The sequence below is a fragment of the Stenotrophomonas sp. CFBP 13725 genome, from assembly GCF_014841935.1.
Classification (GTDB): Bacteria; Pseudomonadota; Gammaproteobacteria; order Xanthomonadales; family Xanthomonadaceae; genus Stenotrophomonas.
In genome coordinates this window covers 55,760-106,035 of sequence record NZ_JACYUV010000010.1, presented here as the reverse complement: position 1 = coordinate 106,035, position 50,276 = coordinate 55,760, and the positions used below count along the sequence as shown (strand labels likewise).

The 50,276-nt window shown below is 66.3% G+C and carries 54 protein-coding genes, 1 tRNA gene and 1 riboswitch; of the genes, 38 read left to right on the top strand and 17 right to left on the bottom strand.

Annotated elements, in window-relative coordinates:
• Positions 1 to 134: 134 nt before the first annotated feature.
• A complete protein-coding gene (locus IFT65_RS15355) occupies positions 135 to 1,055 on the bottom strand; it encodes a LysR family transcriptional regulator (RefSeq protein WP_192082146.1) in 921 nt (306 codons plus the stop codon).
• A 121-nt stretch (positions 1,056 to 1,176) separates the two neighbouring features.
• Here IFT65_RS15355 and IFT65_RS15350 point away from each other — a divergent pair, with 121 nt between their 5' ends.
• The 5 genes from IFT65_RS15350 (at position 1,177) to IFT65_RS15330 (ending at position 4,928) form a co-directional block, all read left to right on the top strand.
• The gene (locus IFT65_RS15350) at positions 1,177 to 1,443 is read left to right on the top strand and encodes a DUF2798 domain-containing protein (protein ID WP_188325739.1); all 267 of its coding nucleotides are present in this window, start codon (positions 1,177 to 1,179) and stop codon (positions 1,441 to 1,443) included.
• Positions 1,444 to 1,514: 71 nt separating this feature from the next.
• Positions 1,515 to 2,411 carry a hypothetical protein gene (locus IFT65_RS15345; RefSeq protein ID WP_192082145.1) on the top strand — a complete coding sequence of 299 codons (897 nt, stop codon included), beginning with the start codon at positions 1,515 to 1,517 and terminating at the stop codon, positions 2,409 to 2,411.
• 58 nt (positions 2,412 to 2,469) lie between these two features.
• Positions 2,470 to 3,321, top strand: a complete 852-nt coding sequence (gene purU, locus IFT65_RS15340; RefSeq protein ID WP_192082144.1) for a formyltetrahydrofolate deformylase — start codon at positions 2,470 to 2,472, stop codon at positions 3,319 to 3,321.
• Positions 3,322 to 3,464: 143 nt separating this feature from the next.
• Complete coding sequence (locus IFT65_RS15335; RefSeq protein WP_192082143.1) at positions 3,465 to 3,968, top strand: hypothetical protein; 504 nt, start codon at positions 3,465 to 3,467, stop codon at positions 3,966 to 3,968.
• A gap of 66 nt (positions 3,969 to 4,034) precedes the next feature.
• Complete coding sequence (locus IFT65_RS15330; RefSeq protein WP_192082142.1) at positions 4,035 to 4,928, top strand: hypothetical protein; 894 nt, start codon at positions 4,035 to 4,037, stop codon at positions 4,926 to 4,928.
• A gap of 158 nt (positions 4,929 to 5,086) precedes the next feature.
• Here the strand turns inward: IFT65_RS15330 and pncA are convergent, their stop codons facing one another.
• Entirely contained in the window at positions 5,087 to 5,713 is a 627-nt protein-coding gene (gene pncA / locus IFT65_RS15325) for a bifunctional nicotinamidase/pyrazinamidase (protein WP_192082141.1), read from the bottom strand.
• 158 nt (positions 5,714 to 5,871) lie between these two features.
• Entirely contained in the window at positions 5,872 to 8,175 is a 2,304-nt protein-coding gene (metE, locus tag IFT65_RS15320; protein ID WP_192082140.1) for a 5-methyltetrahydropteroyltriglutamate--homocysteine S-methyltransferase, read from the bottom strand.
• Between the two features lie 218 nt (positions 8,176 to 8,393).
• A riboswitch (cobalamin riboswitch) is annotated at positions 8,394 to 8,625 on the bottom strand.
• 99 nt (positions 8,626 to 8,724) lie between these two features.
• On the opposite strand from metE, the gene IFT65_RS15315 reads away from it, so the two are divergent.
• The 12 genes from IFT65_RS15315 (at position 8,725) to IFT65_RS15260 (ending at position 20,334) form a co-directional block, all read left to right on the top strand.
• A complete protein-coding gene (locus IFT65_RS15315) occupies positions 8,725 to 9,498 on the top strand; it encodes a hypothetical protein (protein WP_192082150.1) in 774 nt (257 codons plus the stop codon).
• A gap of 67 nt (positions 9,499 to 9,565) precedes the next feature.
• Positions 9,566 to 10,135, top strand: a complete 570-nt coding sequence (locus tag IFT65_RS15310; protein WP_188325744.1) for a sigma-70 family RNA polymerase sigma factor — start codon at positions 9,566 to 9,568, stop codon at positions 10,133 to 10,135.
• Positions 10,132 to 10,905, top strand: a complete 774-nt coding sequence (locus tag IFT65_RS15305; RefSeq protein WP_192082139.1) for an anti-sigma factor — start codon at positions 10,132 to 10,134, stop codon at positions 10,903 to 10,905. The genes IFT65_RS15310 and IFT65_RS15305 overlap by 4 nt, the downstream gene beginning before the upstream one ends.
• Before the next feature lie 85 nt (positions 10,906 to 10,990).
• Positions 10,991 to 11,953: an acyl-CoA desaturase gene (locus IFT65_RS15300; protein ID WP_192082138.1), complete on the top strand. Its 963-nt coding sequence runs from the start codon at positions 10,991 to 10,993 to the stop codon at positions 11,951 to 11,953.
• A gap of 1 nt (position 11,954) precedes the next feature.
• On the top strand, positions 11,955 to 13,235 hold the full coding sequence (locus IFT65_RS15295) for an FAD-dependent oxidoreductase (RefSeq protein ID WP_192082137.1): 1,281 nt from the start codon (positions 11,955 to 11,957) through the stop codon (positions 13,233 to 13,235).
• On the top strand, positions 13,232 to 13,999 hold the full coding sequence (locus tag IFT65_RS15290) for a DUF1365 domain-containing protein (protein WP_192082136.1): 768 nt from the start codon (positions 13,232 to 13,234) through the stop codon (positions 13,997 to 13,999). The genes IFT65_RS15295 and IFT65_RS15290 overlap by 4 nt, the downstream gene beginning before the upstream one ends.
• A complete protein-coding gene (locus IFT65_RS15285; RefSeq protein ID WP_192082135.1) occupies positions 13,996 to 15,249 on the top strand; it encodes a cyclopropane-fatty-acyl-phospholipid synthase family protein in 1,254 nt (417 codons plus the stop codon). Before IFT65_RS15290 ends, IFT65_RS15285 begins: the two co-directional genes overlap by 4 nt.
• Position 15,250: 1 nt before the next feature.
• Positions 15,251 to 15,805, top strand: coding sequence for a DUF2878 domain-containing protein (locus IFT65_RS15280; protein ID WP_192082134.1), 555 nt, complete (start codon positions 15,251 to 15,253; stop codon positions 15,803 to 15,805).
• Complete coding sequence (locus tag IFT65_RS15275; RefSeq protein ID WP_192082133.1) at positions 15,802 to 16,596, top strand: DUF1295 domain-containing protein; 795 nt, start codon at positions 15,802 to 15,804, stop codon at positions 16,594 to 16,596. The genes IFT65_RS15280 and IFT65_RS15275 overlap by 4 nt, the downstream gene beginning before the upstream one ends.
• Positions 16,593 to 17,666 (top strand): class I SAM-dependent methyltransferase, encoded by a 1,074-nt coding sequence (locus IFT65_RS15270; protein ID WP_192082132.1) that lies wholly within the window; start codon positions 16,593 to 16,595, stop codon positions 17,664 to 17,666. The genes IFT65_RS15275 and IFT65_RS15270 overlap by 4 nt, the downstream gene beginning before the upstream one ends.
• Before the next feature lie 11 nt (positions 17,667 to 17,677).
• The gene (locus tag IFT65_RS15265) at positions 17,678 to 18,211 is read left to right on the top strand and encodes a lipocalin family protein (RefSeq protein WP_188325753.1); all 534 of its coding nucleotides are present in this window, start codon (positions 17,678 to 17,680) and stop codon (positions 18,209 to 18,211) included.
• Positions 18,212 to 18,441: 230 nt separating this feature from the next.
• Positions 18,442 to 20,334 carry a patatin-like phospholipase family protein gene (locus IFT65_RS15260; RefSeq protein ID WP_192082131.1) on the top strand — a complete coding sequence of 631 codons (1,893 nt, stop codon included), beginning with the start codon at positions 18,442 to 18,444 and terminating at the stop codon, positions 20,332 to 20,334.
• 306 nt (positions 20,335 to 20,640) lie between these two features.
• Here IFT65_RS15260 and IFT65_RS15255 read toward each other — a convergent pair whose 3' ends face one another.
• Complete coding sequence (locus IFT65_RS15255) at positions 20,641 to 22,008, bottom strand: short-chain fatty acyl-CoA regulator family protein (RefSeq protein ID WP_192082130.1); 1,368 nt, start codon at positions 22,006 to 22,008, stop codon at positions 20,641 to 20,643.
• A gap of 113 nt (positions 22,009 to 22,121) precedes the next feature.
• On the opposite strand from IFT65_RS15255, the gene IFT65_RS15250 reads away from it, so the two are divergent.
• The 5 genes from IFT65_RS15250 to mmsB are packed head-to-tail and all read left to right on the top strand — an operon-like array spanning position 22,122 to position 27,669.
• Positions 22,122 to 23,627 carry a CoA-acylating methylmalonate-semialdehyde dehydrogenase gene (locus IFT65_RS15250; RefSeq protein ID WP_188325756.1) on the top strand — a complete coding sequence of 502 codons (1,506 nt, stop codon included), beginning with the start codon at positions 22,122 to 22,124 and terminating at the stop codon, positions 23,625 to 23,627.
• Between the two features lie 16 nt (positions 23,628 to 23,643).
• Entirely contained in the window at positions 23,644 to 24,810 is a 1,167-nt protein-coding gene (locus tag IFT65_RS15245) for an acyl-CoA dehydrogenase family protein (protein ID WP_192082129.1), read from the top strand.
• Positions 24,807 to 25,604 carry an enoyl-CoA hydratase gene (locus IFT65_RS15240; protein ID WP_192082128.1) on the top strand — a complete coding sequence of 266 codons (798 nt, stop codon included), beginning with the start codon at positions 24,807 to 24,809 and terminating at the stop codon, positions 25,602 to 25,604. Before IFT65_RS15245 ends, IFT65_RS15240 begins: the two co-directional genes overlap by 4 nt.
• Positions 25,601 to 26,782, top strand: coding sequence for an enoyl-CoA hydratase/isomerase family protein (locus IFT65_RS15235; protein WP_192082127.1), 1,182 nt, complete (start codon positions 25,601 to 25,603; stop codon positions 26,780 to 26,782). Before IFT65_RS15240 ends, IFT65_RS15235 begins: the two co-directional genes overlap by 4 nt.
• Positions 26,779 to 27,669, top strand: coding sequence for a 3-hydroxyisobutyrate dehydrogenase (mmsB, locus tag IFT65_RS15230; protein WP_192082126.1), 891 nt, complete (start codon positions 26,779 to 26,781; stop codon positions 27,667 to 27,669). Before IFT65_RS15235 ends, mmsB begins: the two co-directional genes overlap by 4 nt.
• A gap of 430 nt (positions 27,670 to 28,099) precedes the next feature.
• Here mmsB and IFT65_RS15225 read toward each other — a convergent pair whose 3' ends face one another.
• The gene (locus tag IFT65_RS15225; RefSeq protein ID WP_192082125.1) at positions 28,100 to 28,534 is read right to left on the bottom strand and encodes a lysozyme inhibitor LprI family protein; all 435 of its coding nucleotides are present in this window, start codon (positions 28,532 to 28,534) and stop codon (positions 28,100 to 28,102) included.
• A 120-nt stretch (positions 28,535 to 28,654) separates the two neighbouring features.
• Positions 28,655 to 29,080 (bottom strand): organic hydroperoxide resistance protein, encoded by a 426-nt coding sequence (locus IFT65_RS15220; RefSeq protein ID WP_192082124.1) that lies wholly within the window; start codon positions 29,078 to 29,080, stop codon positions 28,655 to 28,657.
• A gap of 109 nt (positions 29,081 to 29,189) precedes the next feature.
• Between IFT65_RS15220 and IFT65_RS15215 the strand changes: the two genes are divergently transcribed.
• Entirely contained in the window at positions 29,190 to 30,014 is an 825-nt protein-coding gene (locus IFT65_RS15215) for an AraC family transcriptional regulator (protein ID WP_192082123.1), read from the top strand.
• A gap of 97 nt (positions 30,015 to 30,111) precedes the next feature.
• Here the strand turns inward: IFT65_RS15215 and IFT65_RS15210 are convergent, their stop codons facing one another.
• Positions 30,112 to 31,068, bottom strand: a complete 957-nt coding sequence (locus IFT65_RS15210) for a cation transporter (RefSeq protein WP_223202956.1) — start codon at positions 31,066 to 31,068, stop codon at positions 30,112 to 30,114.
• Between the two features lie 335 nt (positions 31,069 to 31,403).
• On the opposite strand from IFT65_RS15210, the gene IFT65_RS15205 reads away from it, so the two are divergent.
• Positions 31,404 to 32,867 carry a SulP family inorganic anion transporter gene (locus IFT65_RS15205; protein WP_188325765.1) on the top strand — a complete coding sequence of 488 codons (1,464 nt, stop codon included), beginning with the start codon at positions 31,404 to 31,406 and terminating at the stop codon, positions 32,865 to 32,867.
• 68 nt (positions 32,868 to 32,935) lie between these two features.
• Here IFT65_RS15205 and IFT65_RS15200 read toward each other — a convergent pair whose 3' ends face one another.
• Complete coding sequence (locus IFT65_RS15200) at positions 32,936 to 33,187, bottom strand: hypothetical protein (RefSeq protein WP_192082122.1); 252 nt, start codon at positions 33,185 to 33,187, stop codon at positions 32,936 to 32,938.
• Between the two features lie 643 nt (positions 33,188 to 33,830).
• On the opposite strand from IFT65_RS15200, the gene dusA reads away from it, so the two are divergent.
• The 4 genes from dusA (at position 33,831) to IFT65_RS15180 (ending at position 37,638) form a co-directional block, all read left to right on the top strand.
• Positions 33,831 to 34,826, top strand: a complete 996-nt coding sequence (gene dusA / locus IFT65_RS15195) for a tRNA dihydrouridine(20/20a) synthase DusA (protein ID WP_192082121.1) — start codon at positions 33,831 to 33,833, stop codon at positions 34,824 to 34,826.
• Positions 34,827 to 35,163: 337 nt separating this feature from the next.
• Positions 35,164 to 35,433 (top strand): hypothetical protein, encoded by a 270-nt coding sequence (locus IFT65_RS15190; protein WP_249405182.1) that lies wholly within the window; start codon positions 35,164 to 35,166, stop codon positions 35,431 to 35,433.
• A 74-nt stretch (positions 35,434 to 35,507) separates the two neighbouring features.
• Entirely contained in the window at positions 35,508 to 36,191 is a 684-nt protein-coding gene (locus IFT65_RS15185; protein WP_004136763.1) for a response regulator transcription factor, read from the top strand.
• Between the two features lie 22 nt (positions 36,192 to 36,213).
• Complete coding sequence (locus IFT65_RS15180) at positions 36,214 to 37,638, top strand: sensor histidine kinase (RefSeq protein WP_188325770.1); 1,425 nt, start codon at positions 36,214 to 36,216, stop codon at positions 37,636 to 37,638.
• A gap of 518 nt (positions 37,639 to 38,156) precedes the next feature.
• Here IFT65_RS15180 and IFT65_RS15175 read toward each other — a convergent pair.
• Positions 38,157 to 38,963 (bottom strand): zinc-dependent peptidase, encoded by an 807-nt coding sequence (locus IFT65_RS15175; protein ID WP_192082119.1) that lies wholly within the window; start codon positions 38,961 to 38,963, stop codon positions 38,157 to 38,159.
• Complete coding sequence (locus tag IFT65_RS15170; RefSeq protein WP_188325771.1) at positions 38,930 to 39,205, bottom strand: hypothetical protein; 276 nt, start codon at positions 39,203 to 39,205, stop codon at positions 38,930 to 38,932. Before IFT65_RS15170 ends, IFT65_RS15175 begins: the two co-directional genes overlap by 34 nt.
• A 131-nt stretch (positions 39,206 to 39,336) precedes the next feature.
• Here IFT65_RS15170 and birA point away from each other — a divergent pair, with 131 nt between their 5' ends.
• The 4 genes from birA (at position 39,337) to IFT65_RS15150 (ending at position 41,988) form a co-directional block, all read left to right on the top strand.
• Positions 39,337 to 40,302, top strand: a complete 966-nt coding sequence (gene birA, locus IFT65_RS15165) for a bifunctional biotin--[acetyl-CoA-carboxylase] ligase/biotin operon repressor BirA (RefSeq protein ID WP_192082118.1) — start codon at positions 39,337 to 39,339, stop codon at positions 40,300 to 40,302.
• Positions 40,299 to 41,039: a type III pantothenate kinase gene (locus IFT65_RS15160; protein WP_192082117.1), complete on the top strand. Its 741-nt coding sequence runs from the start codon at positions 40,299 to 40,301 to the stop codon at positions 41,037 to 41,039. The genes birA and IFT65_RS15160 overlap by 4 nt, the downstream gene beginning before the upstream one ends.
• A 9-nt stretch (positions 41,040 to 41,048) precedes the next feature.
• Positions 41,049 to 41,867 (top strand): SPOR domain-containing protein, encoded by an 819-nt coding sequence (locus IFT65_RS15155; RefSeq protein ID WP_192082116.1) that lies wholly within the window; start codon positions 41,049 to 41,051, stop codon positions 41,865 to 41,867.
• Between the two features lie 45 nt (positions 41,868 to 41,912).
• Positions 41,913 to 41,988, top strand: a tRNA-Thr gene (locus tag IFT65_RS15150).
• Positions 41,989 to 42,240: 252 nt separating this feature from the next.
• Here the strand turns inward: IFT65_RS15150 and nadS are convergent.
• The 6 genes from nadS to IFT65_RS15120 all read right to left on the bottom strand — a co-directional run bounded on the left by nadS (position 42,241) and on the right by IFT65_RS15120 (position 45,475).
• Positions 42,241 to 42,537, bottom strand: a complete 297-nt coding sequence (gene nadS, locus IFT65_RS15145) for a NadS family protein (protein WP_192082115.1) — start codon at positions 42,535 to 42,537, stop codon at positions 42,241 to 42,243.
• Positions 42,538 to 42,540: 3 nt separating this feature from the next.
• On the bottom strand, positions 42,541 to 42,855 hold the full coding sequence (locus IFT65_RS15140) for a type II toxin-antitoxin system RelE/ParE family toxin (protein ID WP_192082114.1): 315 nt from the start codon (positions 42,853 to 42,855) through the stop codon (positions 42,541 to 42,543).
• A 157-nt stretch (positions 42,856 to 43,012) separates the two neighbouring features.
• Complete coding sequence (locus IFT65_RS15135; RefSeq protein ID WP_188325775.1) at positions 43,013 to 43,552, bottom strand: GTPase; 540 nt, start codon at positions 43,550 to 43,552, stop codon at positions 43,013 to 43,015.
• The gene (locus tag IFT65_RS15130; protein WP_192082113.1) at positions 43,549 to 44,508 is read right to left on the bottom strand and encodes a hypothetical protein; all 960 of its coding nucleotides are present in this window, start codon (positions 44,506 to 44,508) and stop codon (positions 43,549 to 43,551) included. The genes IFT65_RS15135 and IFT65_RS15130 overlap by 4 nt, the downstream gene beginning before the upstream one ends.
• 73 nt (positions 44,509 to 44,581) lie before the next feature.
• Positions 44,582 to 44,941 (bottom strand): roadblock/LC7 domain-containing protein, encoded by a 360-nt coding sequence (locus IFT65_RS15125; RefSeq protein ID WP_192082149.1) that lies wholly within the window; start codon positions 44,939 to 44,941, stop codon positions 44,582 to 44,584.
• 81 nt (positions 44,942 to 45,022) lie between these two features.
• Positions 45,023 to 45,475 (bottom strand): roadblock/LC7 domain-containing protein, encoded by a 453-nt coding sequence (locus tag IFT65_RS15120; RefSeq protein ID WP_192082112.1) that lies wholly within the window; start codon positions 45,473 to 45,475, stop codon positions 45,023 to 45,025.
• A gap of 272 nt (positions 45,476 to 45,747) precedes the next feature.
• On the opposite strand from IFT65_RS15120, the gene rocF reads away from it, so the two are divergent.
• From rocF to IFT65_RS15100, 4 genes are all read left to right on the top strand, one after another.
• Positions 45,748 to 46,665, top strand: coding sequence for an arginase (gene rocF / locus IFT65_RS15115; protein ID WP_188325778.1), 918 nt, complete (start codon positions 45,748 to 45,750; stop codon positions 46,663 to 46,665).
• 143 nt (positions 46,666 to 46,808) lie between these two features.
• A complete protein-coding gene (locus tag IFT65_RS15110) occupies positions 46,809 to 46,961 on the top strand; it encodes an entericidin A/B family lipoprotein (RefSeq protein ID WP_188325779.1) in 153 nt (50 codons plus the stop codon).
• Positions 46,962 to 47,027: 66 nt separating this feature from the next.
• Entirely contained in the window at positions 47,028 to 47,165 is a 138-nt protein-coding gene (locus IFT65_RS15105) for an entericidin A/B family lipoprotein (RefSeq protein WP_188325780.1), read from the top strand.
• A gap of 196 nt (positions 47,166 to 47,361) precedes the next feature.
• Positions 47,362 to 47,583, top strand: coding sequence for a CsbD family protein (locus IFT65_RS15100; RefSeq protein ID WP_188325781.1), 222 nt, complete (start codon positions 47,362 to 47,364; stop codon positions 47,581 to 47,583).
• A 64-nt stretch (positions 47,584 to 47,647) separates the two neighbouring features.
• Here the strand turns inward: IFT65_RS15100 and IFT65_RS15095 are convergent, their stop codons facing one another.
• Positions 47,648 to 48,460, bottom strand: coding sequence for a hypothetical protein (locus IFT65_RS15095; RefSeq protein ID WP_192082111.1), 813 nt, complete (start codon positions 48,458 to 48,460; stop codon positions 47,648 to 47,650).
• A gap of 112 nt (positions 48,461 to 48,572) precedes the next feature.
• On the opposite strand from IFT65_RS15095, the gene IFT65_RS15090 reads away from it, so the two are divergent.
• Positions 48,573 to 49,862, top strand: a complete 1,290-nt coding sequence (locus IFT65_RS15090) for a tryptophan--tRNA ligase (protein WP_192082110.1) — start codon at positions 48,573 to 48,575, stop codon at positions 49,860 to 49,862.
• Between the two features lie 67 nt (positions 49,863 to 49,929).
• On the top strand, positions 49,930 to 50,229 hold the full coding sequence (locus tag IFT65_RS15085; protein ID WP_192082109.1) for a hypothetical protein: 300 nt from the start codon (positions 49,930 to 49,932) through the stop codon (positions 50,227 to 50,229).
• Positions 50,230 to 50,276 lie beyond the last annotated feature (47 nt).

Here is a 50,276-nt window from a genome sequence, read left to right as displayed (position 1 = left end):
GGCACCTAAAGTGCCAGATCTCGAAGAGATAAGAGCCGACTTCAGTCGGCTGCTCTCCCGAACGCAACCGGATTTCCGTGCAGAGCAGCCGACTGAAGTCGGCTCTACCCCGTCGGCTCTACCGCGCCGCGGCGTCAGCTCGCCTGCACCTGCCATGCCGTCGGCAAGCCCGCCTGCAGATGTTCGAACAACACCCGGATGCGGGCAGTAAAGTCGCGGCGGTCGCTCAGGCAGAAGAACATCTCCATCGGTTCCGGCATCCAGCGCGGGTCGTCGGCCAGCACGGTCTGCAGGCGTCCGTCGCGCAGGTAGGGTTCGGCAACGAAGGCGGCCAGCCGGGTGATGCCGCCGCCTGCGGCTGCCAGTTCAGCCAATGCGTCGATGTCATCGCAGATCATTCCGGTCTGCATCGTGGCTTCCACGCGTCCCTGTTCCCCCAGCAGCCCCCAGCGCAGCGGCCGGCCATCAGCGGGGAAGCGGAACAACAGCGCGCGGTGAGCGGCCAACTGCTCTGGTGACGTGGGCGTGCCGGCCTGTTCCAGATAGGAGGGCGCCGCGCAGAACACGAACGGGATGCGCGCCAGGGGCCGTGCCACCAATCCATCCTGCAGTTGGGCGCCGATGCGGATGCTGACATCCACCGACTCTTCGGCATGCCGCACGGCGCGGTCGGACAGCCGCAGTTCCACCTGCAGTTGCGGGTGGCGCCGCTGCAGCGCTGGCAGCATGGGGGCCAATACGTGCCGGCCGAACGCACGGCTGCAGGCAATCCGCAGGGGTCCCACCGGCTCGATGTCGCCGCTGCTCACGGCGGCCTGCGCGCCGGCCAGGTCGGCCTCGATGTGCTGCACTTTGGCCAGGTACAGCGCGCCGGCCTCGCTGAGCGACAGCGAGCGGGTGCTGCGGTTGAACAAGCGCACGCCCAGGTGCGCCTCCAGCCGTGCGATGTTCTGGCCGACGGCGGTGGCGCTGATGCCCAGGGCACGGGCTGCGCCGGCAATGCTGCCGGCCTCGGCGGTACGGGTGAAAGTGCGGATGAGCTGGAGCAGGTTCATGACCGCACAGCGTGCCACGGTCGCCCCCAAAGATCTGCTTCGGTCTGTCCCAAGCAGCGGACGGCTGTGCCGACCGGCCTTCTCGGGCATGCTGGCCCGCTGTTCCCGCAGCGCCTGTCTGATGACCGATTCCACCGCCTCTGCCCGCCGCGGCCTGAAACTGAGCCACCGCACCACGCCCTACGTGTTTGCCTTCTTCATGGCCGGCATCATGGCGATGCTGATGTGCATGGTCATCACAGCGGCGCATGCCGGCGTGGACGGGGCTTACCTGGCGCGCGTGCTGCAGGCCTATGCCCTCGCCATGCCGGTCGCGTTCTGCTGCGTTCTGGTGGTCCGTCCCTTGGTGCTGCGGCTGGTGGCCTTGACCGTGCACCCGCCTGGCTGACGCGGCGGGCGCTGGCTCCGCGCATCGCATCGTGGCAGGATCAAGGCGTTCCGTCTGGAAAGGAATTCCCGATGCACTCGATGACACGCGCCCTGCTGCTGTCCCTGCTGCTGTCTTCCTCGGTGGCGGCGGCTGCGCCTTTGGATCCGGCGACGGGCCTGGCGGCACGGATGCAAGCGCTCGACGAAGGCAGCGGAGGGCAGCCGCTCGCGCAACGGATCCAGCATCTGCGCGCGGTCTACGTGTCCGATGCACGCGTTGCAGCGCTGGACACGCAATCATCCGACCTGTGCGATACCGTCGCCGCCAGCGACCTGGACGACCTCTTCGCAGCGACCTGGCAACTCAACTTCTACGCGCGCGAACCTGCCCTGCTGCAGCGGATGACCTGCCTGTTCCAGCGCATGAAGCAATCCGGGACTGCCAGCGCACAGGCGGCGCGGGACCTGTACGGCGCACTGGTCGCACAGCGTCGGTTCGCGGCCGCCAACGCGCTGGGTCAGAGCGAAGCGTTGAAGGTGGACGAACTGCCTGTGGTCAGTGGCGAACGCACGGCGGGTCTGCAGGTGCTGCAACTGCAGGATGCGCTGCATGCCCGCCTGGCTGAGTTGCCACGCGATGGCACCCGGGTGATCGCACTGGTGCATCCGTACTGTGGTTTTTCGATGGACGCGCTGGCCGCGATTGCCGACGACCCTACGCTGGCCTGGTTGCGGCCACAGCTGCAGGTCGTAGTGCCCAGCGACAATAACTGGCCGGTCACCCGGATGCTCGAGTGGAATGCCGCACATCCGGATCTGCCGATGCAGCCGATGCAACCCGGCGCTGCATGGGCCCCGTTGTTGACCGGCTCGACCCCGACGTTCCACGTGCTGCGTGACGGCGAGCTGCGGGCCAGCGCCAGCGGGTGGACAGACGATGGTGCCGCACTGCGCAAGCTGCGACCCGTGATCGGCGAGGGACGCTGACAGTTGCATCTGACAGCATCCATTCCGCAGCGCAGCATGGTGGCCTAGACTTGGCCGGATGCGACCCGACTCCATCCTTACCCTGTCCTGCCCTGACCGTACCGGCATTGTCTACCGCGTGTCTGGACTGTTGTACGAACATGGCTGCAACATCCTCGACGCTCAGCAGTTCGGCGATGAGGAGAGTGGCCGATTCTTCCTGCGCGTGCATTTCGACCGCGATGCCGGCTTGCTACTGGAGACGGTGCACACGGCTATGACCGCGCTGGGCGAAGGCTTCGGCATGGACTGGCAACTGCACGATGGCCGTCGCCGGGCGCGCCTGCTGGTGCTGGTCAGCAAGCAGGGTCATTGTCTCAATGATCTGTTGTTCCGTGCCCATAGCGGCCAGTTGAAGGTGGATATCGCGGCGGTGGCCTCCAACCACGCCGACTTCGCGCCGCTGGCGGCCTCGTATGGCATTCCGTTCCATCATCTGCCGGTCAACGCGGATACACGCGACGTGCAGGAACGGCAGCTGATCGACCTGGTCGAGCGCGAGCAGATTGATCTGGTGGTATTGGCGCGCTACATGCAGATCCTTTCGCCGACGCTGTGCCGCGCGTTTGCCGGGCGTGCGATCAACATCCATCACAGCTTCCTGCCCAGCTTCAAGGGTGCGCAGCCCTACCACCAGGCGCACGCGCGCGGGGTCAAGATCATCGGGGCCACCGCGCACTACGTGACCGAAGACCTCGATGAAGGCCCGATCATCGAACAGGATGTGGCGCGTGTTGACCATGCGATGACCCCACGCGAGCTGGTGCGGCTGGGCAGCGATACCGAATCCCAGGTGCTGGCCCGCGCGGTACGCCGGCATGTAGAGCACCGCATCCTGCTCAACGGGCATCGGACCGTGGTGTTCCGCTGAGACGCGGCACATGTATTGATGAAACCCGCTCTCGTTGGTGCCTAGATAAGTTTCGCGTATACCTTGAGCAGCATCGCATTTTCACCTGAACTCGATGCGTAGGCTGAATCCGTGGGACTGATCCCATCAACGGAGAATCGCTCATGGCATCGCGCTCTCTACCTGCCTCATGTCTACTCATCGCCCTGCCGTTTTTCATGGCGCCGGCTTACTGCATGGATCTTCAGGAACTCCAGCGTGCCGTGCAGAGATCCGCACCTATTCATACCCAGGAGCAGCTCGACGCCGAGCTGATGCGGGGCTCTGCGCATTCACCTCTGAATGCACTCAGCCCCACGGCGCGGGATCGTTTCATTCGGTCGCTGCGCTTCAATGAGGCGGGCCTGACGACATTCAACATCGATCCCATTGTCGAGGAACTCAATGCCAGTGATGCCCGCACCTTACTGTCACTGTTCGGTGTCGAGCGCGTGCTTCCCCATCTGGCAGGGTTACGCGTCGAGTCTGATGCGGACGAGCGAGTGATGGAAGCGCTTGCACGTCCGATTCCAGGCAATCCGGTGCTGGAGGACCATCCCCGGTACCAATGTGTCGGACGGGCGAACTGCATGGATTCGCCAAGCTTCATCTGCATGTCGGGCTGCTGATGCCTGTTGTCCAGATTTACTTACAGTGCGGGCTTCTGTGGGCACAGGTATCGATGAGGTAGTGCCATGCAGCTCAAGATGGGGATCGCCTACTTGATGCTTTCCGTTGCTTCTTACGTAGCCTATGGCAGAGAAGTGGGTAGCTCGCTGATTGCAGAGTTGGAGGCAATGGAGCAGCCCGGCGATGGGCAGGACGGATGGGATCGAATTGCTCTGATGAGAAGCCATTATGAAGCGGATGAGCGAGTCAGAAAGTCCGCTATTGGCTGCCGTACCCTTGCGAAGGAACATCGTCAGGTTGTTTTCAATGCCACTTCAAAAATGGATGCCTACGAACGCGACCCGGTCCTGTTGAGGAGGATGCGTTGTCTCTTGAGGCAGATGCAGAGAGATGGAAGTGCATCCCGGCGAAACCATCTACAGATGCACGCAGCGTTTGTTTCGAGAGGACGCTTCAACGAGGCCAACAGGCTACGGATTGCAAAGGAAATGTCGGTTCCTCTGCTGCCCGGAATTCGTGGTGCCAAACGACACACGCGACAAGTTCTTTGGCTCGATGAAGAAGGTCATGCGGATCGGGTTACCTTGCCGATGTCGGGTTGGCGCATCATCGCACTCGTGCACCCATACTGTAGCTATTGGCGTAAGGCATTGGTCGATATAGCAGATTCTCGAGCTCTCGTTGGTATGCAGGGGTATGTCCAGCTTGTGGTTCCGAGTGGTGGCGTATTGCCACAGCACGAAATAAGCAGCTGGAATCGAGCCCATCGGGACATGCCATTGCATTCTCTACAGTACTCCACGCTATGGGCACCGCTGAATCTGCTTCAGACGCCGGTTTTTCATCTTATGCACAACGGCGTCAGAGTCGACACGTCGGTAGGGTGGACGGGCACGGGGGAAGAACTGTTGCGGCTTTATCGGCAGATCCCGCGTTCAGTCGAGGGGGCGCGTCAGTAGTCCTCCGCGCGCTTTGCGATTGCTCGGCGAGCGCGAAGCGCGGTCTGCGTCAGGCATCATGAAGCCGTACGGAATTCGCCGAGCATGGCTCGGCGCTACAGTGTGTGGCGCGGTCTGCCTTGGGCATCGCGTTGCGCGTTCCCGCGCGTGACCTCGGGTCACAGCAGCGCGATACCCGCGGTCGCCAACGCCTGTCGGGTGGCATCGTCGTTGTCGGCACTGACCGGTCGGGTCAGGTCCCAGTGGAAGCCCACGGCGAAGCCGGCACTGACGGCGTCCTGTGCGGTCCACAGCACGCAGTAGTCACGCGCCAGCCCACACACATGCACCTCGCTGATGCCGCGCTCGCGCAGCCAGCCGGCCAGGCCGGTTGGCGGACGGGTGCCGTCCGGGCCGTGGTTCTCGCGGAACGCGCTGTACGAATCCACCTGCGGGTTGCTGCCCTTGCGCAGCACCATGTCGGCTGCATTCCAGTCGACGCCCGCATGCAGTGCGGCGCCTGCCGAGCCTTGGATGCAGTGATCCGGCCACAACGTCTGCGCATGTCCGTGCAGCGGGATCTGGGCGAACGGCTGCCCGTCAGGGTAGTGACTGGCGAAGGACGCGTGGTTGGCCGGGTGCCAGTCCTGGGTGGCCACCACGGTGCGATACCGCTTCTGCGCCAACAGCGCGGCAATGGGCGCCACCAGCGCATCACCCTCAAGACAAGCCAGGGCGCCACCGGGCATGAAGTCCGGTTGCAGGTCGACGACGATCAGGGCCACGTGGGCGGGCAGGGTGTTCATGGCATCAGGGTAACGGCAGGGCCGTCAGCGGGGTAGAGCCGACTTCAGTCGGCTGCCTCCCNCCCCCACATCCGACCCCCACGTCCGACCCACAAGTCGGGCCCGCAGGTCCCACCCACAGGTCGGGCCCACAGGTGGACCCAACCGTCCTCTCCCGGTCAGGCCACGCTGGCCTCCGCATGCTCGGCACGCAGTTCCGCCGCAGCGGCCACCAGCGCTTCCAGCGCGGCGCGGGTTTCCGGCCAGCCGCGGGTCTTCAGGCCGCAGTCCGGGTTCACCCACAACTGCTCCGGCTTCAGCACCGACAGGGCCTTGCGCAGCAGGTCCACCATCTCCGCCTTGTCCGGCACGCGCGGGGAATGGATGTCATACACGCCCGGGCCGATCTCGTTGGGATAGTTGAAGCGCACGAAGGCATCCAGCAGCTCCATCCGCGACCGCGAGGTCTCGATCGAGATCACATCCGCATCCATCGCCGCAACGGAGTGGATGATGTCGTTGAACTCCGAATAGCACATGTGCGTGTGGATCTGCGTAGCGTCGCGTACCCCGCTGGTGCTGATGCGGAACGATTCCACTGCCCAGTCCAGGTAGGCGCGCCACTGTGCGCGACGCAGCGGCAGTCCTTCGCGGATGGCCGGCTCGTCGACCTGGATCACGCCGATGCCGGCCGCCTCCAGGTCATTCACTTCATCGCGCAGCGCCAACGCGATCTGCCGGCAGGTGACATCGCGTTCCTGGTCATCGCGCACGAACGACCACTGCAGCACCGTCACCGGCCCGGTCAGCATGCCCTTCATCGGCTTGCGGGTGAGGGACTGCGCGTAGCGTGACCAGCGCACCGTCATCGGCTGCGGCCGGCTGACATCGCCGAAGATCACCGGCGGCTTCACGCAGCGCGAGCCGTAGCTCTGCACCCAGCCGTTGCCGGTGAAAGCGAACCCTTCGAGCTGCTCACCGAAGTACTCCACCATGTCGTTGCGCTCGAACTCGCCATGCACCAGCACGTCCAGTCCCAGTTCCTCCTGCACGCGCACACAGTCAGCGGTCTGTTGCTCGAGGAACGCCTCGTAGTCGGCCAGCGAAAGTCTGCCGGACTTGTGCCGGGCGCGGGCGTCGCGCACGTCCAGCGTCTGCGGGAACGAACCGATCGTGGTCGTCGGCAGCAGCGGAAGTTGCAGCGCGGCATGCTGGGCCAACCGTCGCTGCGGATAGGTCCCATGGCGCTGTGCGTCGGCCTTGCCCAAGCCGGCCAGACGCGCGGCCACGGTGGGGTTGTGCACGCGGGGCGAGCGACGGCGTGCATCCAGTGCATCTCGGTTGGCGGCCAGCCCGGCGTCCGCAGACGGCTGGCCATCAAGTGCGTCGGCCAGCACGCGCAGTTCCTGCAGCTTCTGCCGCGAGAACGCCAACCAACTGCGCAGGTCATCGTCCAGCTTCTTTTCCAGCGACAGATCCACCGGGGTGTGCAGCAGCGAGCACGACGGTGCCAGCCACAACAGATCAGGACCGCGATCGGTCTGTGCATAGCGCGCCAGGATCAGCGCATTGTCCAGTTGGGTACGCCAGATGTTGCGCCCGTTGACCAGGCCGGCAGACAGCACACGGCCGGCCGGCAAGGCGTTCAGCACGGCATCCAGCTGTTCGGGCGCGCGCACCAGGTCCACGTGCAGGCCCTCCACCGGCAGCGACGTGGCCAGGGCCAGGTTGTCGTCCAGCGCCCCGAAGTAGGTAGCCAGCAGGAGCTTGGGTCGCGCTGCCGCGTTCGCACCCAGCACCGCATACGCGCGCTCGAACGCCCCCTGTGCCGCCGCATCCAGGTCCTGCACCAGCAGCGGTTCGTCCAGCTGCACCCAATCGGCACCCGCTGCCTTCAGGTGCGCCAGCAGGTCCACATAGGCCGGCAGCAGTGCGTCCAGCAGGTCCAGCGCGGAAGACCCATCGGTCGTCTTGGCCAGTAGCAGGAAACTCACCGGCCCCAGTACGACCGGGCGGGTGTGGATGCCCAGTGCCTTGGCCTCGCGGAATTCGCTCAGCGGCTTGTCACCGCGCAGGGCGAAGGCCTGCCCGGCCTGCAGTTCCGGTACCAGGTAGTGGTAGTTGGTGTCGAACCACTTGGTCATCTCCAGCGCGTGCAGGTCGATTCCATCGCGCTGCAGGCCGCGGGCCATCGCGAAGTACGCGGCCAGCGGCTCACGCTCTGCAAGCGCGCGGTAGCGCGTGGGAATGGCGTCGAACAGGAAGGCGGTATCCAGCACCTGGTCGTACAGGCTGAAGTCATTGCTCGGCGGCACGTCGACACCTGCGTCGACCTGCAGTTGCCAGTGGCGTGCGCGCAGTGCGGCGGCGCTGGCCTGCAGGGTGGCGGTGTCATCCTCGCCACTCCAGTGGCGTTCGAGAGCCCGCTTCAATTCGCGCTTGGCGCCGATGCGGGGAAAACCCAGGTTGGTAACGGTAGTCATTGCAGCGTGTCCTCATTGCATGTCGGCATTGAGGAACGAAGGAACTGCGGGAGGTCGCGCGCCGTTGCCGGCCTACGCCCATCCTGCCAGCGACCTTCGCCCCCGCGGGCGAACCGGATGCCGTGGACAGGTGCACGTGCCGACGCATCCCGCAGGCGGCGGGACGGCATGGGCCCGGGCAACCTCCCCGCGGAGATTCCAGGTCAGATCGGGGGACGGTCGTGTCCCCCGGCCGGGGCCGGTATTCGGGCTGTTGGACACGGGCGTTGCCGCCCACCTCGTGTCCGCCGCTTCCCAGGCGTTGGCCCAGTGCTGTTGGCGGAGGTCGTTTCCATTCACCGCTGCGGGGCAGCTCCGGAATGCGTGCACAGGGCACGGTCACCGGATTCCCGTTTAAATCCATCCCTTCATCCGAATGAAGCGATGGATACCTTCGGCGACCACACGTTAGGCCGAAGCGGCTGCGCGGTCAAGCGCCGTTTCGGTCACCCTGCATCCAATGTGCCGCCTGCGCCGTATATGCCCATGAGCCCCCTGCGGACCCACGCCATGCGCGCCTCTTTCGCCCCGTTCCTGTTGCTGACCGCCTTCATGCCCCTTGCCGCGGGTGCGGCCCTGACCCGCGTGGAGGGCGTAGCGGTGTCGCCCAAAGAGGGTCGTCCGCTCTACCGCGAGACCCACTACCTGCAGGACGTGGACGGGCGGCAGGCGCGATTGGTGCTGTATCGCTGCACCGACGGGCGGGCCTTCGCGCGCAAATGGATGCCACCCGCCGCCGACGCGCAGGCGCCGGATTTCGAGTTCCTCGACGGGCGCGACGGACGCCGCGAGTCGGTGCAGCGCCAGGGGAGCAAGCGGGTAGTCAGCATCCGCTCCGCTACCGCCGCGGCCGAACAGGGCAAGGCGCTTGAGATGCCGGCCGGCGGGGTGATTGATGCCGGATTCGACGCCGCCGTGCGTGCACACTGGTCAACGCTGCTGAAGGGCGACACCGTGGCCTTGCCGTTCCTGCTCACCAGCCGGCAGCGCTGGGTGCCGGTAACGCTGCGCCGCGTCGCCGCCATCGACTGGCAGGGGCAACCGGCCGAAAAGCTGCAGATGCAGCTCGATGCCTGGTTCGGCTTTGCGGTGCCCGCCGTGAGCCTGGTCTATGCCCGTGAGGGTCGCCGCCTGCTGGAGTTCGAAGGCACCGGCAACGTGCGCGATGCCAACGGGGCGTGGCCGCAGGTCCGCGTACGCTTCAAGGATCCGCCGCAAGCCACCGACGACAACGTGCTTGCACAGGCGCGCGCGCAGCCCCTGGTGGCCTCATGCACGGGCTGACGGGCTTGCGATATGCGTCACGAGCAACGAGGATGCAGGTCTATCCCAGTGTGATGCGGAGCCTGCGATGCCCCAGCTGGACGCCCACGACGGTGCCGACGCGCGCCGCCTCGACGCCCTGCTCGAACAGGTGGCGGCGCAGGATCGGCCGGCCTTCGATGCGCTGTACCAGCAGTCTGCGGGCCGTCTGTTCGCTATCTGCCTGCGCCTGTTGCGCGACCGCGGTGAAGCCGAGGATGTGCTGCAGGAGGTCTTCGTGACCGTCTGGCACAAGGCCCCGCGCTTCGACCGCAGCAAGGCATCGGCGATGACCTGGCTGTCCATGCTGGCGCGCAACCGGGCCATCGACCGCCTGCGTGCAGCGCCCCCACGCGCGCTGGACGATGTGTCCATTGCCGAGGAACTGCCGGACGGTGATCTGCAACCGGCGCAGTTGGCCGAGCACAATGATGAAAGTGCACGGCTGACGGCCTGCCTGCAGGCGCTGGAACCGCGGCGGCGCAGTCTGATACGCGCTGCTTTCCTGGATGGCGCCAGCCACGATGAACTGGCGCGCCGTCTTGCCACACCCCTGGGCACGGTGAAGAGCTGGATCCGCCGTGGCCTGTCCCAGTTGCGGGTATGCCTGGAACCATGAACATCCGAGACCTCCAACAGGAAGACGAACAGCCACCCAGCGCCGATCAGTTGGCCGGTGAGTACGTGCTGGGCGTGCTGGACGCCGGGCAGCGTGCCGACGCCGAGCAGCGGATCAGCGCCGATGCGGGCTTCGCGCGACTGGTGAGTCAGTGGGAAGAGCGGCTGGCGCCCTTGCTCGAGGAAGTCGGCAGCGCGCCGGTGCCTGCGCATGTCTGGCTGCGCGTCCGGCGCGAACTGGGCTGGGCGGCCTTCGATGCGGCGCCCGCTCCCCGTCCGTGGAAACGCACCGGCTTCTGGCAGGGCGCGACGGCCCTGGCGGCGGCGTTGGCGTTGGTCGCGGTGTTCACCCGCCCGGCACCCGAGCAGCCGTTGCCGACTCCGGTCGCCACGACGCCGACGCCGGTACCGGCCAGCGAGCCGGAGCAGGCCACCCGCCCGGTTACCCCGCTGCTGCATGACGATGGGCGAGCCGGCTGGCTGGCCTCCGTGGATGCCGCACTGGGCAAGGTGCTGATGGTGCCGGTGCCCAGTGCAGCCGACGCGCAGGGCCGTGCACCGGAGCTGTGGGTGATCCCGGCCGGCGGCGCGCCGATATCGCTGGGCCTGGTGTCCAATGACCGCGCCCACACGGTGGACGTGCCGACCGAACTGCGCGCTGCGCTGGTCAACGGCTCGGTGCTGGCCATCACCCTGGAGCCCACCGCAGGCGCACCGCATGCCGCGCCGACCGGGCCGGTGGTCGCCAAGGGAGATATCGCCAACCTGTAGGGGTCCGGAATTTATTTTCCGGACACTGCATCCACACGGCCGTTGTCATCGTATCTCCTGTCAGTAGCTCCAGGAGGGATGCACGATGTCGGCCACACCTGCTTCACCCCCGCGCCGCCCGCGGCGCTGGTCCACCCTGCTGCGCTGGTTCGACACCGATGCGCGGTCGCCTGCGGCTGCAGAACCGGCCGACCCGGACGGTCATCGCATCGACTGGCTGCGGGCAATTCCGTTCGTGGGCTTGCATCTGGCCTGCGTGGCGGTGATCTGGGTAGGGGTGTCCTGGGTAGCCGTGGCCGTGGCCGTCCTGCTTTACGCGGTGCGCATGTTCGCCATCACCGCGTTCTACCATCGTTACTTCTCCCACCGCACCTTCCATACCTCGCGTGTCGTGCAGTTCCTGTTCGCCCTGATCGGGGCGTCCAGCGTGCAGCGTGGCCCGTTGTGGTGGGCCGCGCACCATCGCAACCACCACCGCCACGCCGACCAGCCGCTGGATCCGCATTCGCCGCGCGAGCAGGGCTTCTGGTGGAGCCACATGGGCTGGTTCCTGACCCGTGAGGGCTTCCGTACCGACTGGTCGCGCATCCCCGACCTGGCCAAATACCCGGAACTGCGCTGGCTGGACCGGTTCGACACCCTCGTACCGGTCGCCTTGGCCGCCGCGCTGTTTGGCCTGGGCGCGCTGTTGCAGCACGTTGCGCCGTCGCTGGGCACCACGGGGCCGCAGATGCTGGTGTGGGGCTTCTTCGTGTCCACCGTGGTGCTGTTCCATGCCACGGTGACGATCAACTCACTCGCCCATCGCTTCGGCAAGCAGCGCTACGACACCGGCGATGACAGCCGCAACAACCTGTGGTTGGCCCTGCTGACCTTTGGCGAGGGCTGGCACAACAACCATCACTTCTTCCCCGGCACGGCCCGCCAAGGCTTCCGCTGGTACGAAGTGGACATCACCTGGTACGGGCTCCGGCTGATGCAGGCGCTGCGCCTGGTGAACGGCCTGAAGCCGGTTCCCGCCTGGGTGCTGGCCAAGGCGAGGAGCTGACATGCGCATCGCCGTGATCGGGTCGGGCATCGCAGGCTTGGCGAGCGCCTGGTGGCTGGACCGCCAGCATGAGGTCACCCTCTTCGAAGCAAACGACTATCTGGGTGGCCATACCCACACGCACGCGGTGCAGGTGGATGGCCGCACCGTGGCGGTCGATACCGGCTTCATCGTCTTCAATCCCCAGCACTATCCGCTGCTGACCGGCCTGTTCGATGAACTGCAGGTGGCCTCGCAGCCGACCACCATGAGCTTTTCCGCACACAGCGAACGCAGCGGTGTCGAGTACAACGCGACCTCGTTGAACACGTTGTTCTGCCAGCGCCGCAACCTGGTGTCGCCGCGTTTCTGGGGGATGCTCGGCGACCTGCGCCGCTTCTATCGCGAGGCACCGGCATTGCTCGAAGGCGATGAAGCCGGTCCGACGCTGGGCCAGTACCTGCACGATCATCACTATGGCGAGGCCTTCATAGAGGAACACCTGCTGCCGATGGCCTCGGCGCTGTGGTCATCGCCGGCCAGCACGGTGCGCGATTTCCCGGCGCGCTATCTGGTGCAGTTCATGGCCAATCACCAGATGCTGCAGATCAGCGCGCGCCCGGAATGGCGCGTGGTGCAGGGCGGATCGGCACGGTATGTGGATGCGCTGCGCCGCCGCTGGCAGGTGCGCGAGCGGCTGGAGTGCCCCGTGCTGGCGGTGGAACGGCTGGCCGATGGTGTACTGATCCACAGTGCGGCTGGTGCCGAAGGCTTCGACCACGTCGTGATGGCCTGCCACAGCGACCAGGCACTGGCGCTGCTGCAGGACCCTGACGCGGTGGAACGCGGTGTGTTGGGCGCCATCCGCTACCAGCAAAACGAAGTGGTGTTGCATACCGATGCCAGCCTGCTGCCGCGCAACCGGAAGGCGTGGGCCGCCTGGAACGCCCACGTGCCGCGCGACCCGGCGCAGGCCTGCACGGTGAGCTACTGCATGAACCTGCTGCAGGGGCTGGATACGCCGACACCCTTGGTGGTGACCCTCAATCGCAGTGAGGCCATCGATCCGTCGAAGGTGCTGCGCCGCCTGCGGTACGCGCATCCGGTGCACGATCACGCCATGGTGCGCGCGCAGCGCCGGTGGCATGAGGTGCAGGGGCGCCGCCACACCTGGTTTGCCGGCGCCTACTGGGGTTGGGGTTTCCACGAGGATGGCATCCGCAGCGCACGCCGCGTGGTGGACGCCCTGCATGCCGTCAGTGCCGAAACGCACTGGCCGCAGCGCGAGGCAAGCACGGTATGAGCAGCAGCGCGATCTACCGCGGACACGTCGTGCACCGTCGGCACCTGCCGCATGCGCATGCGTTCCGCTACCCGATCGCGCAGCTTCTGCTGGATCTGGATGAAGTGGACACCGTATTCGACCGACGCTGGTTGTGGTCGGTGGGTCGCCGCAACTTGGCCGAGTTCCGTCGCAGTGACTACCTGGGCGACCCGGATCAGCCACTGGCCGAGGCGGTGCGTGACCGCGCTGAAGCGGTGCTGGGCCATCGTCCGGTCGGCCCGGTACGCCTGCTTGCCCACCTGCGGCATGCCGGCCATGTCTTCAACCCCGTGAGTTTCTATTACTGCCATGCCGCCGATGGCGAGACCCTGGACTGCATCGTCGCCGAAATCACCAATACGCCCTGGAAAGAGCGCCACGCCTATGTGCTGCCGGTAGCCGATGCGGAGACGCGTGGCCGTGCGCTGCGCTGGCGCTTCGACAAGCAGTTCCATGTCTCGCCCTTCATGCAGATGGACTGTCGCTACGACTGGCGCTTCACCGTACCCGGCGACGACCTGCGCGTGCACATGCAGGTCTGGCGCGAAGGGCAGCGGCAGTTCGATGCAACGCAATCGATGCAGCGGCGTGCGCTGGACGGCCCCGGTTTGGCGAGCGTGCTGGCCCGACATCCGCTGATGACCCTGCAGGTGGTGGGCGCGATCCACTGGCAGGCAGTGCGGCTCTGGCTCAAACGCAATCCCGTACATGACCACCCTTCGCTTGCAGGCAAAAACCAATGAATGACATGAGCCACCGCATCGCCCTGCCCCAGCCCGGTCGCCTGGACGCATTCCTGCGCCGGCAGCTGCTGGCCAAGCTGGCACCGCTGCAGGGCGGCTGCCTGCAGGTGCGTGACGCGCTGGGCGAAGTGCAGCTCGGCGTGGCGGGCAGCGGGCCCACCGTGACCGTGACCGTCGACGATCCTGCGTTCTACCGCGCCGTGGCGACGCAGGGCAGCGTCGGCGCCGGCGACAGTTACATCCGCGGCCAGTGGCGCTGCAACGACCTGGTCGCGCTGGTGCAGTTGTTGGTTCGCAACCGCGACCTGCTCGACGGGGTGGAGCGCGGTCCGGCGCGGATGGGGGGTTGGATGCTGAAAGCCTGGGCGTACCTGCGCCGGAATACGCGCGAGGGCAGCCGACGCAACATCGCGGCGCATTACGACCTGGGTAACCCGTTCTTTTCGTTGTTCCTGTCCGACGACCTGATGTACTCCTCGGCGCTGTATGAAGACGGCGATACCCTGGAGCAGGCCTCGCAACGCAAGCTGGCACGCATCTGCGAGCAGCTGCAGTTGAAGCCGACCGACCGCGTGGTGGAGATCGGCACCGGCTGGGGTGGCTTCGCGCTGTATGCCGCGCGCCATATCGGCTGCCATGTCACCACCACCACCATATCGGTGGAACAGCACGCACTGGCCAGCCAGAGGATCGAAGCGGCCGGGCTCAGTGATCGCGTGACGCTGCTGCTGAAGGACTACCGCGACCTGGAGGGGCAGTACGACAAGCTGGTGTCCATCGAGATGATCGAGGCGATCGGCGCGCAGTACCTGCCGACCTACTTCGCTACGCTGACCCGCCTGCTGAAACCAGAGGGCCTGGCCCTGCTGCAGGCGATCACCATCGAAGACGAGCGCTACCAGCAGGCACGACGCAGCGTGGACTACATCAAGCGCTTCGTGTTTCCCGGCAGCTTCATCCCGTCCATCAACGCCATCCTGGCGGCGAAGACGCACAGCAGCGACCTGCAGCTGATCGGCCAGCACGACTTCGGCTATTCCTATGCACTGACGTTGCGCACATGGCGCACGCGCTTCATGGCGCAGTTGCCGGCAGTGCGTGCACAGGGCTTCGACGAGAACTTCATCCGCATGTGGGAGTTCTACCTCGCGTATTGCGAAGGCGGTTTTCTGGAGCGGTCGATCGGCGTGTCGCATCTTCTGATGGCACGCCCGGGCTACCGTCCCGTTGCGCTGAGCGGAACGCACTGACATGCATTTCTGGGGCAACGTGATCGGCAACCAGCTGGTCTGGTTCTGCGCGGTGGCCGGGGCCGGCCGCGGCCAGTACTGGCCGGCCGTGCTGGCCGCCACGGCCTACATCGTCAGCCAGTTGCTGCTGTCGGCACATCCGAGCATCGAGCTGAAGCTGATGGCGGTGGCGATCGTCTGCGGGCTGCTGGTCGACGGTGTGGCCGGTGCCAGCGGGTTGGTGGCGTACGCCGCCGGAACCCCGGCCGCGTGGCTCGCCCCTGTATGGATTCTCGCGTTGTGGGCATCGTTCGCGATGACCTTGACGGTCTCTTTCGCTGCCCTGCAGCGACAGTGGAGGCTGGCCGCCTTGGTCGGCCTGCTGCTGGCCCCGCTGGCGTATCTGTCTGCTGCGCGGGGATTTTCTTCAGTGGCCTTTCCCACGCCGGCATGGCGGGGCATCGCCGTGCTCGGCATGGGCTGGTCGCTGGCACTGCCTGCCTTGGCCGCCTGTGCGCGGCGATGGCAGCCGCCGTATCAACGCAGCGCCCGGCTGCAATCAGGAGAGGGTCGATGAAGCTGTTGTGGTGGGTATGGCTGTATGCGGCCGTGGTGATGAGCTGGGGCTGGTGGTGGCAACGTCGCAACGAGAACATCGGTGTGGTGGATGTGCTGTGGGCAAAGAGTGTGGCGGCCGCCGCGCTGCTGCTGGCGCTGCTGGGGGAAGGCGCGCTGCTGCCGCGGATGGCGCTGGGTGCGCTGGGCGGGCTGTGGGGAGCCCGCTTGGCGCTCCACCTGTGGCAGCGCGTGCGCAGCGAGGATGAAGACGGCCGCTACCGCTACCTGCGCGAGCACTGGAACGGGCACCAGGGCAAAATTTTCGGCTTCTTCCAGGCGCAGGCGCTGCTGGTGGTGCTGTTCGCGCTGCCCTTCATCGCCGTGGCGCTCAACCCGCGCACTGACGGCGTGGGTTGGGTGATCGCGGCGGCGGTGGTGTGGTTGGCGAGCGTCGGCGGTGAAGGCCTGGCCGACCGCCAGCTGGCCCGCTTCCGCGCCAAGCCGGAGAACAAGGGCCGTACCTGCCGCGATGGGCTGTGGCGCTACTCACGGCACCCCAACTACTTCTTCGAGTGGTTGCACTGGTTCACCTACGTCCTGCTCGCGGTGGGTTCGCCGCTCTGGTGGCTGTCGTGGTCCGGTCCGCTGGTCATGTACGTGTTCCTGCGCTGGTTGAGCGGTGTGCCCTTCACTGAAAAACAGGCGCTGCGCAGCCGCGGTGATGACTACCGCGAGTACCAGCGCACCACCTCGATGATCTTCCCGTGGTTTCCCCGCAAATCTGCTGCATCCAAGGAGTTCCGCCCATGAGCACCGATATCCAGAGTCTGCCTGCGGCCGACTACGCGCCGGGGCTGACCGGCCTGGCAGAACGTGGCCTGCTGCCTGATGCGCTGCTGCGCCTGGGCATCCGCCAGCAGTGCGCACAGCGCCTGCGCGAAGAGCAGGAAGGCGGTACCGATGCGCAGTCCGCGCGCTTCTCCGAGCGTATCGCCGAGCTGGCCGGCAGCCCGCTGGCACTGCATGTGGACGCCGCCAACCGCCAGCACTACGAGGTACCCGCCGCGTTCTTCGAGGCCTGCCTGGGCAAGCGCCTGAAATACAGCAGCTGCTATTACCGCACCGGCCATGAAACGCTCGACCAGGCCGAGGAGGCCATGCTGGAACTGTATGCCGAGCGTGCGGGTCTGGCAGACGGTCAGGACATCCTGGAGCTGGGCTGCGGCTGGGGGTCATTGACGTTGTGGATGGCCGAGCGTTATCCGAACGCGCGCATCACCGCCGTGTCCAACTCCAACGGCCAGCGGACGCATATCGAAGCGCAGTGCAAGGCGCGCCGGTTGGGCAATGTCACGGTGCTGACGCGCGATGTGAACCACCTGGAGCTACCCGAGCATGCGTTTGATCGCGCGATCTCCATCGAGATGTTCGAGCACATGCGCAACTACGACCGCCTGCTGGGCCGCATCGCCGGTTGGCTGCGCAGCGACGGCGCGCTGTTCGTGCATATCTTCGTGCATCGCACGCTGATGTATCCCTTCGAGACCCAGGGGGATGACAACTGGATGGGGCGGCATTTCTTCACCGGTGGTCTGATGCCGGCCGCCGATACCCTGCTGCACTTCCAGCACGACCTGCTGCTGCAGCAGCGTTGGCTGCTGGACGGCACGCACTACGAGCGCACCGCCAACCATTGGCTTGCCAACCAGGACAGCCAGCGCGATGCGCTGATGCCCGTGCTGCGGCAGACCTACGGCGATGCCGCCGCGGCGCTGTGGTTCCAGCGCTGGCGGATGTTCTGGATGGCGTGTGCCGAGCTGTTCGGCTATGAAAACGGCCAGCAGTGGCAGGTCGCCCATTATCTGTTCCGTCCCCGCTGAAGGAGAACGCCATGCGTCTGTACAGCCTGCTTCCCGTCGTTGCGATGGCACTTTCCGCCAGTGCCTGTTCGTCCAGCCCCGAGCGGCCGCTGCCGCGTGCACCGCAGGTCGATGTGCCACGTTTCATGGGCGATTGGTACGTCATCGCGCAGATTCCCACCTTCATCGAGCGCAAGGCCTTTGATTCGGTGGAAACGTACGCACTGCGTCCGGATGGCCGCATCCAGACCACCTTCACCTACCGCAAGGGCAGTTTCCAGGCCCCGGTGAAGACAATGCACCCGGTCGGTCGGGTGGAGAAAGAAGGCAACGGCGCCGTGTGGGGCATGCAGTTCATCTGGCCGATCCAGGCGGAGTATGTGATCTCGTGGCTGGACGCGGATTACCAGCAGACCATCGTGGCGCGCAGCAAGCGTGACTACGTGTGGTACATGGCGCGCACCCCGCAGGTCAGCGACAGCGACTACCAGCAAGCGATCGAGCGCATCGCCGCGATGGGCTACGACACCAGCAAGATCCGCCGCGTCCCGCAATCAAACCGCTGAACGGCGGTAGAGCCCCAGGTAGAGCCGACTTCAGTCGGCTCTACCACCCCATCCCAACCCGCCCACCACACCCAACCCAACCCGCCCACCACACCCAACCCAACCCGCCCACGGCACACCACACCCAACCCGCCTACACCCCACCGCACCCCACAAACTGCGCCACCCATCTCATGCCGTGAGAGGCACACTTGCCATAATCGGAGCCGTATCCAGCAGAGGGTCGGCCCATGGCAGCCAAGTACTGCGATCTGGTCATGAAGGGGGGCATCACCAGCGGGATCGTCTACCCGAACGCGGTGCTGTCGCTGGCCAAAGCGTATCGGTTCAAGAGCATCGGTGGCACCTCGGCAGGCGCCATTGCCGCGGCCGTAGCGGCGGCTGCCGCGCTCGGTGACCGACGCCGCCACGCCGGTGAGGCGATGAACGCGCAGGCAGGTTTCGAGGGGTTGTCCGCCGTATCCGCGCAGCTGTCCACGCGCGGATTCATCTACCGCCTCTTCCAGCCGGCGCGTGGCGGGCGTGCGGCCTACCGGCTGCTGGTGGTACTGGCCAGCCACGCCGGCTGGCTGCGAAAGATCGTCTGTCTGTTGGCCGCGGTGTTCACCATCGCGCCAGTGGAGGTGCTTGTATCGCTGACCCTGCTGCTCGGCATCGGCGCGTGGGCCGGCGGCGGCCCTGGCGTGCTGGCCACGCTGCTGCCCTCGCTGCTGTGTGCCTACGGCGCCGGCGTAGCGGGGGCCTTGCTGCGTGTAGCGCGTGTGGCGCGCGGCAACCTGCTGGGGCTGTGCAACGGCCGCAGCGAGGACCCGCAGCGACCCGCACTCACAGACTGGCTGCATGCCAGCCTGCAGGCGTTGTCCGGGCGCCCGCTGGACCAGCCGCTGACCTTCGCCGACCTGCATTCGGCGCCGCGTTATGCGGGCGAGCCGCAGGATGCGCATGCCGTGACCCTGCAGATGATCAGTACCTGCGTCTCGCACAACGAGCCGCGCACGCTGCCATTCAGCGATGCCACGTTCTGGTTCCTGCGCGAGGAGTTCGATCTCCTGTTTCCGTCCAGCGTGGTGGACTGGCTGGTGCGACACGCCGGGACGCCCGAGACCTTCGACGGGCGGGACTACCATCGGCTGCCCGCAGGAGATCAACTGCCGGTGCTGGTTGCCACGCGGATGAGCCTGAGCTTCCCGCTGCTGATCAGCGCGGTGCCCCTGCATGAGCCGGCATGGTCGGCCACGCGGCCCCCGCTGCAACGCGTCGAGCCCGGTCGGGGGGGCAAGAACGTGGCAGACAGCATGGAAGGGCTGACCCAAGGCGGGCAGGCGGCGTCGACGGCACCTGCTGCAGCGGAGGCGCCGCGTTTCCGGCGCTGTTGGTTCTCCGATGGCGGCATCGGCAGCAACTTCCCGATCCATCTGTTCGACGCGGCGCTGCCGCGCTGGCCCACCTTCGCCATCAACCTGGTGTATCCGGGCGGTGCCGTGTCAACCGTGGACCCTGAGGATCCGCAGGGCGCGCTGGGACGTGCCGTGGTATTGCCCGCCGGCAATCGTGAGGGCTGGCAACGCAGCTACCGCGACATCAGTGCGCCGCTCGCCGCCAACGAAGTGCTGCGGTTCCTGTTCGCGGTGATATCCACCATGCAGAACTGGCGCGACCTGCTGCAGGCGCGGGCACCCGGCTACCGCGACCGTATCGTCAACGTGGCGCTGGAGGGGGACGAGGGCGGCATGAACCTGGACATGCCACAGGACGTGCTGAGCCGAATCGCGGAGAAAGGCACGCTTGCCGGGGAGCGCTTCTGTGCGTTCTCCTTTGAAAACCACTACTGGGTGCGTTGGCGCAACCTCGCCTCGGCCTACCAGCGTTACACGCTGGAAGTTTCGCGCACCGATGATGCCAGCCAGCAGGTGGTCGCCTACCGGGCGGTGTATGCCAGCGTGGCGACCGGGCAGCCCCTGCCACCGTCGTATCCACTGGGCTCGCAGGAAAGGCAGCGCGCGTCGCAGGCGCTGTACGCGCGCATGGTGGAGCAGGGCACCACGTGGGAAGACTGCGGCCCGGACCTCACCGAGGGCGCACCACGCCCCCTGCCGCAGATGAAGGTCACGCCGATCTATTGAGCAGACCGTCAGGGTAGAGCCGACGGGTATAGCCGACTTCAGTCGGCTGCCTCTGCATCATGCGAAATGCAGCCGACGGGTAGAGCCGACTTCAGTCGGCTGTCTTTGCATCACGCGTAATGCAGCCGACGGGTAGAGCCGACTTCAGTCGGCTGTCTTTGCATCATGCGAAATGCAGCCGACTGAAGTCGGCTCTACCCCGCCATCCCCGCCATCCCCGCCATCCCCACCATCCGCCCATCCGCCCATCCGCCCATCCGCCCATCCGCGCCACCCGCCACCCGCCGCCCGCCGCCGCCCCCTGCCTCAGCGCCCCGGCAGCTGCGCGAACGCGCGCTGCATGCAGTCCTCGCGCGGGCATACCCGGCAGCCGGGTCCGATGGATACCGAGTTTCCCGGACTCTGGATATCCAGCCCCCGGGTGTAGACCAGCCGCTCTGCATGCTGCAGATCGCAGCCCAGCGCCACGGCAAAGGTCTTGCGTGGCTGGCCATGGCCGACCGGGCCGCTGCTCACCTGCCGGGCCAGCCAGAAATGGCGCCGCCCATCCGGCATGCGGGCGGTCTGGGTGAGGATGCGTCCGGGCTGGTTGAACGCTTCGTAGACAATCCACAGCGGGCACGAACCGCCTACCTGCGAAAAGTGGAAGTCGGTGGCCGAGTGGCGTTTGGACACGTTGCCGGCACGGTCCACGCGGATGAAGAAGAACGGCAGGCCCGGTGCACTGCGCCGCGCCAGCGTGCTCAGCCGGTGGCAGACCGCTTCGAACCCTACGCCGAACTGGTGCGCCAGCAGTTCGATGTCGTAGCCGCTGTGCTCGGCTGCGCGCAGGAACGGGCCGTAGGGCATCACCAGCGCGCCGGCAAAGTAGTTGGACAAGCCGATGCGGGCCTGGGCGATACGCGCATCATCGCGGAAGCCGGCACGTTCGATCACCGCATCCACGGTCTCGCCGTGCCCGCGCAGGGCCAGCTCGGCAGCCATCTGGAAGGCCTGCTGGCCCGGTTCCAGGTAATCCGGCAGCCACAGCGTGCGCGCCTGGGCATCCAGCAGGCGCTTCTCGCGGCCAGCCTGCAGCGGTGCCACTTCCACCATCACGCCGTGACGGTCGGCCAGCAACTGGCGTAGCCGCGGCGCCATGTGGCCGACGGTCAGCCCCCACTCGGCGAACAACTGCTCGGCCAGCTCATCCAGCTCCGGGATGTGGTTGTGCATGCGGTTGAAGAAGTCGCGCACCTGGTCGCCCGCGGGCAGGCTCAGTCCGGCGCCGGGCTCGCCCAGCTGGAACTCCAGCGCTGCTGCATGCTCGCGCAGCGCCAAATGGCGGCGGTGCAGGTCCAGCAAGGCCTGGCTGACCTGCGGCAGGTTGCCGGCCATGACCCGCAGTTCGGTGGCACTGACATCGGCCAGGCCGAGGTCACGCAGCGTCTGCCCCAGCGCATCCTGCAGCGCCGCCGGTCCCCCGGCATCGAACAGGTCGCCCAATTCGCCCAGCACGGCGCGCAGACGCTGCTGCACGGCCGGGGTCAGCGGCCGCTTGTTGCGCTCGATCTGGTTGAGATAGCTGGCGGAAACGCCCAGCCCCTGCGCCAGTTGCGCCTGGGTGTAGCCACGCTGCTCCCGCAGCTTGGCCAGGCGCAGACCGAGATGACGCTGAGGCACAAGGTCATTCACAGAATTAACAACAATCAGCAGCCCGGTTGGCCAGATTAAGCGCAGACAGCTCAGAAATCGAGCAGTGGCCTGTGAATAATGCCAAGCATCTTCAGTACTCCGATGGAACCGCCATGACTGTTGCAGCGCCCCGTATCCGTCTGTTGATCGATGGCCAGTTCATCGAGTCGTCCACCGCGCAGTGGCAGGACGTCGTCAATCCGGCCACGCAGGACGTGCTGGCCCAGGTGCCGTTCGCCACCACCAGCGAAGTCGACGATGCCGTCGCTGCCGCCAAGGAAGCCTTCAAGACCTGGCGCAAGACGCCCATCGGCACCCGTGCGCGCATCTTCCTGAAGTACCAGCAGCTGATCCGCGAGAACATGAGCGAGCTGGCGCACACCCTCAGTGCCGAGCAGGGCAAGACCGTGCCGGACGCCGAAGGCGATGTATTCCGCGGCCTGGAAGTGGTCGAGCACGCCGCAGCAATCGGCAACCTGCAGCTGGGCGAGCTGGCCAACAACGTGGCCAATGGCGTGGACACCTACACCTTGATGCAGCCGTTGGGTGTGTGCGCGGGCATCACGCCGTTCAACTTCCCGGCGATGATTCCGCTATGGATGTTCCCGATGGCCATCGCCACCGGCAACACCTTCGTGCTCAAGCCGTCCGAACAGGATCCGATGGTCACCATGCGCCTGGTCGAACTGGCGCTCGAAGCCGGCATCCCGAAGGGTGTGCTGAACGTCGTCCACGGCGGCGAAGAAGTGGTCAACGCGATCTGTGACCACCCGGACATCAAGGCGATCTCGTTCGTGGGCTCCACCCGCGTCGGCACCCACGTGTACAACCGCGCCTCGCTGGCCGGCAAGCGCGTGCAGTGCATGATGGGCGCGAAGAACCATGCGGTCGTGCTGCCTGATGCCAACAAGGAGCAGACCCTCAACGCGATGGTTGGCGCCGCCTTTGGTGCAGCCGGTCAGCGCTGCATGGCCGCCTCCACGCTGGTGCTGGTGGGTGATGCACGCGCCTGGGTGCCGGACCTGGTGGCGAAGGCGAAGACGCTCAAGGTCAGCGCTGGCTCGGTGACGGGCACCGATGTCGGCCCGGTCATTTCCTGCAGTGCCCGCGAACGCGTGGAAGGCTTGATCGCTTCGGGCGTGGAGCAGGGCGCAACGCTGGACCTGGACGGCCGCAATCCGCAGGTCGATGGCTTCGAGAAGGGCAACTTCGTCGGGCCGACCATCTTCTCCGGCGTCACCACCGACATGCGCATCTACCAGGAAGAAATCTTCGGGCCGGTGCTGGTGATCCTGGAAGCGGAAACGCTGGAAGACGCCATCGCACTGGTCAACAGCAACCCCAATGGCAACGGCACGGCGGTGTTCACCCAGTCCGGCGCCGCCGCGCGTCGCTTCCAGGAAGACATCGACGTCGGCCAGGTCGGCATCAACGTGCCGATCCCGGTGCCGGTGCCGCTGTTCTCCTTCACCGGATCGCGCGCGTCAAAGCTGGGTGACCTCGGTCCATATGGCAAGCAGGTGGTGATGTTCTACACGCAGACCAAGACCATCACGGCACGTTGGTTCGATGACGAGACGCTGAGCCACGGCGTCAACACCACCATCAGCCTGAAGTAACCACGGAGTTGCAGACATGAGTAACTCGATGACGACGGAACTCGACGAAGCGCAGCAAGCCTATCGAGAGGCAGCGCGTGACTTCGCCCAGGCAGAATTGGCGCCACACGCAGCGCGGTGGGATGCGGAGGGCATCTTCCCGCGCGAGGCAATCGCCAAGGCAGGGGAACTCGGTTTCTGTGGCTTGTACATGGATCCCGAGGTCGGTGGCAGCGGCTTGAGCCGTCTGGACGCCGCCGTCGTCATCGAGGAACTCGCCAACGTGGATCCCTCCACCGCGGCCTATGTCAGCATCCACAACATGGCCTCGTGGATGGTCTCCACCTGGGGCCAGGAAAGCCTGCGCGCCGCGTGGGGCGCGGATCTGTCGGCCGGCACCAAGCTGGCCTCCTACTGCCTGACCGAACCGGGAGCGGGCTCGGATGCGGCATCGTTGAAGACCACGGCCGTGCGCGATGGCGACGACTATGTGCTCAATGGCTCGAAGGCCTTCATTTCCGGCGCTGGCGCGACCGAGCTGCTGGTGGTGATGGCACGAACCGGCGGCCCCGGCGCGAAAGGCGTCAGCGCCATCGCGGTGCCGGCCGACCTGCCGGGCATCAGCTACGGCCGCAAGGAAGAGAAGATGGGCTGGAACAGCCAGCCGACCCGTGGCATCACCTTCGACAACGTGCGCGTGCCGGTCAGCCACCTGCTGGGCGAAGAGGGCGGCGGCTTCAAGCTGGCCATGAAAGGCCTGGACGGCGGGCGCATCAACATCGCCGCCTGTTCGCTCGGTGCCGCGCAGGGTGCGCTCGATGCGGCACGACGCTACATGGGCGAGCGGCGCCAGTTCGGCAAGGCGCTGGCCGAGTTCCAGGCGCTGCAGTTCAAGTTGGCCGACATGGCCATCGAGCTGGTCGCCGCACGGCAGATGGTGCACACCGCGGCCCGCAAGCTCGATGCGGGTGCCAGCGATGCCAACGTGTGGTGTGCGATGGCCAAGCGCTTCGCTACCGATGCGGGCTTTACCGTGTGCAACGAAGCGCTGCAGATCCACGGCGGTTACGGTTATATCCGCGAGTACCCGATCGAGCGCCTGCTGCGTGACTGCCGTGTGCACCAGATCCTGGAAGGCACCAACGAGATCATGCGGGTGATCGTTGCCCGTCACCTGCTCAATACCGAAGAGGAACTGCGATGAACGATTGGCGCACCCATGAACATGCCGGCCTGAAGGTCGAGGCCGATGGCCACGTTGCGGTCATCACCCTGCACAATCCGCCCGCGCATACCTGGACCGTGCACAGCCTGTCGGCCCTGCGCGACCTGGTGGGTGCGTTGAACGCGGACCGTGATGTCTATGCGCTGGTGATCAGTGGCGAGGGCGAGAAGTTCTTCTCCGCCGGCGCCGACCTCAACCAGTTTGCGTCCGGCGACAAAGCCGCTGCGCGGGAAGCCGCGCGCCGCTTCGGTGAGGCATTCGAGGCGCTCTCCGCGTTCCGCGGCGTGTCCATCGCGGCCATCAACGGCTATGCCATGGGCGGTGGCCTGGAATGTGCGTTGGCGTGCGACCTGCGCATCATCGAAGAACACGCCCAGGTGGCGCTGCCGGAGGCCACCGTCGGCCTGCTGCCGTGCGCTGGCGGCACGCAGAACCTGCCGCGCCTGGTCGGCGAAGGCTGGGCCAAGCGGATGATCCTTCTCGGTGAGCGCATCGACGCCGATACCGCCGTGCGGATCGGTCTGGCCGAGCAGAAAGCCGGCAAGGGCGAAGGTAAAGCGCTGGCGCTGGAGTGGGCGAAGAAGGCCGGCAAGCAGAGCCCGACCAGCGTCGCCGCCTGCAAGACGCTGGTGCAGTCCACCCGTACCGGTACCCATGCATCGGCGCTGGTCGCAGAGCGCGAAGCGTTCGTGGACCTGTTCGATACCGCCGACCAGGTAGAGGGCGTCAGCGCCTTCCTGGAAAAGCGCAGCGCGCAGTGGAAGAACGCATGAGCCGGGAAACCGACATCGTGGTTGACGAAGCGCCGGTGCTGTTTGAAGAACGCACCGCGGTCAACGGCACGCGCATCGGTATCGCCACGCTCAACGCACCGCGCACGTTGAATGGCTTCTCGCTGCCGATGGCCCACCTGCTGTTGGAAAAGCTGCGTGCGTGGGCAGACGATGACGGCGTGGCCATGGTCGTGCTGCAGGGCGCTGGCGAGAAAGCATTCTGCGCAGGCGGCGACCTGCACAGCCTGTACCAGAGCATGCAGGCCTACCGCGCGGCAGGGCAGGTGGACATCCGCCAGAACACGCATGCCGCCGAGTTCTTCGATGTCGAATACCGTGTAGATTTCCTGATCCATACCTACCCCAAGCCGATCCTGTGCTGGGGCCACGGCATCGTCATGGGCGGCGGCATCGGCCTGATGTCCGGCGCCAGCCATCGCGTGGTCAGCGAGCGCTCGAAACTGGCGTTCCCGGAGATCACCGTCGGCCTGTTCCCGGACGTCGGCGGCAGCTGGCTGCTGCGGCGCGTGCCGGGCAAGGGCGGACTGTTCCTGGCGCTGACCGGCGCGCTGCTTGGCCCGGGTGATGCGATCCATGCCGATCTGGCAGATCTGCACATCGCCGAATCGCAGCGCGCCGAAGTCTTCGACGCGTTGCTGCAGGCGGACTGGGGTCACGACAGCGAGGGCAACCACGGCCGGTTGGACACGCTCCTGCAAGCCTTTGCCAGCGACGCACCCGCAGGCCCGCTGCAGGCCCATGCGGACCTGTTGGAAACGCTGTGCGCCGGCGATGAACTGCCGGCGATCACCGAACGCATCCGCGCCCTGCAGACCGACGACGCGTGGCTGCAGAACGCACAGAAGACGCTTGCCGCCGGTGCACCCGGTTCGGCGCGGCTGGCGTTTGAACTGCAGCGCCGCACCGCCGGCGCGGACCTGGCGACGGTGTACCGGCTGGAGTACGTGACGGCCCTGCATTGTGCCGCGCACGGTGATTTCGCCGAGGGCATCCGCGCGTTGTTGGTCGACAAGGACCGCACCCCGCACTGGAACCCGGCTTCGCTGGCCGACGCCAGCGCGGCGTGGGCCGAAGACTTCTTCATTTCCCCGTGGCCGGCCGACCAGCACCCGCTGGCCGACCTTGGCGCCACCGCTGCTGGAAGGACCGTCGCATGAGTCGCATTGCATTCATCGGGCTGGGCAACATGGGCGGTCCGATGGCCGCCAACCTGGCCAAGGCGGGCCACGCCGTGCGCGTGTTCGACCTCGTACCCGCCGCCGTGCAGGCGGCCGTGGATGCCGGCGCAACGGCTGCCACCTCCGCACTGGATACGTTGACCGATGCCGAGGTGGTGATCTCGATGCTGCCGGCCAGCCGTCACGTCGAAGGCGTCTATCTGGGCGATGACGGTCTGCTGGCCGACATCCCGGGCGGTGCGCTGGTGATCGACTGCAGCACCATCGCACCGGCCACCGCGCGCAAGGTCGCCGAAGCCGCCGCGGCGCGTGGCCTGCAGATGCTGGACGCCCCGGTGTCCGGCGGTACCGCCGGTGCCACGGCCGGCACGCTGACCTTCATCGTCGGTGGCGAAGAGGACGCACTGGAACGTGCACGCCCCTACCTGCAGGCGATGGGCAAGAACATCTTCCATGTGGGGGCCAGCGGCGCCGGCCAGGTCGCCAAGCTGTGCAACAACATGGCGCTGGGCGTGATCATGGCGGTGACCGGTGAATCGATCGCGCTGGGCGTGGCACACGGGCTGGACCCGAAGGTGCTGTCGCAGATGATGGCGGTCAGTACCGGCCGCAGCTGGGCGACCGAAGTGTGCAATCCGTGGCCGGGGGTGCTGGAAAACGCGCCGGCCTCGCGCGGCTACAGCGGTGGCTTCGGCAGCGACCTGATGCTCAAGGACATGGGCCTGGCGGTGGAAGCGGCGATGAGCGTGGGCGCCTCCATCCCGCTCGGCGAGCTGGCGCGCAACCTGTATTCGATGAATCACCAGGCAGGCCGCGGCAAGCTGGACTTCTCCAGCGTGGTGCAGCTGGTGAGCAACGAGAAGTAACCGCGAGCTGGGTCGGATCGCTTTCGCCGAGCGAAAGCGATCAGGCGCTTGGTGTTTTGCTGCTGTCGCGTGTCCCTTCATCCATGAAGCGGATCGACGAGCGCCCCCCGATCCCGTTGCCATGGCTGAGCAGATCCCCGCGCAGGTCGTCACGATCTGCGGTGAAGGGCAGACCCTTTGCCGTGGCGTAGGCCTGTGCCTGGTGATCACCGCATCCACGTAGGTCTTTTCGCCCGCCTGCCGTCGGCGACTTTCGATGGAACCCACCGGCCACGTGCCGAGCTGGCCGAAGTCCACCTGGATCGCGCCCAGGCTGTATCCGCTGCTCTGCGCAACGCTGCTGACGGTTCCCCAGTCGGGCTCGCGCATGCCGCGCGTGATCCCCGCGATGGACAGGTGGTACGACGCTGGCCCACCCTCGGTCAGCCGCTTACTCCAGCAGGTCCAGATACTGCTGCAGCTGGTCGGCGCGCGCGCTCAGGCGGCGCATTTGCGCATCGCTGCCCTGCAGGTTGCCGGCCTGGGTGCTGTCCTGCACGTATGTCTCCAGCTCGGCATCGCGGTCACGCGATTGCAGCCACGCACGCTGGGCTGCGGTGAGGGCCGCCTTTCCGCTTGCGTCCAGCTTTGCCTGCAGCGCTCTGTAGACGCGGTTGAGGCGCTGGTCCTGGCGGGTGGTTTCTGCGGAAATGCACGCAGCCTGCGCGATGGCGCCCTGGGCGCGCTGCTGGCAGGTCGTGAAAGTGGGGCTGATGCCCTTCGCCGGGGTGGCCGGAACAGGCGACAAGGCGAGCGCGGCGCTGCTGGCCAGCAAGGCGCTGAGCAGCGTGATCGAACGACAGAACGGCTTCTGCAACAGCTGCATGCGCTACTCCACGATCATGGGGCGTGGAGTATACGAAGCGGTTGCTGACAGGCGCGTTAGACCCGACCCGGACACCCGTGCACACGGCCGGGCGATCCGGCCGCGTGCAGGGGATGAAAGTCAGGCCACGATCAGCTTGACGTCGATGTTGCCCTGGGTCGCATTGGAGTACGGGCAGACGATGTGGGCTTTCTGCACCAGCTCTTCCAGCTGTTCGCGCGGCACACCCGGCGCGGTGATGGTCAGCTCGGCCTCGATGCCGAAACCGGTCGGGATCTGGCCGATGCCGACCTTGCCGGTAACGGTGGTGTCAGCCGGCAGCGCGACCTTGGCCTGGCCGGCGACGAACTTCAGCGCGCCGAGGAAGCAGGCCGAATAGCCGGCAGCGAACAGCTGCTCCGGATTGGTGCCCGGGCCGCCTGCGCCGCCCAGCTCGCGCGGGGTCGACAGCTGGATGTCCAGCACGTTGTCGGAGGACACAGCGCGGCCTTCGCGGCCGCCGGTTGCGGTGGCCTGGGCGGTGTAGAGAACCTTTTCGATCGACATGGCGGAGTTCCTTGTTGGGGTGGCCGGTTGGCCGGTGAGGTGTACTTTGCGCGCCTTGGCTGGACGTGTGGCAACATGGAGTCCGGAAAACTTGATAGATCGTCCAGCCATGCTCGATCGACTTGAATCCCTGCTCGATCGCTTCCCGGTCAGTGCGCGGCTGCTGCAGGGTGGCGAGATCAGCGGCCACTGGGTGCCGGCGCAGGCCGCCAGCCAACCCCTGCTGCACCTGCTCAGCCAGGGCGGCGTGGAGGTGACGGACAGTGATGGCACCCGCCTGCGCATCGATCAGCCCAGCGTGCTGTTGTACGCCCGGCCGCGCGAACATCATTTCAGCATTGATGACGGGCTGCAGGTGCCGCTGGTGACCGCGGGGCTGCGTTTCGAAGCCGGCGAAGGCAGCCCGGTGGCCGACGCGTTGCCGAGCCCGATCTGCTTGCCACTGGCCGACCTGCTGGGTAGCAACGCGGTGCTGGGTGTGCTCTTCGAAGAAGCCTTCACCGAGCGCTGTGGCCGGCAGGCGATGCTCGACCGCCTGTTCGAACTGGTGATCATCCAGGTGCTGCGCACGCTGATGGAAAACGGCCAGATCCAGGTCGGGCTGCTGGCTGGAATGGGCCACCCGCGGCTGCGCCATGCACTGGTGGCCATGCACGAACGACCGGCCGAAGAGTGGTCGCTGCAGACGTTGGCCGAGCGTGCCGGGATGTCACGCAGCGCCTTCGCCGAAGGGTTCCGCGATGTCGTAGGCAGTACGCCCGGGCAGTACCTGCAGGCGTGGCGGACGCGACTGGTGCAGCAGGCCCTGCGCCGTGGCCAGCCGCTGAAGCGCATCGCCGGTGACGTCGGGTATGGCAGCGAGGCCGCGCTGTCGCGCGCGTTCAAGGCGCAGACCGGGCAGTCCCCGAGGGAATGGAAACAGGCCGCGCGGTGACGCTGGGTATGGCGATTGCCGTGGTAGCGCCGAGCCATGCTCGGCGAGCGCCCCGCGCGGTGAAGCATTCCACCGAGCACGGCGCGGCCCTACCCGGTCATACCGCCCATTCCAGGTCGGTGGTGAACATGATGGTCAACCAGCGATCCGGTGACTCCTCACCCAGCAGGTCACCGATCTCATCGCGCAGGCGATCCCATTCGGCCAACGCACGCGGCGGATCGTCTGCACGGACCACGAAGAACAGTTCGATCTGCTCACCGCGACCGACCTGCGCCACATAGCTGCGGTAATCGATGAATCCATGTCGAGTGACCACATCGCGGGCCACCGCATCCACGTGCGCCCGCAGCTCCTGGGGCGCCACCAGCAGGATGCCGGCCAAGGCTTGGCGCACGGTGCCCAGCGGCGCCACCATGACGAACAGGCAGACCACTGCCAGGATGCCCGGATCGATGTACGGCCCGATCCAGTCCAGCGACGTGCCACGCACCAGTGCACCGCCGATGAAGGCGAGCAGATAGCACGCGGACATGCTCGCCGCGATGATCCAGTTCTTCGCATCCAAGGCGATGAAGTCCGAGCCGATCTGCCGGTTGGCACGCAGCACGAACGCAGCCAGCGCCCCTTCGGCCAGCAGCGAGATCACCCCGAAGGTGATGGCCGGGCCGAGCGCGATCAGACGCCCGCCCGAGGTCAGCGCATCCACCGCATTGACGAACGCGTACAGCGCCGCACCAATCATCAGCGTGCCACTGACGCCCAGCACGATGGGTTCCAGATGCCAGAATCCCATCGAAAAACGCTGGTTCAGGCGCGACTGCAGGGTATCGGTATTAGTGGACTGGGCAATCAGCCGGGCGACCAGCAGCGACAGCCACGTCATCACCACGTCGATCATTCCGTAGATGCCATCGAAGATGATCAGCGAGGAATTGGCGTACAGCCCGAAGCCTACCGCCATGGAGGCCATGACCAGGGTGCCGGCGATCGAAAGGCGCAGCACCCCCTGCTCGGTGCGGGTATCGAAGAAACGTGGGGGAATGATGGCCATGCCGTGATTGTAGGCCGGGACCATGACCAGCCCGTAGCGCCGAGCCATGCTCGGCGAGCGCGCAGCGCGGCAGCTTCGTTCTTCCGCCGAGCACGGCTCGGCGCTACCACGGCAGCAGCACGGCTCGGCGCTACCACGGCGGCAGCACGCTCGACGCTACCCGCCAGGCCTTGGCTGCCGTAGACTTGCGCGCTTCCCGCCCTCCGCGAAGCCCGTACGCAGTGACCACGCCACCCTGACCCCTGCCGCATGGCAGCCGGACCTGTCCGGCATCAGGAACCCGCGTACCCATTGCAGCGCTGCGTGGCCGTGACCACGTGCGCCAAGGAAATCCCATGCAGACCCATTACCCGCTGCGCCAGCAGTGGCTCGGCAACGTCCGTGGCGACGTGCTGTCCGGCATCGTCGTCGCGCTCGCGCTGATCCCCGAGGCCATCGCTTTCTCCCTCATTGCCGGGGTCGATCCCAAGGTTGGCCTGTACGCCTCGTTCTCCATCGCGGTCATCACCGCCATCGCCGGCGGCCGCCCGGGCATGATCTCCGCCGCCACCGGTGCGATGGCGCTGGTGATGGTCGATCTGGTCAAGGACCACGGCCTGCAGTACCTGTTTGCCGCCACCATCCTCACCGGCGTACTGCAGATGCTGGCTGGCGCGCTGAAGCTGGGCTCGCTGATGCGCTTCGTCTCGCGCTCGGTCATCACCGGCTTCGTCAACGCGCTGGCGATCCTGATCTTCATGGCGCAACTGCCGGAACTCGTCGGCCGTGGGCCGACGGTCTACCTGCTCTGCGCGGCTGCGCTGGCGATCATCTACCTGCTGCCACGCATCACCCGCGTGGTGCCATCGCCGCTGGTGGCGATCGGCGTGCTCACCGCCGTGGTGATCGGTTTCGGCATCGACGTACGCACGGTCGGTGACATGGGCCAGCTGCCCGACAGCCTGCCGTCCTTCTTCCTGCCGGACGTGCCGCTGAACTGGGAGACGCTGCGCATCCTGCTGCCGGTGTCGGCCACGCTGGCGGTGGTGGGCCTGCTCGAATCCATGATGACCCTGCAGATCGTCGAGGACATCACCGAGACGCCGAGCGAGCGCAACCGCGAGTGTGCCGGGCAAGGCCTGGCGAACACGGTGACCGGCTTCTTCGGCGGCATGGCCGGCTGCGCGATGATCGGGCAGTCGGTGATCAACGTGACCAGCGGCGGGCGCGGGCGCTTGAGCTGCCTGGTCGCCGGCAGCGTGCTGCTGATGCTGGTGGTATACGGCAGCGAGCTGGTGCGGCAGATCCCGATGGCTGCCCTGGTGGCGGTGATGATCATGGTCAGCATCGGCACCTTCAGCTGGCGCTCGCTGCGTGACCTGCGCACCCATCCGCGCAGCTCTTCAATGGTGATGCTGCTGACGGTGGTGGTCACTGTGGCGACGCATGATCTGGCCAAGGGCGTACTCAGCGGCGTGCTGCTGTCAGCGCTGTTCTTCGCGCGCAAGGTCGGCGGCATGTTGGACGTGCAGCGTGATGACCACGAAGGCGCGCAACGGTATGTGGTGCGTGGACAAGTGTTCTTCGCATCGGCCGGGCAGTTCGGTGCGGCCTTCGATTACCAGCACGTGGCGCCGCGGGTGGAGATTGACCTGCAGCACGCGCACCTGTGGGACCTCACGGCCGTGGGTGCACTGGAGCGCGCTGCCGAAAAGCTGCGCGCGCATGGCGCCGTGGTGGACATCGTTGGCCTCAACGCGGCCAGCCGGACGCTGGTGGAGCGGGTGGGACGCAAGGGCGCACCGGACAGCGTGCACTGACTGCTGCGACCCTTCATTCTTCGATCCGGGCTGCCGCCGTACGGCAGCCCGCGCGCGCTTGGGCGCTGTCAGTGTTCGCAGTTCTGGTGGACGATTACGGTGTTGGCATCGATGACGTTGACCTTTGGCTCACCCACCAGCTGGCCAGCCAACTTGTCGCACCCGAACTTCAGCAGGCGATCTGCCTCCCGACGTTGAGCTTCACCAAATTTGCCTTTGAATGTCACGCTGAGGGGAGTGAGGGCAGCTTTGGCGCTTGGGGCCATGACGAGGGCAACGAGCAAGCCAGACAGAACAGACTTCAATCGGTGATTGTTCATGATGTCTCTCTTCAGGGTGAGCGCGGCGACCTGCCGCGAGAGGCATGGTGGACGGCTGGTTGAAGAAAGGCTGTAGGGCAGCGTGCCGCAGACGGCAGCAGGCTTGCTGGTAGTCGTATAGGAGACTCCGATGCGACGAAGCTGGCGGCTCCCGCGTTGAGGCTGACAGCTCCGGCCTTGTATCCCGCCCCGCAGTCGCCGGACACGTGCATTGCGCCACGTTGCCGGGCAAGGCCGGTCTTGCTGCGTGGGTGCTTGGCGTCCCTGAGCATCGTCGTAGGGTTCGCCGCGTCGAGGTCAGACCACAGTAGCCGGGTGATCCCGCCTCCACGCTGCGCCGTGAGAATGACGAAAGGCAAATTACCAAGCGCCAGGCCTCGGCCACGAATCGGTTGTCGACTTCAACACCTTTCATCGGCCTGGCCGGTTTGAGCCGTCGGAAAGGAATCCCGCGGCGACGTTCATGATTGCAGGCGCGCGCGAGGGATAATGTGCCCCTTGGCGTTCATGTGGCGCCCCGCACCTGCTGTCGGGAACGCGCGATCACACGGGGGGCGGTCACCTGTTTGGCCACCCTGGTGCCCAGGGCCTTCACTCAAGCGAATTGCTGTGGCCGCCAGTCGATCTTTATGACCTTAAGTACATGAAAACATTGAAATCTGAGCATATCCGCCTGTGCGTCGCCCCGATGATGGATTGGACGGACCGCCATTGCCGCGTGTTCCATCGGCTGCTGGCGCCCGGCGCGCGGCTGTATACGGAAATGGTGCACGCCAACGCGGTGATCCATGGCGACCGCGAACGGCTGCTGGGCTTCGATCCGGTGGAACAGCCGCTGGCGCTGCAGCTGGGCGGCAGCGAGCCGGCCCTGTTGGCGCAGGCCGCGCGGATCGCGCAGGACTGGGGCTATGACGAGGTCAACCTCAACTGCGGGTGTCCGTCCGATCGCGTGCAGGCGGGGCGCTTCGGTGCGTGCCTGATGCGCGAACCGGCCCTGGTGGCCGACTGCGTGGCAGCGATGGTGGCGGCCGTGGACATCCCGGTGACGGTCAAATGCCGCCTGGGTGTGGACGATGACAGCGAGTACGAGCGCTTCGCGGAATTCGTCGACCGCCAAGTGCAGGCGGGCGCCCCGATGGTGGTGGTGCACGCGCGCAACGCGTGGCTGAAGGGCCTTTCGCCCAAAGAAAACCGTGAGGTACCCCCGCTCCGTTATGACTGGGCGTACCGCCTCAAGCAGGAGCGCCCGCAGCTGCCCGTGGTGCTCAATGGCGGGCTGGCCAGCATCGACGCCGTGCAGGCGCAGCAGGGCAAGGTGGACGGGGTGATGCTGGGCCGTGCGGCCTACCATGACCCCTACCTGCTGCATCAGCTGGAGTCGCTGCACACGGGCGCACCGCTGCAGACGCGGCAGGCCCTGCTGCGCGCCCTGCGTCCGTACGTGGAAGCGAAGCTGGCGGAGGGCGCCGCGCTCAAGCACATCAGCCGCCACATCCTGGGCCTGTTCCATGGCCAGCCCGGGGGGCGCGCATTCCGGCAGATCCTCAGCGAAGGCGCGCACCGTGAGGGAGCCGACTGGTCGTTGGTGGAACAGGCGCTCGCGGTCACCGAGCGGGATGGCGGACGCGTCGCGGCCTGACGACTTCTGCAGGGCGACATCCGGCGCAACATACCTGCTAGTATGTTCACTTACCTGAACATAGACATCCGATCTTCAGAAAAGTTCAGACCGGATTCACTGGTAAAAGCCGAAATTTGGAAAAGATATGTAAAGCCCCGGGTCCTTGATCCGGACGCGGACTTCACATTTTTTGAACGAATTGCCGACCTCGGCTAGGATCGCAACGATGTTCTTCCGTTTCCACACCTGCCAGCTCACCCTTGCCACCTGCGTGGCGCTGGGTGCATTGGCGCCGCTGCCGTCCCATGCGCAAGCGCCTCCACCCGCGCAGATGCAGCAGGGCGTGCCGCAGCGCATGCAGATGACCGAGCGCGCGGACATGGTGCGCGGTGGCCCCAGCGAAGAGCGGCGGTCGTTGTCCGATGCGGTGCGTCGGGTGCAGCGGTCTACCGGTGGACACATCCTTGGCGTGGAGCAGGTGCCCTTTGATGGGCGCAACATCAACCGCGTGAAGTACATGGATGAGCGTGGCCGCGTGCGTTACATGGACGATCCTGTGCAGCAGCGTTCACAACCCCGCCCGCCCCGATCGGATATGTCTTCACTACGCGGCGATAACCCCTGAACAGGGATCATCGTCGCATCAAACCCGATTTCCACCGGCCCAACAGGCCGACCCCAGCACACTAGGGAGAGTTCATGCGTATCCTTCTGGTCGAAGACGAAGCCCCGCTGCGTGAGACCCTTGCAGCCCGGCTCAAGCGCGAAGGCTTTGCCGTCGACGCGGCGCAGGATGGCGAGGAAGGTCTCTACATGGGCCGCGAAGTGCCGTTCGACGTAGGCATCATCGATCTGGGCCTGCCGAAGATGTCGGGCATGGAACTGATCAAGGCCCTGCGCGACGAGGGCAAGAAGTTTCCGGTGCTGATCCTGACCGCACGGTCCAGCTGGCAGGACAAGGTCGAGGGCCTCAAGCAGGGCGCCGACGATTACCTGGTCAAGCCGTTCCACGTTGAAGAACTGCTGGCGCGTGTCAATGCGCTGCTGCGCCGCGCAGCCGGCTGGAGCAAGCCGACGCTGGAATGTGGCCCGGTTGCGCTGGACCTCGCGGCGCAGACGGTCAGCGTGGCGGGCAGCAACGTCGATCTCACCAGCTACGAGTACAAGGTGCTGGAGTACCTGATGATGCACGCCGGTGAACTGGTCTCCAAGGCCGATCTCACCGAGCACATCTACCAGCAGGACTTCGACCGCGACTCCAACGTGCTGGAGGTCTTCATCGGCCGCCTGCGCAAGAAGCTGGATCCGGACGGCGAACTGAAGCCGATCGAAACCGTACGCGGCCGCGGCTACCGTTTCGCGATTCCGCGTAACGAAGGCTGAGCCTGCACCTGGCGAGCATCTGATGTCCGGCCGTCTGTGGTTATTCCGACGCTGGCGGCCGCGATCCCTGCAGGCACGCCAGCTGCTGGCTGCGTCGGTGGGCCTGGTGGCCTTCCTGGCGCTGGCCGGTTACGCACTGGATGCGGCCTTTGCCGATACCGCGCGTGCCAACCTGCGCGAGCGCCTGAAGAACTACGCCACGGCCTACGCGGCGGGCAGCGATTTCACCCGCGACCGCTCGTTGTACCTGCGCGAGCAGCCGCCGGATTCGCGTTTCGACGTCCCCGGCAGTGGCCTGTACCTGCAGGTGGTGACGCCCGATGGCAAGGTCACCTCGATGTCCGCCGAAGGTCCCATGCTGCCTACGGTGGGCGGTGGCCTGCTGGCGCCGCGTCAGGAAGTCTTTGAAGGCCCGTTGCCGATCATCCAGATCGACGGCAGCGAGGGCTCGGTGTATCGCTACGGCCAAGGCCTGGTGTGGGACGTGGAAGCCGATCCGGCGACCGAGTTTCCGTACACGATCTACGTGATGGAAGACAGCAGCGCACTGGGTGCGCAGCTGCGCGTATTCCGTGGCCGTGTGTGGTTCTACCTCGGTGGTATCGGCCTGATCCTGCTGCTGCTGCAGACGGTGATCCTGCAATGGAGCCTGCGGCCGATGCGCCGGGTGATCACCGAGCTGACGCGCGTGCAGCGCGGCGAGAGCGAGCGCATGAGCGAGCGCCACCCGCGCGAACTGGAACCGCTGACCGACAGCATCAACGCCTTCATCGAGAGCGAGCGCGACAATCTGGAGCGGCAGCGCAACACGCTGGCCGATCTGGCGCATAGCCTGAAGACGCCCATCGCGGTGCTGCGTACGCAGATGGACAGCGGATCCAGCAACGATGCGTTGCGCGAAGAGCTGGATGTGCAGCTGCAGCGCATGAACAACCTGGTGTCCTACCAGCTGGCACGTGCCGCCTCGTCGGGCCACAAACTGTTCTCTGCGCCGCTGCCGATCGAGTCCAATGCCGAGGAGATCGTGCGCGGGCTGGAGAAGGTGTATGCCAGCAAGGGCGTGTTGTGCGAGTTCGACATCGATCCGGGTTCGCGCTTCCACGGCGAGCCGGGTGACCTGCAGGAACTGTTGGGCAACCTGCTGGAAAACGCCTTCAAGTGGGCCAGCCGCCGCGTGCTGCTGACCGCGCAACCGCTGCCCGCACCGAACATGCGCCGCCCCGGCCTGCTGCTGGCGGTGGATGACGATGGCCCGGGCATCGCGCACGATGACATCGCCAAGGTGCTGCAGCGGGGTGTGCGCGGCGATGAGCGCGTGCAAGGCCACGGCATCGGCCTGTCGATCGTGCAGGACCTGATCAAGGATTACCGCGGCGAACTGCTGGTGACGCGCTCGTCGGAACTGGGTGGCGCGCGTTTCGAAGTGCGGCTGCCGCCCGGCCCGTAAGCCGGAGTTCCAGCCGCTGCAGGATCGATCACCGCGCGGGCATCACGCACCGCGCGGGGCGCTCGCCGAGCATGGCTCGGCGCTACCAGCTCGCCATTTCACCGTGCGCGCGGATCGATCACCTCGCGTCGTCTTCGGTAGCGCCGGGCCACGCTCGGCGGAATCCATCACCGCGGCGCGGGCATCACGCGCCGCGCGGGGCGCTCGCCGAGCATGGCCCGGCGCTACCGGCTCGCCATTTCACCGTGCGCGCGGATCGATCACCTCGCGGCATCTTCGGTAGCGCCGAGCCACGCTCGGCGGAACCCATCACCGCGCGGGCGTCACGCACCGCGCGGTGCGCTCGCCTAGCACGGCTCGGCGCTACCGGCTCGCCATTTCACCGTGCGCGCGGATCGATCACCTCGCGTGGTCTTCGGTAGCGCCGAGCCACGCTCGGCGGAATCCATCACCGCGGGGGCATCACGCACCGCGCGGGGCGCTCGCCGAGCATGGCTCGGCGCTACCGGCTCGCCATTTCACCGTGCGGCATCATCCAGCGCAGGCACTGTCGGCGGCTCACCATAGAATCGCCGCAGGTGCGCGGCCACGACCGGCAGCGCCTCGGCCAGCACATCCGGCGCGGAAAAATGGTACTCGGTGGTCACCGCGAAAAACTCTTCCGGCGCCTCCGCTGCATACGGGTCGATCAACGTCGCTTCGCCGGCATCCACCTGCGCGCAGAACGCATCGTAGGCCTGCTGGAAATCGTGTGCCCACTGACGCTGCCACTCAAGGGGCAGCGGGGGCGTGCCATCGATCGCACCGTCCAGTGCATCTATCTTGTGTGCCATCTCGTGTACCGCCACGCAGTAGCCATCGAACGGCGCCTGCAGGTCGGCCTGGATATCCGCCCACGACAGGATCAACGGTCCACTGTCCCAGCTCTCTCCGATCAACTCGTCATCCCACTCGTGCAGCACGCCTGCGGCATCGACGTGGCTGCGTTGCACGCGGAAGGCGTCCGGATACAGGATCAGCTGCGACCATCCGCGCAGCCCGGCCTCGCCCAGTTGCAGCAGCGGCAGGCAGCACACCGCGGCCAGCAGCAGCACGTCTTCATCGCGCAGGGTCAGTCCCCCCACCGGGCTGATGGTCTTCTCGTGCAGGAAGCGGGTGGCCAGCGCGCGCAGCCGCTGCTGTTGATCGGCGCTGAGGCCGCGCAGCCACGGCACATCCTGGCAGGCCTGCTGCCATAGCGCGTCAGGGACAGGACGGGGGGCCGGCCGCAGCCAGCGCAACAACGCCTCGATCAGCGGAACATACCCGGCAGGAAGCTGTGCCACTTCGGCGCACGCAGGCGCTGCAACACGTCGTCGTCACCGCCGCCACCGCTGGATGTGGCCTGCGCGGGCACCGGCTTGGGCGCGGTCGGCACGGCCGCTGCGGCACTGCGCGCGTTCGGCGGTCGCTCGGCATCCGGCGTGGAATAGACACAGTCACCTCGCCCTTCGCTGGCCATCGCCGTGGCGGCGTTGGCAAGTACGGGGGCCATCAACAGGACCAGGCAATGGGCAAAGCAGCGCATCGTCGACATCCGTGGTCAAGGGCGGGTGAGCTCTCGATTCTAGCCCGATTCGCGCCTTCAATTGGAACCCCCCGCGGGCAGGCTCGATTCCTTTGCCGCATACTTTCCCCGTTTACTTGACGGAACCTGCCGTGGACGACCGCCAACTGCTGGCCAAACTGGCCGCCGGACCGCTGTCCGGCGATGCGCTCGCGCGTGAGCTGGGCCAGACCCGCGCCGCGATCTGGAAGCGGATTCAAGGACTTAGGTCTGCAGGCGTGGCGATCGAAGGCCGTGCCGGGGGCGGATACACGCTGTCCCAACGCGTCGACCTGCTGGACCCCACGCAAATCCGTGCCGCCCTGTCGGCGCCGGTGGATGCCCTCGTTGATGACCTGCAGGTGCTGTGGAGCACCGGCTCCACCAACAGTGAATTGCTGCGCTGCAGCGCGCCGCCGCGCGGCAATCGCGTGCTGCTGGCTGAGCGCCAGACCGGTGGGCGTGGCCGTCGCGGGCGCGAGTGGGCCTCGCCGCTGGCCGCCCACATCTACCTCTCGGTGCTGCGTGGTTTCGCCGGCGGGCTGGCCCAGTTGGGTGGCCTCAGCCTGGTGGCTGGCGTAGCGATCGCCGAGGCGTTGCACGTCCTGGGCCACGTCCAGGTGCAGCTGAAGTGGCCCAATGATCTGGTGGTGGATGGCCACAAACTGGGCGGCCTGCTGGTGGAAGGGGGCGGCGAGTTCGCCGGCCCGGCGCGGGCGGTGATCGGCATCGGCATCAACGTGCACATGCCTGCCGCGGCGGCTGAGCACATCGACCAGCCGTGGACCGACCTGGATCGTCTCAACGATGCGCCGGTTCAGCGCAACACCGCGGCCGCTGCCGTGCTGTCCCATCTGCTGCCCGCGCTGGAGCAGTTCGAAGCGGAAGGTCTGGCCCCGTTCCTGGCACGCTACACCGCGCTGGACAGCTTGGCCGGCCGTGAGGTGCAGGTGGAGCAGGGGGGCCACTGGCAACACGGGCGCGCGCTGGGGCTGGCCGATGACGGCGCGCTGCGCGTGCTGATCGATGGTCGCGAGCACCACGTGCACGCCGGCGAAGTCAGCGTGAGGGCACGATGAGCGACTGGTTGTTCGACCTCGGTAATTCCCGTTTCAAGTACGCCCCTCTGCTGGGCGACCGTGCCGGTGAGGTACAGGCGTGGACCCACGGTGCCGAAGACCTGCGCGGCGACGCGCTGCGAACCTTGCCGCAGGGTCGCGTGGCGTACGTTGCCAGCGTGGCAGCAACCGGCCTGACCGCGACCATGCTGGAAATCCTGCGCATGCGCTTCACCCACGTGCATGTGGCACGCACGGAGGCCGCGTTCGCCGATGTACGCATCGCCTATGCCGACCCTTCGCGCTTCGGCGTGGATCGATTCCTGGCGCTGCTGGCGGCGGCGCGCACGCATCGGCATGTGCTGGTGGCTGGCGTTGGTACCGCGCTGACCATCGACCTGCTGGATGCGCAGGGACAGCACCATGGCGGCCGTATCGCGGCCTCGCCGACCACCATGCGCGAGGCGCTGCATGCGCGTGCGGTGCAGCTGCCACCGCAGGGTGGCCAGTACATGGAGTTCGCCGACGACACCGACGATGCGCTGGCATCAGGTTGCGACGGGGCGGCGATCGCGCTGATAGAGCGCAGCCGGGAACAGGCCCGCCAACGCCTGCAGGCGCCGGTGGACCTGTTGCTGCATGGCGGCGGTGCACCGGCGCTGCTGCCGCACCTGGCAGACGATGCGGGCCACCAGCCGCTGCTGGTGCTCGATGGGCTGGCACGATGGGCCGTGCACCTGCCTGCGGCGACAGGCTAGGATCAGCGGATGCTGACTCGTGCCCTGATCGTCTTCCTGGTCCTGCTCAACGTGAGCGTCGCGCTGTGGTGGATGCTGCGTGGCGAGCCGGTGGTCGCGGACGTCGAGCCACCCGCTGGCGTGGCGCAGTTGCAACTGCTGGACGCCACGGAAACCCGACAGCCTCAACAGGGCAGTGTCGCTGCGCCGCCGTTGCAGGACACGACGGTCGAGAGCCCATCGGCATCGTCGCCCACGCAGACCCCAATACCACCGCCCGCGACGCCGTCGGCGCCGGAGACGCCGCCCACCGTGGAACCGGCAGCCGGGACGCTGGCTGCAACGCCGGCCGCCGCCGTGACGCCCGCGGCCGCCTCGCCGGCCACTCCGCAGCGCTGCATCGCGCTGGGACCTTTCTCTGATCGGGCCGGCGCCCAGACCGCGCAGGGCAAGACGGGCAACGCCCTCACCCAGGCGCGCCTGCAGGAGCAGGCCGTGCCCGGCAGCACGACCCGCTTCCGCGTGATGCTGCCGCCCGCCGCCAGCCGCGAGGCCGCACAGGCGACGGTCCAGCGCATCATCGCGGCCGGTCTGAGCGACTACTACATCATCGCCCAAGGCCCTGACGCGAACGCCATCGCACTGGGCCAGTACCGCAACCGCGAAGGCGCCGAGCGCCGCTTGGCGGCGGTGCAGGCCGCCGGCTTCCAGGCCCGCCTGAGTGGCGGCGAGGGCAGTGCCACGTGGTGGCTGCAGGGCGCGTTGGCCGAGGGCCAGACCCCCGCCGGCGTGCGCCAGCGCAGCGGGGCCGCACAGCAACGCTCGCTGGACTGCGCAGGTCTGCGGTAGAATCCACCCTGCTTCGCGGCCACGCTGCGGACGCGTCAGTACCCCGCCGCTTTAGCTCAGTTGGTAGAGCAACTGTCTTGTAAACAGTAGGTCATCCGTTCGATTCGGATAAGCGGCACCATCTTTACTCGCGATGGAGCGTGGTCAATCACGAGAGCCGGGCAATGTCCGCAGCCCGTTCGCGCATCCACTTAACGTCAAGACGGCTGGCCTGAGGCAGATTCCGGTCAGCGGAACTGAGTGCATGTCGTTTCACTCCAGCACGCGCGGTCAAGCAAGTGCGTCCGCAGTGGCTCGCATGTTTCAGCGGAGCGCATGAACCATGCCCGGAGTAATACCGGAGAGGGCCGGTGGTCCACTAACGCCTCGCTAGTCAACCTGCTTCGGCCAATACGCGCAGCGTCTCCTTGGGATTCTTCTTGATGACATGCAGCAGAGCTCGCGCCGGACCCGTAGGATCACGCCGCCCCTGCTCCCAATTACGCAGCGTGCCGACTTCCACGTGGATGATGCTGGCAAACTTCTGCTGCGACAGGCCCGTGGCCCGCCGGATTTCACGTACTTCGACAGGGCTGACATGCAACTCGCGGGACGGGCTGCGCTCGCCCTTCAGAATTTCGTTGGCTTCAGACACGCTGCCCATCAGTTCAGCAAACAGGTTCTTGTCCATAGCTCACTTCCAGTTTCCGATGATTGCCCGCAGTGCCTTTTTCTGGTCTGCGGTCAGGTTGTCCTGCGTGCTTTTCGGATACGCCAGCAGCAGGATGATGTGGGATGCCGAGGCGAAGTAATAGTAGATGACGCGCGCTCCACCACGCTTGCCGCGCCCCGGTAGGGGGATGCGGATTTTTCTCAGTCCACCTGTGCCCTCAATCAGATCGCCAGACTCCGGTGCCTGGGCCAGCGCGTGCTGAAAGTGGCTGTAGTCCTCATCTGGCAACAGTCCCTTGATGAGACGAGTGAAAGTCGGCGTCTCTATGAAGATCATGGCTAACCGTACGCCAATGACGCATGTACGTCAATGGCGTACATGCGTCATGGGTATCGTGGCGCTGGCGCAACAGGCCCGGATCGGCGTGAATCCGTCAGCCCGGGACCAGTCCCCGCCGCTCGGCGAGCGGAAACCGACCCACTCCCCGCGCGTGTCAGCTCGATTCCGCGTACCGATGCGACAGCAGCGACCGCACCAGGAAAGTCACCTGGGTGGCCGAGCGTGCATCCACGCGCAGGACCGGCAGGCGGAAGCCAGCCGCGAACAGGGCGTCACGGACCGCGGTCACCATCAGCTGCGGATGCTCATCGGTGCGGGTGATGCCCACGGCCAGGCTGGCGTCGGGTGCGATGCGGGAGAACTCCTGCAGCAGCTCCAGCGTTGAGCCCACCGGGTCCGGCGATGCCGCGCTGACGAGCACGATCACGCCCAGTGCGCCTTCGCAGACCATCGGCCACATGAAGTCCAGGTAGCGCTGGCCGGGTACGCCGTACAGGTGCAGCAGCTCGCCGTCATCCAGTTCGATGGAGCTGTAATCCAGCGCGACGGTGGTCTCCACTTTGTCTGCCGTGGCGTCCTCGCTCAGCGGCATTTCGGTGCTTACCGGTTCGATATCGGAGATCGCGCGCACGGCGGTGGTCTTGCCGGCTCCCATGCCGCCGACGAACACCAGTTTGTTGGCCGGCAGGTTCATGCGCGGCCACCCTGCAGATCCAGGCCGAAGCGGCGCGCCACCCAGCCCAGGAACCGTGAATCGCGAAGACCGGCGGAGCGCGGTGGTGAGGGCACGGTGTTCTCCTGGTGCGGGACAAGGCCGCTGGCGATCGCGGCGGAGAAAATGGATTGCACGGTATCGTGCGGCAATCGGCACGCGGCGGCCAGCGACGATGATGTCCAGCGGCGAGCGTGCAGCTGGGCGATCGGCAGCAACCACTCTGCCGGTACGTCGCTGTGTTCCAGATCGGGCCAGTGCTGCAATCGCACCGGGGTGCCTGCGGCGGGCGCGTCGAGCAGGCTCGGTCGATGCCGGGCGATGCTGAAATACAGCGCTTCGAACGAACGTCGTCGCGGCAGCAGGTAGCCGTATTGGTGTTGGAAGGTGGCTGCATCCAGCGGGGTCGACGACCACGCCTGGTCATCCAGCAGCGGCACCAGTTCGGCCAACGAAAGTCCCGGCGGCAGCGCAACGCTGCGCGTCGCCGCGTCTACCGCAAAGCGCACCGCACCCCGCTGCAGCAGCAACAGGCCGCCTTCGGCAGGCGACTGCAGGGCCTGCAGCAGTGACACGGGCAACGCGGCCAGTGATGCAGCATCGTCCTCGGCCGTTCCGGTGGCGGCGAGCAACACGGCGAGCTGCTGGTTGATATCGCGCACGCTGGCACCGTGTGGCAGCGCAGCCGCCGTGGCGGCTTGTACGCTGCGCGCGATGGTCAGCCGCGCGACGCCCAGCGCCTCGGCCTCGCGGGTGGCCTCGGCAGCAGACGCATCACCGCCCACCACCAGCAGGTCGGCGTCCTGGCCGTTCCACGGATGCAGGGTGACGTCCATGCGTTCGGCAAGCAGCAGCGAACATGCCAGCTTCAAGCGCGTGGCATGCAACAGGTCGAGGCCGGCCACGGCGACCTTGAAATGGCGGATGGGTGCGTTCATGCAGAAAGAGGCCGAGATGCCGCCCACCGCGTCCGTGCCGGCACGCGGCACCGGACAGAGCAGGCGTGCGGGCTCAACTGAAATCCAGGGTCTTTTCGAACGACTTCAGCTCATGGCGCGCCATCGCCAGGTTCGAGCGGCTGCGATCCAGCACGACGTACAGGAACAGCATCGGATTGCTCTCCAACGGTCGGATCAGGTGGTACTGGCTGCTCAGGCTGATCAGGATGTCTTCGAGGGTGTCGGACAGGCCGAGCGACTGTGCCACGCGACGCTTGGCGCGCACGACTTCGGTGTTGCCCGCAGCAGCCAGTTCGAGGTTGACGTCGCCACCACCGATCATTCCCAGCGCCATGCCGCTGTCACTGTCGACAAGGGCGGCACCGACGAAGCCGGTGATCGAATTGAGGTTTTCCAGATTGAGCTTTGACACAGTCATCCTTTTTTGGGTCGTGCAGAGTGGCAGGGCAGACCGCGCGGCCTGCCTTCGGAAAAGCAAAGAGGGGAAGCGGGGTCAGCCTGCGCGTGCGCGCAGGGCGGTCTCGAGGCGGGCAGCGCATTCGCGCGCATGGAACAGCAGCACGGCGAGGTTGACCTCCGCCGAGGCAACGGCGGTGAGCGTCATCGGCTTGTCGGCGTTTACCCGGATCAGCACCACGTTGCCCTGCCGGGTGCACACCGTGGCGTACTCAGCCTCGCTCAGCGAGAGCTCGCGCGATACGGTTTCGCCCAGCGTAAGGAACGAGTTGGTCATCGCCGCCAAGCGGCGACCGTCTACGCCCAGCGCTGAATCTTCGGCCACCGCACGCCCATCGGCCGTGGACAGCATCAGCAGCGTCAGTCCGGCCTCGCGCTCACGTGCCTGGCGGAAGATGTCGGTGATGCGGGTCGTATCGTAAAGCTGGCGCACGGGCTGGCTTTCGCCGGTCGCACCGCGGACGATCTGGTTGATGGCACTGCGTTGCACTGGTTTCCCCCTGGAACCGTTCGCGGACCGCCGAGTGGCGACGCATTTTCCAACCGTTGAGAGGCTGAAAGTGTGAACCGTAGCACAGTATATCGGACCACTTTTGCAACGCAGGATTAACCGCTCCGCGTGTCAAGTCTTTGACAGGGCGGGCTTTTCACGTGAAAAGCAGTGGCCTTCCGCTCCTGCGGCCGTAATGGCTGCTGCACTGCCGCGAGAGGACGCCGGTCGTGCTGGATAGACTGGCTTCTTTGTTCCGTACCGAGGTTGCAATGACCCATCTTCCCGTCTCGCTGATCGGCGTCCCCACCGACATCGGCGCTGGCCATCGTGGTGCCCGCTTGGGGCCAGAAGCCTTGCGCATCGCCGGGCTGCCCGAGGCGCTTGCGGCACGTGGCGTCGAAGTACGCGACCTGGGCAACCTGGACGGACCGCGCAATCCCTGGACGCCCCCGGTGGCCGGCTATCGCCATCTGGACGAAGTCGTCGAATGGAACCGGCTGCTGATGGAGGCCACGCTGGCCGAGCTGCGCGATGGGCGGATGCCGATCATGCTGGGCGGCGACCATTGCCTGGGCGTGGGCTCGGTCACGGCCGTGGCGCGCTGGTGCCGCGAACAGGGCAAGGACCTGCGCCTGCTGTGGCTGGACGCACATTCGGATTTCAACACCAGCGACGTCACCCCATCGGGCAACGTGCACGGCATGCCGGTTGCCTGCCTGTGCGGCCTGGGCCCGGACGCACTGACCCGGCTCGGCGGTGATGCGCCGGCGCTGCTGCCTTCGCAGGTCCGGCAGATCGGCATCCGCTCGGTGGACCCGGAGGAAAAGCGTCTGATCAAGCAACATCGGGTGGATGTCTATGACATGCGCTACATCGACGAAGCGGGCATGAAGCGCACGATGGAGGCCGCACTGGCAGGCATCGATGAAAACACCCACCTGCACGTCAGCTTCGACGTCGACTTCCTCGACCCCAGCATCGCGCCCGGCGTCGGCACCACCGTGCCGGGCGGGGTGAATTACCGCGAGGCACAGTTGGTGATGGAGATGATCGCCGACAGCGGGCGCATGGGTTCGCTGGACATCGTGGAATTGAACCCGCTGCTGGACAACCGCAACAGCACGGCCGAACTGGCCGTGGATCTGGTGGAAAGCCTGTTCGGCAAGTCCACCCTGATGCGGGACTGAGGGGGGCGCCAGCCTGCCGCGGGGGTCGCCGATGAACAGGCGACCCCCGCGTTCACACTCGCTCCACGCCGATAACGCCAGATTGCTCCTCACGCGGCACGCCCGGTCGTTCCGGACGCCGCGACTTGAACCAGGAGAAGACGATGAAGCGAATCATTTCCGTACTGTTGTTTGCGCTGTGCACCGCAGGTTCGCTGACCGCCTGCAATACCGTTGCCGGTGCCGGCAAGGACATGCAGAGCGCTGGCGATGCTGTCCATGACACCGCGCAGGACTGCAAAAACGGCAAGTGCTGAGCGACGGCTTCTTACCCCTCTTTACCGCATGAGCGGTGATGTAATTCAATCAACCAGGAGAAACCCATGAAGCGTGCTATTGCCCTGATGCTGTTGTCCATGTTCTCGGTCGCCATGCTGGCCGGCTGCAACACCGTTGCTGGCGCCGGCAAGGATGTGCAGGGTGCAGGCGAGAAGGTGGAAGACGCCGCCCGCAAGAACTGATCGCACTCGCGCATCAAACAGAAAGGCCCGGGATTCCCGGGCCTTTCTGCGTTATGGGCGGTGCGCTGCAGGGCGATGTCTGCGGTTCAAGTACGTGAGCACCCGTTTCATCCGCGCTTGACCGTTCCTCAACGTGCCGTGTTGCAAGCTACAGATGCGGTAACACCACCGTTCCATTCTGCAACGAGGCCATACCATGAACGAAGACATCATCAAGGGTAAGTGGAAGCAGCTGAAGGGCAAGACGCAGGCCAAGTGGGGCGAGCTGACCAATGACGAGCTCGACGTTGCCGAAGGCGACTCGACCTACCTCGCCGGCAAGGTCCAGGAACGCTATGGCGTGACCAAGGACGAGGCCGAGAAGCAGGTCAGCGAGTATCGCGATTCGCTGCACAAGGATTACCCGGACTTCAAGTAATGGCCTGAGCCGTTACTGATCCGAAAACAACGGGCCCTTGCGGCCCGTTGTTGTTTTTCGTGCGTCAACGACGCGGTGGGTCGGCCACGAAGCGCTGTGGAAACGCCTGTGGGATACGGTCGCCGGCCGAAGCTTGATCCTCCACTACGATGCCGCGTGCACGCAGGTTGCGCGCGCTGTCATAGCGCAGTTGACTGATCTGCACGGGCTGCGCCGTGGCCCGCTCGAATGACGTGTCGCGCACCGACGAAAATTCGCGATCGCCGTGGGCGGTACCGAGACGTTGCGCCGGAGCCGGTGCGGACGACATTTCAGCCATGGAGCGCGTGCTGCTGTCTGCAGCGGCCTCCGCCCGCGACGCGGGCTTGGCGATCCGCCCGCGCGGCGTGGGCAGGCCAGGCAGCCAGCGCACGGCGCGCTTCTCGCCGAACACGGCGATGCCGACTACGCCCAGGTCCTCGCCGCGCCCGGTCCGCTGCGCGTAGCTGTCGCGGGGACTGCTGAAGACGAACTGGGCCACTTCGTCATTCGACTTGCGCCAGCCGGTGATGTCCGTCGATTGCCAGGGCGCCAGTACATAGCCGGTCTGGTCAGGGGTCGCCGACTCGCCACTGACCGCGTTGATGCCATCGACCGACAGCACGACGAGCACCCGTTCCGGGCTGGCGTTATGCAGCCGCACGGCATAGCGGTGGCCACGCTCGCCCGCCACCCAGTACTGGCCGTCATGACGGTAGCGGGGCAGGGCGCCATCGCGCTCGCGGTCCACCAGGGTCAGCTCGACCGGACCTCGCTCGACGCGCGACCGCTCGGGTGCCACCGGCGTGAAGCCGGCCAGCAGGGTAATGCTCAACAGGGGCAGCAACAGGCGTTTCATCGTGGTTCTCCGTGGCAGGGTGACAGGGAGAACGCCCCACCAGGGGCGGCGGGGTTGCGCCGTTCGAGGGTAAACTGGGGCCGTTCACCGCAGGTTTCCCGTCGAGCAGTCAATGACCACCCGAGTCCTCACCGGTATTACCCCCTCCGGCACCCCGCACCTTGGCAACTATGTGGGCGCGATCCGCCCGGCCATCGCCGCCAGCCGCGCGCAGGGTATCGAAAGCTTTTTCTTCCTGGCCGATCTGCACAGCTTGATCAAGGCGCAGGAACCGGAGCGCACCCAGCGCTCCACGCTGGAAATCGCCGCCAGCTGGCTGGCCTGCGGGCTGGACCCTGAACAGGTGTGGTTCTACCGGCAGAGTGACATCCCGGAAACCAACGAGCTGATGTGGTTCCTCACCGTCGTTGCCAGCAAGGGCATTCTCAATCGTGCCCATGCCTACAAGGCCGCGATGGACAAGAACGAGGCCGACGGACTGGACCAGGACGCCGGTATCAGCGCCGGGCTGTTCATGTATCCGGTGCTGATGGCGGCCGACATCCTCATCTTCAAGGCGAACCGGGTACCGGTGGGCCGCGACCAGATCCAGCACATCGAGATGGCGCGCGATTTTGGCCAGCGCTTCAACCATGTCTACGGCAAGGAATACTTCCCGCTGCCCGAGGTGGTGATCGACGAACAGGTCGCCACGCTGGCCGGCCTGGACGGCCGCAAGATGAGCAAGAGCTACAACAACACCATCCCGCTGTTCGCCCCGCGCGAAGAGTTGAAGAAGCTGGTGTTCTCCATCCTCACCGACTCGCGCGCGCCTGGCGAAGCGAAGGACACCGAGGGCTCGCCGCTGTTCCAGATGTACCAGGCATTCGCTACGCCGGAACAGACGGCGGCCTTCGCCGCCGCCTTCGCAGCAGGCATCAGCTGGGGTGATGCGAAGCAGCAGTTGTTCGAGCGCGTCGACGCCGAGCTGTCGCCCCTGCGCGAGCGCTACGATGCCCTGATGGCTGAGCCGGAGAAGATCGAAGCGCTGCTGCGCCGTCGTGGCCAGCAGTTGCGCGAGCAGTACGCGGTGCCGCTGCTGAAAGAGCTGCGTCACGCCGTCGGCCTGCGTGACCTGGCCGACGTACCGCAGGCGCCGGCCGCAGCGTCAGTGCGCATCGCGCTGCCGGTGTTCAAGCAGTACCGTGAAAAGGATGGTCGCTTCTATTTCAAGCTCAGCGACAGTGAAGGCGCGCTGCTGATCCAGAGCACGGGCTTCGACTCGCCGCGTGATGCGGGCCAGCTGATTGCCGTGCTGAAGCAGGCCGAGCAGGGTGATGCCCTGCAGAGCGAGTTGTTCAAGCTGGAAGCCGAAGTAGACCAGGTTCTGGCCGCGCTGTTGGCGCTGCGCGAGGCGGCCTGAGGTCACACGGGTCAGGGTCGACGCGCCGACCTGACCCCACCGCCCCACCACGATCGAGGACACCCGCATGGCCTGGCTGTCGTTGCTGCTGTTCCTGCCCTGGTTCGTGGTACTGGGCACCCTGTTCTGGTGCTATCCCCGCGGACCCCGTTCGGCGCGCCGCCGCATGATCGATGTGTCGACGCTCGTGCTTTCTCTCGTGCTCAGCGTCCTCGCCATGCACTGGGGATACCGCATCGGCAGCGCGCAGCCGGATGCGGGACCGATCTGGCCGCAGGTACTGGCCGTGTTGTACGCCTACGGTGCGTTCCTGGCGGTGATGAGTGCCGCACTGCTGCTGCGCAGGCGGCGTGCGCCAACGGCGTAGGGCGCCGGCGCCTGCCCGTCCGACCAAAGCCGCATCGAACCCAAGCG

Excerpts from the sequence above, each read along its gene's own strand:
- IFT65_RS15105 (WP_188325780.1), top strand. The coding sequence starts at position 47,028 with ATGAAGCGTGCTATTGCCCTGATGCTGTTGTCCATGTTCTCGGTCGCC.
- metE (WP_192082140.1), bottom strand. The coding sequence starts at position 8,175 with ATGACTACCGTTACCAACCTGGGTTTTCCCCGCATCGGCGCCAAGCGC.
- IFT65_RS15310 (WP_188325744.1), top strand. The coding sequence starts at position 9,566 with ATGCCCCAGCTGGACGCCCACGACGGTGCCGACGCGCGCCGCCTCGAC.
- IFT65_RS15180 (WP_188325770.1), top strand. The coding sequence starts at position 36,214 with ATGTCCGGCCGTCTGTGGTTATTCCGACGCTGGCGGCCGCGATCCCTG.
- IFT65_RS15225 (WP_192082125.1), bottom strand. The coding sequence starts at position 28,534 with ATGCAGCTGTTGCAGAAGCCGTTCTGTCGTTCGATCACGCTGCTCAGC.
- IFT65_RS15095 (WP_192082111.1), bottom strand. The coding sequence starts at position 48,460 with ATGAAACGCCTGTTGCTGCCCCTGTTGAGCATTACCCTGCTGGCCGGC.
- IFT65_RS15345 (WP_192082145.1), top strand. The coding sequence starts at position 1,515 with ATGCACTCGATGACACGCGCCCTGCTGCTGTCCCTGCTGCTGTCTTCC.
- IFT65_RS15315 (WP_192082150.1), top strand. The coding sequence starts at position 8,725 with ATGCGCGCCTCTTTCGCCCCGTTCCTGTTGCTGACCGCCTTCATGCCC.
- IFT65_RS15275 (WP_192082133.1), top strand. The coding sequence starts at position 15,802 with ATGAAGCTGTTGTGGTGGGTATGGCTGTATGCGGCCGTGGTGATGAGC.
- IFT65_RS15135 (WP_188325775.1), bottom strand. The coding sequence starts at position 43,552 with ATGAACCTGCCGGCCAACAAACTGGTGTTCGTCGGCGGCATGGGAGCC.
- IFT65_RS15290 (WP_192082136.1), top strand. The coding sequence starts at position 13,232 with ATGAGCAGCAGCGCGATCTACCGCGGACACGTCGTGCACCGTCGGCAC.
- IFT65_RS15240 (WP_192082128.1), top strand. The coding sequence starts at position 24,807 with ATGAACGATTGGCGCACCCATGAACATGCCGGCCTGAAGGTCGAGGCC.
- IFT65_RS15335 (WP_192082143.1), top strand. The coding sequence starts at position 3,465 with ATGGCATCGCGCTCTCTACCTGCCTCATGTCTACTCATCGCCCTGCCG.
- IFT65_RS15140 (WP_192082114.1), bottom strand. The coding sequence starts at position 42,855 with ATGATCTTCATAGAGACGCCGACTTTCACTCGTCTCATCAAGGGACTG.
- IFT65_RS15305 (WP_192082139.1), top strand. The coding sequence starts at position 10,132 with ATGAACATCCGAGACCTCCAACAGGAAGACGAACAGCCACCCAGCGCC.
- IFT65_RS15265 (WP_188325753.1), top strand. The coding sequence starts at position 17,678 with ATGCGTCTGTACAGCCTGCTTCCCGTCGTTGCGATGGCACTTTCCGCC.
- IFT65_RS15110 (WP_188325779.1), top strand. The coding sequence starts at position 46,809 with ATGAAGCGAATCATTTCCGTACTGTTGTTTGCGCTGTGCACCGCAGGT.
- IFT65_RS15170 (WP_188325771.1), bottom strand. The coding sequence starts at position 39,205 with ATGCGCTGCTTTGCCCATTGCCTGGTCCTGTTGATGGCCCCCGTACTT.
- IFT65_RS15155 (WP_192082116.1), top strand. The coding sequence starts at position 41,049 with ATGCTGACTCGTGCCCTGATCGTCTTCCTGGTCCTGCTCAACGTGAGC.
- IFT65_RS15085 (WP_192082109.1), top strand. The coding sequence starts at position 49,930 with ATGGCCTGGCTGTCGTTGCTGCTGTTCCTGCCCTGGTTCGTGGTACTG.
- IFT65_RS15130 (WP_192082113.1), bottom strand. The coding sequence starts at position 44,508 with ATGAACGCACCCATCCGCCATTTCAAGGTCGCCGTGGCCGGCCTCGAC.
- IFT65_RS15280 (WP_192082134.1), top strand. The coding sequence starts at position 15,251 with ATGCATTTCTGGGGCAACGTGATCGGCAACCAGCTGGTCTGGTTCTGC.
- IFT65_RS15185 (WP_004136763.1), top strand. The coding sequence starts at position 35,508 with ATGCGTATCCTTCTGGTCGAAGACGAAGCCCCGCTGCGTGAGACCCTT.
- IFT65_RS15350 (WP_188325739.1), top strand. The coding sequence starts at position 1,177 with ATGACCGATTCCACCGCCTCTGCCCGCCGCGGCCTGAAACTGAGCCAC.
- IFT65_RS15100 (WP_188325781.1), top strand. The coding sequence starts at position 47,362 with ATGAACGAAGACATCATCAAGGGTAAGTGGAAGCAGCTGAAGGGCAAG.
- IFT65_RS15160 (WP_192082117.1), top strand. The coding sequence starts at position 40,299 with ATGAGCGACTGGTTGTTCGACCTCGGTAATTCCCGTTTCAAGTACGCC.
- IFT65_RS15200 (WP_192082122.1), bottom strand. The coding sequence starts at position 33,187 with ATGAACAATCACCGATTGAAGTCTGTTCTGTCTGGCTTGCTCGTTGCC.
- IFT65_RS15245 (WP_192082129.1), top strand. The coding sequence starts at position 23,644 with ATGAGTAACTCGATGACGACGGAACTCGACGAAGCGCAGCAAGCCTAT.
- IFT65_RS15330 (WP_192082142.1), top strand. The coding sequence starts at position 4,035 with ATGCAGCTCAAGATGGGGATCGCCTACTTGATGCTTTCCGTTGCTTCT.
- IFT65_RS15210 (WP_223202956.1), bottom strand. The coding sequence starts at position 31,068 with ATGGCCATCATTCCCCCACGTTTCTTCGATACCCGCACCGAGCAGGGG.
- IFT65_RS15215 (WP_192082123.1), top strand. The coding sequence starts at position 29,190 with ATGCTCGATCGACTTGAATCCCTGCTCGATCGCTTCCCGGTCAGTGCG.
- dusA (WP_192082121.1), top strand. The coding sequence starts at position 33,831 with ATGAAAACATTGAAATCTGAGCATATCCGCCTGTGCGTCGCCCCGATG.
- mmsB (WP_192082126.1), top strand. The coding sequence starts at position 26,779 with ATGAGTCGCATTGCATTCATCGGGCTGGGCAACATGGGCGGTCCGATG.
- IFT65_RS15285 (WP_192082135.1), top strand. The coding sequence starts at position 13,996 with ATGAATGACATGAGCCACCGCATCGCCCTGCCCCAGCCCGGTCGCCTG.
- nadS (WP_192082115.1), bottom strand. The coding sequence starts at position 42,537 with ATGGACAAGAACCTGTTTGCTGAACTGATGGGCAGCGTGTCTGAAGCC.
- IFT65_RS15250 (WP_188325756.1), top strand. The coding sequence starts at position 22,122 with ATGACTGTTGCAGCGCCCCGTATCCGTCTGTTGATCGATGGCCAGTTC.
- IFT65_RS15205 (WP_188325765.1), top strand. The coding sequence starts at position 31,404 with ATGCAGACCCATTACCCGCTGCGCCAGCAGTGGCTCGGCAACGTCCGT.
- IFT65_RS15260 (WP_192082131.1), top strand. The coding sequence starts at position 18,442 with ATGGCAGCCAAGTACTGCGATCTGGTCATGAAGGGGGGCATCACCAGC.
- IFT65_RS15090 (WP_192082110.1), top strand. The coding sequence starts at position 48,573 with ATGACCACCCGAGTCCTCACCGGTATTACCCCCTCCGGCACCCCGCAC.
- IFT65_RS15300 (WP_192082138.1), top strand. The coding sequence starts at position 10,991 with ATGTCGGCCACACCTGCTTCACCCCCGCGCCGCCCGCGGCGCTGGTCC.
- IFT65_RS15295 (WP_192082137.1), top strand. The coding sequence starts at position 11,955 with ATGCGCATCGCCGTGATCGGGTCGGGCATCGCAGGCTTGGCGAGCGCC.
- IFT65_RS15190 (WP_249405182.1), top strand. The coding sequence starts at position 35,164 with ATGCAGATGACCGAGCGCGCGGACATGGTGCGCGGTGGCCCCAGCGAA.
- IFT65_RS15270 (WP_192082132.1), top strand. The coding sequence starts at position 16,593 with ATGAGCACCGATATCCAGAGTCTGCCTGCGGCCGACTACGCGCCGGGG.
- pncA (WP_192082141.1), bottom strand. The coding sequence starts at position 5,713 with ATGAACACCCTGCCCGCCCACGTGGCCCTGATCGTCGTCGACCTGCAA.
- IFT65_RS15220 (WP_192082124.1), bottom strand. The coding sequence starts at position 29,080 with ATGTCGATCGAAAAGGTTCTCTACACCGCCCAGGCCACCGCAACCGGC.
- IFT65_RS15235 (WP_192082127.1), top strand. The coding sequence starts at position 25,601 with ATGAGCCGGGAAACCGACATCGTGGTTGACGAAGCGCCGGTGCTGTTT.
- rocF (WP_188325778.1), top strand. The coding sequence starts at position 45,748 with ATGACCCATCTTCCCGTCTCGCTGATCGGCGTCCCCACCGACATCGGC.
- purU (WP_192082144.1), top strand. The coding sequence starts at position 2,470 with ATGCGACCCGACTCCATCCTTACCCTGTCCTGCCCTGACCGTACCGGC.
- IFT65_RS15355 (WP_192082146.1), bottom strand. The coding sequence starts at position 1,055 with ATGAACCTGCTCCAGCTCATCCGCACTTTCACCCGTACCGCCGAGGCC.